This is a genomic window from Methylophaga sp. UBA2689 (assembly GCA_002354555.1).
Lineage (GTDB): Bacteria > Pseudomonadota > Gammaproteobacteria > Nitrosococcales > Methylophagaceae > Methylophaga.
This window is the reverse complement of the sequence record DELT01000069.1, coordinates 1-55,415: the sequence shown is the minus strand read 5'-3', so window position 1 is coordinate 55,415 and position 55,415 is coordinate 1. Positions and strand designations below refer to the sequence as shown.

At 45.5% G+C, this 55,415-nt stretch carries 71 protein-coding genes and 1 pseudogene (1 of these 72 running past the window's edge); 18 read left to right on the top strand and 54 right to left on the bottom strand.

What is annotated here, in order from left to right; translation table 11 throughout:
- From B3M51_RS08525 to B3M51_RS14480, 36 genes are all read right to left on the bottom strand, one after another.
- Positions 1–1,180 carry the 5' portion of a host specificity protein J gene (locus B3M51_RS08525; RefSeq protein WP_292758330.1) on the bottom strand. 2,345 nt of this gene lie to the left of the window's left edge, so the window shows 1,180 of its 3,525 coding nt (coding positions 1–1,180); the start codon lies at positions 1,178–1,180; its stop codon lies off the left edge, out of view.
- A complete protein-coding gene (locus B3M51_RS08520) occupies positions 1,177–1,761 on the bottom strand; it encodes a tail assembly protein (protein WP_292758328.1) in 585 nt (194 codons plus the stop codon). Before B3M51_RS08520 ends, B3M51_RS08525 begins: the two co-directional genes overlap by 4 nt.
- Positions 1,758–2,459, bottom strand: coding sequence for a C40 family peptidase (locus B3M51_RS08515; protein WP_292758326.1), 702 nt, complete (start codon positions 2,457–2,459; stop codon positions 1,758–1,760). Before B3M51_RS08515 ends, B3M51_RS08520 begins: the two co-directional genes overlap by 4 nt.
- Positions 2,456–3,145, bottom strand: coding sequence for a phage minor tail protein L (locus B3M51_RS08510; RefSeq protein ID WP_292758324.1), 690 nt, complete (start codon positions 3,143–3,145; stop codon positions 2,456–2,458). The genes B3M51_RS08515 and B3M51_RS08510 overlap by 4 nt, the downstream gene beginning before the upstream one ends.
- Positions 3,142–3,474, bottom strand: a complete 333-nt coding sequence (locus B3M51_RS08505) for a phage tail protein (RefSeq protein ID WP_292758322.1) — start codon at positions 3,472–3,474, stop codon at positions 3,142–3,144. The genes B3M51_RS08510 and B3M51_RS08505 overlap by 4 nt, the downstream gene beginning before the upstream one ends.
- Positions 3,471–5,615, bottom strand: coding sequence for a hypothetical protein (locus B3M51_RS08500; RefSeq protein WP_292758320.1), 2,145 nt, complete (start codon positions 5,613–5,615; stop codon positions 3,471–3,473). Before B3M51_RS08500 ends, B3M51_RS08505 begins: the two co-directional genes overlap by 4 nt.
- Entirely contained in the window at positions 5,581–5,964 is a 384-nt protein-coding gene (locus B3M51_RS08495) for a DUF1799 domain-containing protein (protein ID WP_292758318.1), read from the bottom strand. The genes B3M51_RS08500 and B3M51_RS08495 overlap by 35 nt, the downstream gene beginning before the upstream one ends.
- Positions 5,934–6,275, bottom strand: coding sequence for a hypothetical protein (locus tag B3M51_RS08490; protein WP_292758316.1), 342 nt, complete (start codon positions 6,273–6,275; stop codon positions 5,934–5,936). The genes B3M51_RS08495 and B3M51_RS08490 overlap by 31 nt, the downstream gene beginning before the upstream one ends.
- Before the next feature lie 9 nt (positions 6,276–6,284).
- Positions 6,285–7,253, bottom strand: a complete 969-nt coding sequence (locus B3M51_RS08485; RefSeq protein WP_292758314.1) for a phage tail tube protein — start codon at positions 7,251–7,253, stop codon at positions 6,285–6,287.
- Positions 7,240–7,404 carry a hypothetical protein gene (locus B3M51_RS08480; protein ID WP_292758313.1) on the bottom strand — a complete coding sequence of 55 codons (165 nt, stop codon included), beginning with the start codon at positions 7,402–7,404 and terminating at the stop codon, positions 7,240–7,242. The genes B3M51_RS08485 and B3M51_RS08480 overlap by 14 nt, the downstream gene beginning before the upstream one ends.
- Positions 7,405–7,461: 57 nt before the next feature.
- Complete coding sequence (locus tag B3M51_RS08475) at positions 7,462–7,788, bottom strand: hypothetical protein (RefSeq protein ID WP_292758311.1); 327 nt, start codon at positions 7,786–7,788, stop codon at positions 7,462–7,464.
- A gap of 60 nt (positions 7,789–7,848) precedes the next feature.
- A complete protein-coding gene (locus B3M51_RS08470; protein ID WP_292758309.1) occupies positions 7,849–8,415 on the bottom strand; it encodes a phage tail protein in 567 nt (188 codons plus the stop codon).
- Positions 8,408–8,809, bottom strand: a complete 402-nt coding sequence (locus tag B3M51_RS08465; protein WP_292758307.1) for a phage tail terminator protein — start codon at positions 8,807–8,809, stop codon at positions 8,408–8,410. The genes B3M51_RS08470 and B3M51_RS08465 overlap by 8 nt, the downstream gene beginning before the upstream one ends.
- 14 nt (positions 8,810–8,823) lie before the next feature.
- The gene (locus B3M51_RS08460; RefSeq protein WP_292758305.1) at positions 8,824–9,123 is read right to left on the bottom strand and encodes a head-tail joining protein; all 300 of its coding nucleotides are present in this window, start codon (positions 9,121–9,123) and stop codon (positions 8,824–8,826) included.
- Positions 9,120–9,455, bottom strand: a complete 336-nt coding sequence (locus B3M51_RS08455) for a hypothetical protein (protein ID WP_292758303.1) — start codon at positions 9,453–9,455, stop codon at positions 9,120–9,122. Before B3M51_RS08455 ends, B3M51_RS08460 begins: the two co-directional genes overlap by 4 nt.
- A complete protein-coding gene (locus B3M51_RS08450; protein ID WP_292758301.1) occupies positions 9,455–10,417 on the bottom strand; it encodes a hypothetical protein in 963 nt (320 codons plus the stop codon). The genes B3M51_RS08455 and B3M51_RS08450 overlap by 1 nt, the downstream gene beginning before the upstream one ends.
- Complete coding sequence (locus B3M51_RS08445) at positions 10,417–10,938, bottom strand: hypothetical protein (protein ID WP_292758299.1); 522 nt, start codon at positions 10,936–10,938, stop codon at positions 10,417–10,419. Before B3M51_RS08445 ends, B3M51_RS08450 begins: the two co-directional genes overlap by 1 nt.
- On the bottom strand, positions 10,928–11,833 hold the full coding sequence (locus B3M51_RS08440; RefSeq protein WP_292758296.1) for a hypothetical protein: 906 nt from the start codon (positions 11,831–11,833) through the stop codon (positions 10,928–10,930). The genes B3M51_RS08445 and B3M51_RS08440 overlap by 11 nt, the downstream gene beginning before the upstream one ends.
- A gap of 22 nt (positions 11,834–11,855) precedes the next feature.
- Complete coding sequence (locus tag B3M51_RS08435) at positions 11,856–12,215, bottom strand: hypothetical protein (protein WP_292758294.1); 360 nt, start codon at positions 12,213–12,215, stop codon at positions 11,856–11,858.
- Positions 12,215–12,487, bottom strand: coding sequence for a hypothetical protein (locus B3M51_RS08430; protein ID WP_292758292.1), 273 nt, complete (start codon positions 12,485–12,487; stop codon positions 12,215–12,217). The genes B3M51_RS08435 and B3M51_RS08430 overlap by 1 nt, the downstream gene beginning before the upstream one ends.
- 51 nt (positions 12,488–12,538) lie before the next feature.
- Positions 12,539–12,916 carry a DUF2190 family protein gene (locus tag B3M51_RS08425; RefSeq protein WP_292758290.1) on the bottom strand — a complete coding sequence of 126 codons (378 nt, stop codon included), beginning with the start codon at positions 12,914–12,916 and terminating at the stop codon, positions 12,539–12,541.
- Positions 12,917–12,985: 69 nt separating this feature from the next.
- Entirely contained in the window at positions 12,986–15,037 is a 2,052-nt protein-coding gene (locus B3M51_RS08420) for a ClpP-like prohead protease/major capsid protein fusion protein (RefSeq protein ID WP_292758288.1), read from the bottom strand.
- A gap of 57 nt (positions 15,038–15,094) precedes the next feature.
- Entirely contained in the window at positions 15,095–15,310 is a 216-nt protein-coding gene (locus tag B3M51_RS08415) for a hypothetical protein (protein WP_292758286.1), read from the bottom strand.
- Between the two features lie 3 nt (positions 15,311–15,313).
- Positions 15,314–16,804, bottom strand: a complete 1,491-nt coding sequence (locus B3M51_RS08410) for a phage portal protein (RefSeq protein WP_292758284.1) — start codon at positions 16,802–16,804, stop codon at positions 15,314–15,316.
- Complete coding sequence (locus B3M51_RS08405) at positions 16,804–17,016, bottom strand: hypothetical protein (protein WP_292758282.1); 213 nt, start codon at positions 17,014–17,016, stop codon at positions 16,804–16,806. Before B3M51_RS08405 ends, B3M51_RS08410 begins: the two co-directional genes overlap by 1 nt.
- The gene (locus tag B3M51_RS08400) at positions 17,013–19,133 is read right to left on the bottom strand and encodes a phage terminase large subunit family protein (protein WP_292758280.1); all 2,121 of its coding nucleotides are present in this window, start codon (positions 19,131–19,133) and stop codon (positions 17,013–17,015) included. Before B3M51_RS08400 ends, B3M51_RS08405 begins: the two co-directional genes overlap by 4 nt.
- Entirely contained in the window at positions 19,133–19,618 is a 486-nt protein-coding gene (locus B3M51_RS08395; RefSeq protein WP_292758278.1) for a DUF1441 family protein, read from the bottom strand. The genes B3M51_RS08400 and B3M51_RS08395 overlap by 1 nt, the downstream gene beginning before the upstream one ends.
- A 174-nt stretch (positions 19,619–19,792) precedes the next feature.
- Positions 19,793–20,029 (bottom strand): hypothetical protein, encoded by a 237-nt coding sequence (locus tag B3M51_RS08390; RefSeq protein WP_292758276.1) that lies wholly within the window; start codon positions 20,027–20,029, stop codon positions 19,793–19,795.
- Positions 20,030–20,172: 143 nt separating this feature from the next.
- A complete protein-coding gene (locus B3M51_RS08385) occupies positions 20,173–20,541 on the bottom strand; it encodes a hypothetical protein (protein ID WP_292758274.1) in 369 nt (122 codons plus the stop codon).
- A 26-nt stretch (positions 20,542–20,567) separates the two neighbouring features.
- Complete coding sequence (locus B3M51_RS08380; protein WP_292758272.1) at positions 20,568–20,984, bottom strand: hypothetical protein; 417 nt, start codon at positions 20,982–20,984, stop codon at positions 20,568–20,570.
- Positions 20,981–21,754 carry a hypothetical protein gene (locus B3M51_RS08375; RefSeq protein ID WP_292758270.1) on the bottom strand — a complete coding sequence of 258 codons (774 nt, stop codon included), beginning with the start codon at positions 21,752–21,754 and terminating at the stop codon, positions 20,981–20,983. Before B3M51_RS08375 ends, B3M51_RS08380 begins: the two co-directional genes overlap by 4 nt.
- Positions 21,751–22,554: a helix-turn-helix domain-containing protein gene (locus B3M51_RS08370; protein WP_292758268.1), complete on the bottom strand. Its 804-nt coding sequence runs from the start codon at positions 22,552–22,554 to the stop codon at positions 21,751–21,753. The genes B3M51_RS08375 and B3M51_RS08370 overlap by 4 nt, the downstream gene beginning before the upstream one ends.
- Before the next feature lie 97 nt (positions 22,555–22,651).
- Positions 22,652–22,840 (bottom strand): hypothetical protein, encoded by a 189-nt coding sequence (locus B3M51_RS08365; protein ID WP_292758266.1) that lies wholly within the window; start codon positions 22,838–22,840, stop codon positions 22,652–22,654.
- Entirely contained in the window at positions 22,840–23,133 is a 294-nt protein-coding gene (locus B3M51_RS08360) for a DUF6378 domain-containing protein (protein ID WP_292758264.1), read from the bottom strand. Before B3M51_RS08360 ends, B3M51_RS08365 begins: the two co-directional genes overlap by 1 nt.
- Positions 23,134–23,304: 171 nt before the next feature.
- Positions 23,305–23,715, bottom strand: coding sequence for a helix-turn-helix transcriptional regulator (locus B3M51_RS08355; protein WP_292758262.1), 411 nt, complete (start codon positions 23,713–23,715; stop codon positions 23,305–23,307).
- Positions 23,716–23,857: 142 nt separating this feature from the next.
- On the bottom strand, positions 23,858–24,046 hold the full coding sequence (locus B3M51_RS14480) for a helix-turn-helix domain-containing protein (RefSeq protein ID WP_414673443.1): 189 nt from the start codon (positions 24,044–24,046) through the stop codon (positions 23,858–23,860).
- Between the two features lie 80 nt (positions 24,047–24,126).
- Between B3M51_RS14480 and B3M51_RS08350 the strand changes: the two genes are divergently transcribed.
- From B3M51_RS08350 to B3M51_RS08340, 3 genes are read left to right on the top strand one after another with little or no spacing between them, the layout of a single operon-like run.
- Positions 24,127–24,537, top strand: coding sequence for a helix-turn-helix domain-containing protein (locus B3M51_RS08350; RefSeq protein WP_292758260.1), 411 nt, complete (start codon positions 24,127–24,129; stop codon positions 24,535–24,537).
- Positions 24,530–25,291 carry a HipA family kinase gene (locus B3M51_RS08345; RefSeq protein ID WP_292758258.1) on the top strand — a complete coding sequence of 254 codons (762 nt, stop codon included), beginning with the start codon at positions 24,530–24,532 and terminating at the stop codon, positions 25,289–25,291. The genes B3M51_RS08350 and B3M51_RS08345 overlap by 8 nt, the downstream gene beginning before the upstream one ends.
- Entirely contained in the window at positions 25,285–26,148 is an 864-nt protein-coding gene (locus tag B3M51_RS08340) for a hypothetical protein (protein ID WP_292758256.1), read from the top strand. Before B3M51_RS08345 ends, B3M51_RS08340 begins: the two co-directional genes overlap by 7 nt.
- On the opposite strand, the gene B3M51_RS08335 is transcribed toward B3M51_RS08340, so the two are convergent.
- The gene (locus tag B3M51_RS08335; RefSeq protein ID WP_292758254.1) at positions 26,149–26,457 is read right to left on the bottom strand and encodes a hypothetical protein; all 309 of its coding nucleotides are present in this window, start codon (positions 26,455–26,457) and stop codon (positions 26,149–26,151) included.
- Between the two features lie 418 nt (positions 26,458–26,875).
- On the opposite strand from B3M51_RS08335, the gene B3M51_RS08330 reads away from it, so the two are divergent.
- The 11 genes from B3M51_RS08330 (at position 26,876) to B3M51_RS08280 (ending at position 32,309) form a co-directional block, all read left to right on the top strand.
- On the top strand, positions 26,876–27,568 hold the full coding sequence (locus tag B3M51_RS08330) for a hypothetical protein (RefSeq protein ID WP_292758252.1): 693 nt from the start codon (positions 26,876–26,878) through the stop codon (positions 27,566–27,568).
- Positions 27,565–28,026, top strand: coding sequence for a hypothetical protein (locus tag B3M51_RS08325; protein WP_292758250.1), 462 nt, complete (start codon positions 27,565–27,567; stop codon positions 28,024–28,026). The genes B3M51_RS08330 and B3M51_RS08325 overlap by 4 nt, the downstream gene beginning before the upstream one ends.
- The gene (locus tag B3M51_RS08320) at positions 28,023–28,304 is read left to right on the top strand and encodes a hypothetical protein (protein WP_292758248.1); all 282 of its coding nucleotides are present in this window, start codon (positions 28,023–28,025) and stop codon (positions 28,302–28,304) included. The genes B3M51_RS08325 and B3M51_RS08320 overlap by 4 nt, the downstream gene beginning before the upstream one ends.
- Positions 28,301–28,744 (top strand): hypothetical protein, encoded by a 444-nt coding sequence (locus tag B3M51_RS08315; RefSeq protein WP_292758246.1) that lies wholly within the window; start codon positions 28,301–28,303, stop codon positions 28,742–28,744. The genes B3M51_RS08320 and B3M51_RS08315 overlap by 4 nt, the downstream gene beginning before the upstream one ends.
- A complete protein-coding gene (locus B3M51_RS08310) occupies positions 28,741–29,058 on the top strand; it encodes a hypothetical protein (protein WP_292758244.1) in 318 nt (105 codons plus the stop codon). The genes B3M51_RS08315 and B3M51_RS08310 overlap by 4 nt, the downstream gene beginning before the upstream one ends.
- Positions 29,055–29,498: a hypothetical protein gene (locus B3M51_RS08305; protein ID WP_292758242.1), complete on the top strand. Its 444-nt coding sequence runs from the start codon at positions 29,055–29,057 to the stop codon at positions 29,496–29,498. The genes B3M51_RS08310 and B3M51_RS08305 overlap by 4 nt, the downstream gene beginning before the upstream one ends.
- Positions 29,483–29,857 carry a hypothetical protein gene (locus B3M51_RS08300; protein ID WP_292758240.1) on the top strand — a complete coding sequence of 125 codons (375 nt, stop codon included), beginning with the start codon at positions 29,483–29,485 and terminating at the stop codon, positions 29,855–29,857. Before B3M51_RS08305 ends, B3M51_RS08300 begins: the two co-directional genes overlap by 16 nt.
- A gap of 199 nt (positions 29,858–30,056) precedes the next feature.
- The gene (locus tag B3M51_RS08295) at positions 30,057–30,971 is read left to right on the top strand and encodes a DNA cytosine methyltransferase (protein WP_292758238.1); all 915 of its coding nucleotides are present in this window, start codon (positions 30,057–30,059) and stop codon (positions 30,969–30,971) included.
- 279 nt (positions 30,972–31,250) lie between these two features.
- Positions 31,251–31,619, top strand: coding sequence for a hypothetical protein (locus B3M51_RS08290; RefSeq protein WP_292758236.1), 369 nt, complete (start codon positions 31,251–31,253; stop codon positions 31,617–31,619).
- Between the two features lie 157 nt (positions 31,620–31,776).
- Positions 31,777–32,118 carry a hypothetical protein gene (locus tag B3M51_RS08285; RefSeq protein ID WP_292758233.1) on the top strand — a complete coding sequence of 114 codons (342 nt, stop codon included), beginning with the start codon at positions 31,777–31,779 and terminating at the stop codon, positions 32,116–32,118.
- Positions 32,118–32,309, top strand: coding sequence for a helix-turn-helix transcriptional regulator (locus B3M51_RS08280; protein ID WP_292758231.1), 192 nt, complete (start codon positions 32,118–32,120; stop codon positions 32,307–32,309). Before B3M51_RS08285 ends, B3M51_RS08280 begins: the two co-directional genes overlap by 1 nt.
- Here the strand turns inward: B3M51_RS08280 and B3M51_RS08275 are convergent.
- Together B3M51_RS08275 and B3M51_RS08270 are read right to left on the bottom strand one after the other, a co-directional pair.
- Positions 32,306–33,601, bottom strand: coding sequence for a tyrosine-type recombinase/integrase (locus B3M51_RS08275; RefSeq protein ID WP_292758229.1), 1,296 nt, complete (start codon positions 33,599–33,601; stop codon positions 32,306–32,308). The two genes, B3M51_RS08280 and B3M51_RS08275, sit on opposite strands and share 4 nt — an antisense overlap.
- A gap of 856 nt (positions 33,602–34,457) precedes the next feature.
- Positions 34,458–36,197, bottom strand: a complete 1,740-nt coding sequence (locus tag B3M51_RS08270) for a protein adenylyltransferase SelO (protein ID WP_292758227.1) — start codon at positions 36,195–36,197, stop codon at positions 34,458–34,460.
- 493 nt (positions 36,198–36,690) lie between these two features.
- On the opposite strand from B3M51_RS08270, the gene B3M51_RS08265 reads away from it, so the two are divergent.
- Positions 36,691–37,671: an LLM class flavin-dependent oxidoreductase gene (locus tag B3M51_RS08265; RefSeq protein ID WP_292758225.1), complete on the top strand. Its 981-nt coding sequence runs from the start codon at positions 36,691–36,693 to the stop codon at positions 37,669–37,671.
- A gap of 139 nt (positions 37,672–37,810) precedes the next feature.
- On the opposite strand, the gene B3M51_RS08260 is transcribed toward B3M51_RS08265, so the two are convergent.
- The 11 genes from B3M51_RS08260 to B3M51_RS08210 form a co-directional block, all read right to left on the bottom strand.
- Positions 37,811–38,926, bottom strand: coding sequence for an alkene reductase (locus B3M51_RS08260; RefSeq protein ID WP_292758223.1), 1,116 nt, complete (start codon positions 38,924–38,926; stop codon positions 37,811–37,813).
- 539 nt (positions 38,927–39,465) lie between these two features.
- Positions 39,466–39,624: a hypothetical protein gene (locus tag B3M51_RS08255; RefSeq protein ID WP_292758221.1), complete on the bottom strand. Its 159-nt coding sequence runs from the start codon at positions 39,622–39,624 to the stop codon at positions 39,466–39,468.
- A 61-nt stretch (positions 39,625–39,685) separates the two neighbouring features.
- Positions 39,686–40,411: a hypothetical protein gene (locus B3M51_RS08250; RefSeq protein WP_292758218.1), complete on the bottom strand. Its 726-nt coding sequence runs from the start codon at positions 40,409–40,411 to the stop codon at positions 39,686–39,688.
- Positions 40,412–40,501: 90 nt separating this feature from the next.
- The gene (locus tag B3M51_RS08245; RefSeq protein ID WP_292758216.1) at positions 40,502–41,413 is read right to left on the bottom strand and encodes a hypothetical protein; all 912 of its coding nucleotides are present in this window, start codon (positions 41,411–41,413) and stop codon (positions 40,502–40,504) included.
- Between the two features lie 85 nt (positions 41,414–41,498).
- On the bottom strand, positions 41,499–42,260 hold the full coding sequence (locus B3M51_RS08240; RefSeq protein WP_292758214.1) for a hypothetical protein: 762 nt from the start codon (positions 42,258–42,260) through the stop codon (positions 41,499–41,501).
- A 176-nt stretch (positions 42,261–42,436) separates the two neighbouring features.
- Entirely contained in the window at positions 42,437–43,114 is a 678-nt protein-coding gene (locus B3M51_RS08235) for an RES family NAD+ phosphorylase (protein WP_292758212.1), read from the bottom strand.
- A gap of 91 nt (positions 43,115–43,205) precedes the next feature.
- Positions 43,206–44,144 (bottom strand): hypothetical protein, encoded by a 939-nt coding sequence (locus tag B3M51_RS08230; protein WP_292758210.1) that lies wholly within the window; start codon positions 44,142–44,144, stop codon positions 43,206–43,208.
- Positions 44,145–44,292: 148 nt separating this feature from the next.
- A complete protein-coding gene (locus B3M51_RS08225; RefSeq protein ID WP_292758208.1) occupies positions 44,293–45,264 on the bottom strand; it encodes a hypothetical protein in 972 nt (323 codons plus the stop codon).
- A gap of 92 nt (positions 45,265–45,356) precedes the next feature.
- Positions 45,357–46,184: a DUF6602 domain-containing protein gene (locus tag B3M51_RS08220; RefSeq protein ID WP_292758207.1), complete on the bottom strand. Its 828-nt coding sequence runs from the start codon at positions 46,182–46,184 to the stop codon at positions 45,357–45,359.
- A 79-nt stretch (positions 46,185–46,263) separates the two neighbouring features.
- A complete protein-coding gene (locus B3M51_RS08215) occupies positions 46,264–46,926 on the bottom strand; it encodes a hypothetical protein (protein ID WP_292758205.1) in 663 nt (220 codons plus the stop codon).
- 241 nt (positions 46,927–47,167) lie between these two features.
- Positions 47,168–47,560 (bottom strand): hypothetical protein, encoded by a 393-nt coding sequence (locus B3M51_RS08210; protein ID WP_292758203.1) that lies wholly within the window; start codon positions 47,558–47,560, stop codon positions 47,168–47,170.
- Between the two features lie 246 nt (positions 47,561–47,806).
- On the opposite strand from B3M51_RS08210, the gene B3M51_RS14420 reads away from it, so the two are divergent.
- Complete coding sequence (locus B3M51_RS14420; protein WP_349676724.1) at positions 47,807–47,971, top strand: phage integrase N-terminal SAM-like domain-containing protein; 165 nt, start codon at positions 47,807–47,809, stop codon at positions 47,969–47,971.
- Positions 47,972–48,031: 60 nt separating this feature from the next.
- On the opposite strand, the gene B3M51_RS08205 is transcribed toward B3M51_RS14420, so the two are convergent.
- The 4 genes and pseudogenes from B3M51_RS08205 to B3M51_RS08190 form a co-directional block, all read right to left on the bottom strand.
- A complete protein-coding gene (locus B3M51_RS08205; RefSeq protein WP_292758201.1) occupies positions 48,032–49,729 on the bottom strand; it encodes an amino acid ABC transporter ATP-binding/permease protein in 1,698 nt (565 codons plus the stop codon).
- A gap of 2 nt (positions 49,730–49,731) precedes the next feature.
- Positions 49,732–51,318, bottom strand: a pseudogene (gene cydD, locus B3M51_RS08200) (thiol reductant ABC exporter subunit CydD).
- 294 nt (positions 51,319–51,612) lie between these two features.
- Positions 51,613–52,611 carry a cytochrome d ubiquinol oxidase subunit II gene (cydB, locus tag B3M51_RS08195; protein WP_292758199.1) on the bottom strand — a complete coding sequence of 333 codons (999 nt, stop codon included), beginning with the start codon at positions 52,609–52,611 and terminating at the stop codon, positions 51,613–51,615.
- On the bottom strand, positions 52,611–54,008 hold the full coding sequence (locus tag B3M51_RS08190) for a cytochrome ubiquinol oxidase subunit I (protein WP_292758197.1): 1,398 nt from the start codon (positions 54,006–54,008) through the stop codon (positions 52,611–52,613). Before B3M51_RS08190 ends, cydB begins: the two co-directional genes overlap by 1 nt.
- 320 nt (positions 54,009–54,328) lie before the next feature.
- Between B3M51_RS08190 and B3M51_RS08185 the strand changes: the two genes are divergently transcribed.
- Positions 54,329–54,853, top strand: coding sequence for a hypothetical protein (locus B3M51_RS08185; protein WP_292483606.1), 525 nt, complete (start codon positions 54,329–54,331; stop codon positions 54,851–54,853).
- A gap of 326 nt (positions 54,854–55,179) precedes the next feature.
- On the top strand, positions 55,180–55,415 hold a 236-nt coding region (locus tag B3M51_RS08180; RefSeq protein WP_292758195.1), incomplete at its 3' end, for an ATP cone domain-containing protein.

Here is a 55,415-nt window from a genome sequence, read left to right as displayed (position 1 = left end):
CAGGATCGTAATTACTCGGCACCTGAACGATAATGCCGCGAATGTGATACGCCCGCGTCGGGATGCTTTGAAACTTCTCCGCATCGATGCTGAGTGCCATCAAAGCCGAATTAGGGTAGCGAAACTTGCTATCAACCAAGGTAGTGTAACTATCCCAAAAGGTTTTATTCTGTAATGCTGAGCTGCTGCTGTCTGCTGTCAGTCGACGAACCCGAATATCCCACGGCCCCGAGCCGGGTAAATCCACCCGATAAGATCGCTGGTACCGGCTCGATGTTTTACCACTGATAATGTCGAAACCACGCCATCCAACCCCAGTGCCGGACAAATCAAAACTACCAGAGCCTGACACCTTGACTACACGAAACTCATAAGCATCCTCTACAGGCGCAGTAAACGGTGCTACTGCGGACTTAGTTGGCGCTATTAATTGATAAGAACCGCCAAACCATGCCCCCTGCAAGCTTTTAACCCATTCATTTTTGACTGATCCGGCAACATTTCCTGTCGCCAAAGATAGCCATTCCGTGTCACCTACTGCGCGATAATCCACTCGCCATACTGCTGACTGATACGTTTTGGTGGTAACACCAAACCAATTCACCCTTAACGAGGCACTGATAATCTCTGTTTCCAGACTGCTTACCACGCTACCGGAGTCACTCAAAGTGAATGAGTATTTGCCGATCTTAACCGGAACAAAACCGCCGCCATCATCCTGCACATCAATAGCCAACTGAATCGAAGTGCCTTTGATATCACCATTAGTAGTATCCTGCCGGGTCAGTTGTGGCACTGATATGGTTACGCGAACCGCATCAATGTCGGCATCGGTGATAGAGCGCACAACTGAGGCATCATTTTTTACCTCTACAGAAACAGCTGTTTCTGCCTCTACAGCGGGGAAGCCCTCAATATGCTCCTGACTCTGCGTACCGGTGCGTGAATCAAACACCACGCCATCAAAATTAAAGGAGCCGTCAGGATTTTGAACCGGTGTATCATCCAGATAAACCGAGCTGAGACCATCTACCAGCCCCTCGATCTCTCCTTCACTGACCATATCAATGACGCGGGCAAACTGCTTAGACCGAAGACTGTCAGGCGCCTCTACGGCAACGCGACCGCCACCGCCACCCGACTTGCCACCGCCACCGCTACCACGAATCAGATCTGTCATAACTGCTCAACACTCAGTCCGGCTGAAATCACTTGGCTTCCTACTACCGTTTCGCCATAACACAAAGGCACTATGCCGCCCTGCCGCGTGGTATTGATGGCACCATTAAAGATAAAAGAAGGCTTGTTTTCTGGACGCTCTGCTGTGTCTGGGCCCTTTGGCGGCTTGAAAAGCATCTGACTTACACCGCCAAGCACCAGAGAAAAACCAATACTACCGGCGATTGAGGCCACCGAAAATGATTGCCCCGCAATAGTGAATGCACCAAACCCAGGTACCGCCAAACTTAACCCGATCAATGCAGCACCCACCAGAATTTTGCCGAAACCATCACCACTACCACTGACGACCGGCACAATACGAATACTTTCACGGTCAGAAATCGGGTGCACTACCTGATTGAGCTCCAGTGAAGACTTACCGCCCACAATCACGCGATATTCACCCCGGGATAGCGCCTGCCGGAAACCCTTCACAGTGGCGCACAACGCCCTAACCGCCTCGGCTGGGCTCTGTATCTCAAAACGATAGACACGCCCAAACTGACTCCCGAGAGAGCCATATAACATAACTGTTTTCATACCAGATGATGCCTTAAGATGTGTGTTGTGCTTTTTTGATAAAGCCCGCCATAAATATCACGGCTGGATAAACGATTAACCTGGTGATGACCGATAATATTGCCACCCAAATACACCGCGCCATGATTTGGCACCGGGCTGGCCACCCGCAATAACAGCACGTCATGCTCCTGAACCGTATCCACCACATGAAAACCTGCCGAGGCGAAACCCTCTCGATATAAATCCTGCCCGGCAATCCACCAGTTATAGTCTCGTTTAAAATCGGGAATATCGATCTGCAAAACCTGCTTGTAATAATCACGAATGAAGCTGTAGCAATCAAGCACACCATGATGAAACTGACGACCATATAAATCTGCCTGATAACCTGATGGCTCAAACTGGTGGGTTTGGCCCGTTGGCCAGTTCATAATCAACCAGGGCAAACCGGACCGCTCACAACCAATCAAATCCGACTGGCTGGGCAAGGGTGAAATATTAGGGTGAGAATGCACCACCATCGCCACCGCACCAGCATCCTCTGCAGCAGCGTAATCCTCTGGATGAATGGCAAAATCCCCTTGCCGAGCGACATTCCTGCAGGGAAAATAATGCGGGCGCCCCTTACGAATGATCACCAAGCCACAGCACTCACGTGGATAGCACTCAGCGGCATGCGCCTCAATTGCTTTAATGACTTTATCGGGTAGCTTCACAATTTACCCACCCCCGGAAAGGAGCCAAACGGCAATGCCACGTTGTCACCAAAGCGCAAAGCACAAGAGCCAATTCGCTTACCACATTTATCCTGCGCCAAGACAGCGGTAGGATTGTCATTTTGATCAGCAACTGGATCCCCAGCATAACCACACTCAGTCGATCGGTACTGCCAAATACAGACATTTTGTACCACCGGCCGTCGCGGCAGAGTCTGGCCAGAGAGATCATAAGCTGACGCCAGCTCAAACTCGATAAAAATGCCATTTTCAGAAGTCTTACGCTCTACAAACCAGACTTCATCGGTAAACTTCACGCTAGGATCTGCAGTCGGGTTGCCTTCTGCAAAATTCACTGCATCAAGATATTTCACAAACGTGCGGCGACGAATGACTTTGGCTCCCGCTAGGTCGTCCAACTCTCTGGCCAGCGCACCAATCAAACCGGTGACATTGGCCACACGCAAGATAGGTCTGGGTGATTTTCCATTGCCATCTTTTTCAAAACCTTCCGCCTCAATAGGAAACTGGGTGTATTCATCGCCATCCCAGACTATGGGATCACCCAATTCATTAACAAAATTTGACCAGCGAAAAACGGTACCGCCAATCTCTGTGGCGTCCAACTCAAACACATCGACAATGGCGCCGGGATCCAGACTTTGAATATCCGTTGCAATACTCATTCGCCAAACACCTCAGTAAAAGTGGCGGTGATGGTTTCTTTGTTATAACCATCCAAACCCTCGCTCCACTCTTCACAGAGCCACTTACCCGCCGCGCCAGTTGGCGGCGTCCAGTCAAAGGATGTCACGCCGCCCATGCTGGATAGGAACGCATCCACCTCAGCAATATCCGCTGACGATTTCGTGAAGCGAAGTGACCAAACACGTTTAATTGTATTAATGCCGTCTGCACTGCGTTGCTCGTAGCCATCACCAAAGGCCGATTTACGGACCCGAGGTTTTTTAGTCTGTTGAGCACTGTATGCCGGCGTAAACGTAAAGGTACTCATGACAATAATCCACCTGGTCGTTTCTCTTGAACTAACACGTCCCGAACGGCATTACCCAGCGCCTTGCCTAACTGGTTGCCTTTTGGTTCATTGCCGCTCACAGCGCTGCCATTGGCATCTACTGCAATACTGATCTGAATGGGTTGACCGCCAGGACCGGACGAACCACCCACAACCTGCACGCCCAACTGACCACCCACTCTGGCGAGCGGCAATACAGCCTCTGGCTGCCCGCGTTCAGCAATGGTAGTAAGGCTGGGCCGGTTAAACATATTGCCGTCAGCACTGAATGAAATACCATTTTGAGCAACATTTGCAGCGCTACCCGTTGCGGCACCACCAAAACCTGAAAACAGACTACCTGCACCTGCGCTTAGCAAATCACCAAAGGCATTGAAGAATGGCTGAGTAGCCTGCTGCAGTGCTATTTTTGCCAGCTGTTTTAGTACATTATCGACGAACCCTGCAAAGGTGAAATCAGCGTCAACAACAGAATTGGCAAAATCACGACCCCAGCCATTAACGGCATTTCGCAACTCATCAAACTGATCTTTATTTTGTTTGGCCTTATTTTTCAGATCATCAAACTGGCCAATCAGCCGATCTACCTCTTTGCTGCCAGCCTCATCTGTGAGATAGCCGCCTTCAACCAACAGCTTCACCTCATTGATCGCCTGGGCAAGCTGCTCTTCTTCTGTTCGTAATCCCTTTACAATGTCCGTAGCGCGCAATTTATCAGCAGCATCTTGCGCTTGTGTGGCAATAGCCTGCTGTTGTATTTGCTGCTGTTGTTCTAAAGCTGAGGTATTCAGAAGAATTGAATCAGCCAGCGCCTTGCCGGCATCCCCTGCCATCTTTACTTCATCGGACAAATCGCCCACAGAAAGACGATATTTGATGATATCCGTTTCTGATTTTCCAAAAGTCTCGGCCTGTTGAATCAACGCCAGATTCATGGACTCAAGACTTTCTCTGGCTTTTGTGGTGGCTTTCTGCTGCTGCTCTCTTGCCTTGGTAGAAGCTTCCACAGCAGCTGTATCCACAGTACCAACCACAGAGGGAAGCTTAATCGTTTTGTTTTCTTCAGACCCGATACTGTAAAGACGTTCTAACTCAGCCTCCAGATCCTTGATCTGTTGCCTGCGCTCATCAAATTCAGCCTTGATTGATTCATCGCTTCTGAACGGATTGATTCGCAATAAACGTGGGCGTGAGCTCTCCTCAAGTAAATCGTCCTGAATCTGTTGCTGATCAGTGATTTGCCTTTTAATCTCATTAGTAGCGGCGTCGCGACCACTCAAAGCAAAGGATAGCGATTCAAACAAACTGCCACCGGATAAACGTTTATCCAGAAACAAAGAAGTGAGCTCTTCCAGTTTAGGCAATAATGAGGTGGTGAGCTCTACAGCAACACCTTTCATCAGCTGCTGCATTCGATAAATATTATCGTTGAATATTTCAGCCTGTTTGGCGGTTTCGGTACCGATCTCCAGGCCCAGCTTTCTGGCCTCTTCCTGAAGCTCACGAATACCTGCCGAGCCCATATTAAGCATCGGAATTAATTCTGCACCTGACTTACCAAAAAGCTTCATGGCCAGGGCTGTTTTCTGGGTGCCATCCTCCATCTGAGCAAAACGATCAGCCACATCGATCAACACATCATCAGCCGATCGAAGCTGCCCGGTAGCTGTTTTAGTCTCTATACCCAGATCTTGAAAGTTTTCTACCGACTCCTTTAAACCACGATCGGCATCGAGCAGGTTTGAACTGACCCGTAAAAGCGCCTTCGACACTACGTTTAAACTGGTACCGTTCAGATTGGCCACATAATCGAGCGTAGAGAGGGACTCAACCGATACATTGACCTTTTGTGACAGTTTGGCGTAATTATCAGCCAGATCGATTGTCTGTTTAACTTGGTATGCCAGTCCTGCTGCGGCGGCTGTTGCGGCAGCAGCACCCAATAAAGCCACATTTTTTGCCACTGCACCAAGTTTACCGCTCATACCGGTTAACTCACCTGATGCTTGTTTTGCAGAGCGCTGGATCTCTCCTAGTTCTTTTTGAGAAAGCCTGGAGGCATTCACTAACCCCCTGCTATCTCCTTCAAACTTGATTAATACCTGACGATTCTTGGCCATTTTGATGCACTCGGATAGATTTTAATTCCCTTTCCATTACTCTGAACTTGGCAAACACCTCTTCAGTGACTTTAATACCTAACCAATCAGCTGCCACCTTCACTTCAGAATAGGCAATCTGTGGAACACCAAAGTTATCAACCACAAACTGGGTATAGCAGGCAAAGAAGAGATCGTAAGCGTCTACGTTGTCAGGCAATAAAACGGGCTTCGGGCATTCTGCGCAGTGGCTTTTGCATCGCCGAATAGGCATGCAAGTGGTTTCGCAATAATTCTGTGAAACCTCATCCGCACTTTCAAACCAACGGATGAGGTCTTTTAGTTTTTTGAGATTCGCCCCATCTGGCAATCAATGAAAGACCGATTGATGCCGACCAGCATGTATGAAATCCTCATAATTCGATCAAGATTTTCAGGCGAAAAAACCAGTGTTTTACCATCCTGATCAGCTAGTCCATCCCAACCAATAATGTATTCCTTCACGGTAGCGGCATCGCTTGCCACGGCCAATTTTGAAAGTACCTGGTTTAACTCTGGAACAGGAAGATATTTAAAGCGCATCTGAAATTCAGCTTCTTCGGTACCTCCCTCACCATCATCCGTAGGCACATTGACTTTTACTGGCCAAGAAAGTGAGTCCGGCTCTGTAATTGAAAACATACTGAATCCTTAAACCGTTGCTACAGCGTTTTTCAACGTGATAACCATGCCCAGATCGCTTGCTTTGGCATAGGCAAAGAAGTTAAGAGAGATACTCAGTCCGGCAGGGCCATCGATTGGTGGGGTGGTCGGTTCGTATTTGATCTGATTCAATTCAAACTTAATGGATTCATTTCCGGCACTGCCCGCACCCGTTCCGCGAGATACCGTAATGGCCAGGCTGCTTTCGGTATCGCTAAGCGCTTTGTTCATCAGATCGGCATTGGCAAATTGCGCATTCAGCGTACCCGATATGGTAACAAAGCCTTCATCCAGTGAATTACGCTTACCCTGTCCGCCGATCACATAACCATCTGTATCCAGCTCATTATCAATGGTTAACTCAATACTGGTGGCCCGACCAAAGGCATCGCCCCCCTCTGTTAGTGAGGCATTAAAACTGCTGAAAGCCTTGTGCCCTAAATCGGTTAGCGTTTCATCCAGTGCGGCAGAAGCAGGCGCAGCATCGGCACCAATAATATTAAAGCTTGCTGTAACCGGACCACTGACCGGGAAAGAAAAATTGGCTGAAGCAATTTTGCAACCGTGGTACCGGACAACACGACCACTGCCAGTAATCTTTGAGCCATAATCATTTTCAAACATCAAACCAACTGGAAGCTGGCCAACAGTGAAAACATGTGTATAAGGGTCTGATCCAGTGGTATTTACGACGCCCATTAAATGCTTAAGCAAAACGCCTAAAGACTGGGCGCTCATGTTCTGATTCAGTGCACCACTGACATCCACATTATCAAGCATTGGCTCGCTACGTGATCGATTGCTCAGAATGGTTTCATCCTGGACCCGTGGCTGCACTTTCTGCAGCGTGAAAGCCGTTTTATGCAGCAAAAACCCATTAGCTGGATCTGGCGCCACACCATAAACTGTTTCTTCATAAACAGCCGAGGTAGTTTCGGTACCCTTAATTCGTGACATGCTTCACCTCTTCAACATATTTGAAACCCTTGACTGTCACCAATCGGGCAGCCTCTTTTTTTTCAACGCTATACTTCACGCCTGGCAGATAACTGCCACAACAGACCACGCCCGGCGTATTCAGAATTACACCTACTTTTTTATCTGCCATATTTTCTCCAGGCATAAAAAAACCCGCCGAAGCGGGTTTGTGTTTTAACTGTTTAAATTATGATATTTCTTTGAGACAAATCATGTACCACTCATTCTGAAACTCAACGATCTCTCTATTTTTATGCTCATCAGATTGATATGCCGGAGATTCATATGCATCCATCGTAATGGTCCTAAGCAACTCCTTAACATCCTCATCTTCCTGATTTTTAATCGTCGAAATCGCTTGGGCAAGAGTTACGCCGTTTTGCCGTGCCGCCATAGCCGATCCAGCAAAAACATTAATATTGTTGCACAGAGCATCTTTTTCTTCTTGAGATGCTTCTGCATGTACCAACCCATGAAAGCCCAATAAAAAAACAATTGAAATCAGCAAATTCATAACCATTCCTTGTGAAAATTTAAGCTTCAAGTATACATAATATGCAAATATTGATGACTGCTACTGCCTACCAAGTGCTTTATTCGCAAAAAACTCGATCTCATTTGCCCCGATATCCTCAGCTTTTTTCAATATCTCATCCATGGCTTTTGCCGATCGATCATTGACGATGAGTGACGGGATGGCCGGCGCGGTTAATACCTCAATTGGCAGCCGGGAACGACCAACACGCTCCATCACTAGATCAGTAGTACCGGACCGCATTAGGAACGCTCTCCGCAACACTTCACGCGGCTTTCCTTTTTTGATCTTGACCGCTATGCGGCCTTTATTCTTTCCTGCTTTGGCTCGGGTCACACCGAATCGATGCAGGGGTATTTCAGCGCCAGTCGCTTTTAATATGGAAAATATACGTGGATTTTTATGCCATCCCTTAATGACCTTTACCTGCTCATTATAGGTTTTTGCTTTGATATTCCATTCGCCGAGTATCGACTTCCGAACAGCCGTATTCACTTGAGCAGCAATCTTATTTACAGTACTGGCTGAAGCTCTATTTGCGACCTCATCACCGAGCAATTCACGTAGCGCCTCTATACCTGAAATTTTGACCGGATCATCAGCCATTGTATTCATCCAGTTGCCACAGGCTGAAATAATCCACCCACCACACCACCCGCTTACTGGTATCGAGGATATTGCCCTTTTCATACGATATCGGGCTGATATTGTCGGGGTCTGGACTCCAACCCATTAATACTGCTTTAACCGCATCGCGCAAATCTTCCAGTGGCTCTGAGTCATCACTGGCCGCTTGACAGGCATACATCACTGCAAAGGTTTTACCCGCCTGCTGAAGCACACCATTAACTTGCTCATTCGCTTCGCTGGTTTCTTCCTTGGTATAGACAAAGCAGATCGGCAGATCGTTATCCACTTCATTATCAGGCAATGCCACCAGGCTTTTTGCTGCCTCAACATTACCATGCAGTAAATCGACCTCAACTTTTAGGCGATTCATAATCGGGATGAGCCTCATGCTTTTTCAATCTCCATGATTGTCCATCCATGGCCGTCGGGCTCATTGGTCAATACTTCGTAAGTGATACCGCCATGCTTTAACACATCGCCACGCTTGATGGATTTCAGATCAGTGGTTAACCCTTCGGCTGTGATGGTTTCAGTTTTAACTTCATAACCATCAGCATTTTCTGTTTCAAAATCGGTATTGATGGCCACTGTAACCGGTACCGGGCCTGTTGGACTTATCCAGATCACGCCTTCATCAGCAATCTCCAGACAGGCTTTATTCAGATCATCAAATGGAAAGCTCATACCTTACCTGCTTTACGGACCTTAACCATCACATCATCACTGACCACATCACCATCACTATCAGTCAGCAGAATAGTCACTTCATAATCCTCCTCATCCGTGCCGCCGCTCGCCTTAAACGCGACCTTTAAGCCGGTTATGCTTCCCGCAACAACAGTCATAGCCTGAGAACCTTCTACCAGCCCCACAGTTGACGAAGCAACATCATCCACGCTCTCAATGGTCTTTCCAGTAGCGATCACTTTGCTGAAATCCACCAGAAAGGTACGCTCCTCAACTGGCCGCTTCACTTCATAAATCAGCCCGCTTAATGAATCAAAGTTTGAAGCCATCAGTTTCGTCCGGATAGATAAAAAGTTGTGCCGCGTTTAGGCAAATTTAACATTGTTCTTCGTGCTGGCAGCACCATCAACTGACCCAAAACCTCGGCATCGATTAAGAATAAATTTGTTGTTTCCAATCGGCTCGGGCTAACCAGGTCATCTACAGTCAACTGATTTGCCTGAGTCAGCGAACCGCTATCCAGTCGTGCAGCAGACCACAACGAGTCAGGTGAAACCAAAATCGCCATTGTAAGTTGAGCCGCTGATAACTTAGATGGTGAAAATACCCCATCAGGCTGCAGCACATTTGCCTGCGTAATCACTGCAGCATCTAATCTGGACGCACTCAGCAAATCGGCAGGTGCTAACTGATTCGCCTGAACCAGCAAAACTGAATCCAACCGGGTACCGCAACGCAAACCCTCCGGGCTAATTGAGCCCTGGGCAATCAGTGTGGCCACACTTAACCGACTGACTGAGCGGGCATCATCTGGGCTGATAATATGATCTTGTTTTAATGCTGACGCATCGAGCCGACTTACCGATCTCGAATCCGCTGGATTCAACAAACCGTTTTGGGTCAAGCTAGATGCATCCAGATCACTGACAGAGGCTAAATCAGCCGGTGAAATAATATGGCTTTGCGTTAATAGTGATGCTGCCAACCTGCTCGCAGATCGAGCATCATCCGGATCAAGGTTATTTGCCTGCGTTAAGTCAGTGGCATCCAGTACTGTTTCTGATCGGGCATCAGATGGACTGATGATATTCGCCTGGTTAATCTGAACCGTATCCAACCGACTGACTGAGCGGGCATCATCTGGCTGTATTGTGTGAGCCTGCGTTATGACTGGTGAAGCCAATTGGCTGGCTGAGCGTAATGATGCAGGTGATAAGGTAATACCTGATGGCTCAGTAGCGCCTCCACCCCACCCCAGCGGTTGATACCCTAAAGGATAAAGCCCAAGCATTAGACTGCCTCAAGTGTTTCAATAAACCCCTGAGCAGCTGCTTTGCATTGCGTCCAATCTGTGCATGCAGCCACTGCCTCATTGCCAGCATCGCGCGTGTTTTCAATAACAAACATTTTGTTATCCCAAAAGCTACGAATGGCGATGATTTCATCAGCAGCCACTTGACCCGTTACACCGAACCGGACTGCACGTGCATTCACGTATTTGTATTGCTCGATGTCCTGTTCCGGATAGCCCGCTAATTTAAACGCGGCACAATCTTCATATTTGATTTTGTACGCTTCGGTTTGGAACGGAATATCAGTGGCATAACGTAAACGAGCGGCGGCGGCTGACTGATTAACCAGGGCAATGGCATCAGCTTGTGCGAATGGCAAAGGGTCAAAACTCTCATAGAGCGCTTCAACTTCTGCTTTGGGCGAATATTTAAAAACCCCATCATCTGTTTTAACTGTAAATCCAGCAGATTCACAAGCCTGAATGAAATAACTACCTTTTTGATTTTTATCAAGGGACATAAGCCAACCCCACTACAAATCCTCTAGGAGACTGTCTGGCAGCAAAAGTTTCAGCTGTGACATCCGATGGCAGTTCTGTTTGTCCCGTTATCCTTAAAGCAGACGCGCCGTTATTATTAAAAGCCCACATCCCTGCTGCACCACTATGAGATCTTTGCTCTGAACGCTTAACGGTTACCGTGGTATCTTCTGTCCATAAAGCCGTCCAATACCTTCCCGGAGGAAGTATTTGCGGAGAAACGCTAACAAGTTGTGTCCCGCTTACGGTTGCATCAAAAGTTGCCTTTGCAATCAGCTTCCCTGGCAAGCCTGATTTAGAACCAAAAACCGTAGAGTCTGCACATCTATATATTCCAGCCTCTATAGTTGACAACGCAGCACCAGCTGTCTCTATGCGAATGGCTATGCGATTAAAGGCAAAAGGTGATGCATATACTGCAGGGCTAAAATAAGCTGCTTCACTAGCCTCAGTGTTAGTATCCCCCGCCATTGTTATGACGTTATCAGGACAAATAACTCCTAATGTGGAACCTATACCGGGATCATTAAATGATTCAAACCCTAGCGTATATTCATCTACACCAACTAATATCTGATGAGTACCAGCGGGCAATGTGATGTTAGATCCAAATACTTCGTTGCGAACGGTGCCATTCCAGTTTAGAAAATCATTGCGCGTTAATGTGCCTGCTGTTGAATTAAAAACAAACTGGCCTGAAATTCTTGTGATTCCGTCTGAGGCTAAAAGCATCATTGGGATAACAGCTCCATCAGCATATGCATCAGCTATTTCTATGGTATCCAGCCCAGACTCTAAAGCATAAGAACCCGTTAGCGTTAAAGTATCTGCCGTACCTGTGCAGGTCTCACCAATAACCAGGCCTTTTATGTTCATCAATCAGTCTCCAGCGCCAAAATCAAACCGGATCGCCATTCTCAAAATCAAAGTCATTGGTGGAAACAGTACCGCCCGATGTCAAAGCCTGAGTGGTTACAGTGGTCACCATAAAATCTGTACCATCATCGACCACAACATGATCTGCATCGCCTGATGTATCGATATCCAAATCAGCCTGCCCAGCCACTGTCACTTTGCGGCCATCCACATCACCATTGGCTTTTGAGAAATCACCAGAATCAATAACAATACTGGCCAGTGCAAACGTAGCAATCTGGGCGTAACTGGTTGGCTGGCCAGCACAGATCGTGAGCGTAGTGCAGCTCGCAATTGCATCCAGGGTGCCGTCTAAAATTCCATCACTCGCTGATTTTCCCATTACGCTTCTCCTACGCCATTCATCAGTTTTACGTTATCCGGAGACAGCACCGCTTTACGATGCACATCACGTGGCTGCGTGGCGACTTCACCGCTCGCATCTTCTGCCCAGCCCATAGTGCAAAAGTGCTCACCCAACGCACGCGGTACCGGCAATTCCTTGCCACGATATTTCACCCCGTTATGCAGTACTGGCTCCAACATATTCACCAGCATTTCATTTTGATCTGTGTCATTGCCCATCGTCTTTTCCTCATCGTGATCAACAGCCATAAAAAAACCCGCTCAAGATCTAAACGGGTTTTGATTTGGTTGTTGGTTTAATTAAGCGATTGCGCCAGGGCGACCGGTAAATAATGCCTTGCACGTTGTTTCAGTATTAGCGCCATCAGCTGCAGCAATAACACTACCGCTCACATCACCTGTTGCCGGAGTGGCTTGATTATCATCAAACTTGCCCACAGAGACATCCCAAATCAGTGATTCACCTTGCTTGAACACGGCAGCACTGACTTTAGGCACTTCAAAAACGCCAGCAATCTGAACGGCACCTGACGCACCATTTGCAATATCTACCAATGCCACAGCTAATGTAGCATCTTCGGTTGCACCTAACTTCACCACTGCACCTGATGCAATATCAGAGCCCGTGGCATTTGTGTAATCAAGCACGTTACCGGCCTGAATGAAATTTTTAGCCATTTTTTGATCCTCAAATTCTGGAAATAAAAAAAGGCCGTCCATGACGGCCTGGTTAATTGCGATTAGTGATTAAGGTGCAGCGCCGGCGTTTTTGTATGCACCTTCGTAACCGATAGCCGCAACACCGTAATCCAGACGGACTTTGTACATCACACCATCCTGTGAGAAGCCATCTTTCATTTCCAGATACGGTTCTTGATTGCCATCAAGGAAGCCGACCTCAATCACTGGAGCATCAGCAGGATCTGCAAACTCATACCATTCGTTGCCGGTAATACGTGGCGAATCGATAACATCAGAAAACAAACCAAGCACCATGTTTGGTTTTTGCAGTTTATTGGCTGTATCTGGATCATATTGTGATTGGTTAATAGAGCGAGCCTGACCACCTGTACCCATACCGCCAAGGAAGATTTCAGGACGAATATCAAGGAAATCATTACCGCTGATATCTTTCTGCTGAGCCATTGCAATGCGACCGGCTTCAATGGATAGCATAGTGGGCACCGCTGCAGTGCCTGCAAGATTGCCATGGCTAGCGTGGAATAAAGCAATGCCATCACTTAACACAGGATTGCTAGCCAGTAACGCATAAACATCACTTTCAACTGTGCGTTTAGCTGCGCGACCCATTTGCTGCAACAAGTCAATAAAGGCGCCCAAATCATCATTGATGATCATTTCACGGCTAACACCGATAATGTTACCCTTAGTGCCCAGTGTGATACTTTCTTTCACCGCATCACTGATGGTTTTGTTTTTGAACTCATTGTTTTCCGATTTAGCATCCAGATTACCAAATGAGCCAGTGCGGTAGCGACCATGAGCCCGGAAATCACTTAAATCGCCCGTTCTGCAGAAACGTGACCAGGTATCAGCTGCTTTTGCATAAGCCGTTAGCAAAGTTTTATGCATGACGTTTTCAAGCAATATCGGAAAGTCGCTAGTGGAATGGGTGAACGCTGCGCCAACCACTTCACGTTTATCCATGCCGCGATGACTTACACCACCCAACTCCAGCGAAGCACGTGCCAAATCCATCAAGGTCGAGCCATTAAACGGATTTGATGCGTCGCGCTTTTCAATGCCCGAGCGAGCCATAATAGCCAGACCGGCCGCCTCGACAAACTTCTCACCTTCGGTTGCACCGACTGTGATTTTTGTATTTCCTGCCAATGGTCCACCCTCTGTTCCTAAATGTTTCAACAGGCGATCGCCTGCTGCTTGAACATCGATATTTGGATCATCTAACACTTGATCCATCAATGCTTGAACGCCAGTACGATCTTTGAATGGGTCAAATGTGGCACGCACTTCTTGACGGCGACCTTTTTCTGCAGCCAATACCTCAGATGGGGATTTGGCTTCCACTTTTGGTTCGGTAGTAGTTTGCTGTTTTGGATCTGTTACAGCTGGATCTGTTGTGGTTGCAGCGACCGGTTCAGGATTGGTCGCTGTTTGCGTTTGCTTTTCAGGCATTTTAGTTTCCTCACGATTGAGATGATTAGCAGCGACCCACGCCGCTGGGGGTGAAAACCGATCTAACTTCACAGCAGATGCGGCGATTGCAACAGCTTCGGTTATCTCAGTGGCGAATCCGTCACTTAAGGCTTCCTCAGCGGTGTAATAATGATCAGCGCCATCTTTTACCAATGGCTCTATTTGTTCTCTGCTTTGCCCTGATCGCATGTATGAAGTCATCATTGCTTCAGCGAAGCGATCTAACCGCTCAGCGCTTTCTCTGTGCTCCATCGCATTGCCGTATGTGCCGGTGATGGGTGCATGAATCATTAAGAGGCTATTCTCAGCGGCATATCTTTCATCACCTACCATGTAAATAAGTGACATGGCGGACATACACACGCCATCGTTATAGGTAAAGATTTTTGCGGGATGCCGATCAAGTGCGTTAAATATCGCGATAGCATCAGCGACGGACCCACCATAACTAAACAAACGCACATCAATTTCAGCTGCATTGATAGCGGCTATCTTGGGTACCAGGCTTTTTGCATCATTACTTTCATCAGCCCAGAAATCTTCTCCGATATCGCCATAGATATAGAGAACAGGACGCTCGCCAGCGAGGGCTTTAATTTCATAACGATTTTGTTTAGCCATATGGCCTCCAATAAAAAACCCGCCGAAGCGGGTTTTGTTTTAACTTTTAAGTTTTATTTAATCTTCTTGATACCAATCTATGAGTTCACTCAATGCCATCCCGGCAGCAACGTCAATTCCTAAACGAATTGCAGCCTTTTCTCTTAACTCTCCTTCAGTAAGACCATCGATAACGGTTAGAGCGTCACGAACGGGCTGAGTAACAAGATCAGCGGTTTTCTTCAGAGGGTTCTCGGCAAAATCCGATATCTCATTTAATAAATTACCAAACACTTTTTATTCTCCTAAATCAGGATCAAATATAAGATCTGGAACCTGTTTGTCATATTTAGGATCGGTGGTGAACACTAACCCTCGCTCATCAGCCTCTTTGCGCCAGGCTTCAACCTCTTCCATGATCTGATCGGGGTTTCCACCGCGCTCACGAATCGATTGCTGTGCCGATTTATGACCAGAACGTTCAGCCCGTTCCAGAGCCTTTTCCTCTTTATCAGGATCAATCCATGGCATTGCTGGGCCGCGTGCCTCAGCATCATAAAGCGTGTTTATATCAATATCGCGAGGGACCTTTAAGACACCCGAGAGAATAGCGATTTCAAGAAAGCGTTTATAAACCGGATAACTCACCTGGCCTGCATATAAATTTGTTAATGCTTTGTAGCTGATGTACCCCTCTACAAGCTCCTGACGCTGGGCCGAATAGGTACCATCATATTTACGATTAATGCTGGACGATGTGGTGCGAGATCCTACCGCCAACATCCTGACCATGGCATCGCGAAAACCTTCAAGCAATGAAGATGGGCGATTGCTATCCACAGTGCCTATTTCTTCACCTGGCTTGAGCCGATCAAAAATTAACCCGGGCTTAACATTAAATGATCTGTCTGCATCGTCGGTTGGAGCCGTGTAGTCTTCCGCTGTGCCTTTTTTGATATAGGCACACATAGCCGCAGCAATTCGAGCGGCTACCCGCTCTGATTCTTCGTAGTCTTTAATGTCTTCAATGCGGGTCAGCATCGGCGCAAAAATGGAAACACCTCGGGCCTGTTTGAAGCGTTTTACAATTTTGGCATGAATAATCCGCTCAGCAGGTACTCGCTTGGTGCGTAGGCTCACGCTGATATAGTTCATATCGCCCGGGTGATCAAAATACAGATGATAAGCAGTCGGCCTACCCCATGCATTACGCTCTACGCCTTGCGTGATACCTTTGTTTTTATTTTCCAAATCATAGGGCAGCAAATCAGCTTCAATCATCTCAATTGAATAGGGAACACGTGTATTGTGATTAAGGTCGGCGCGATACCCCTCAACATGCTGAATTAAATATTCACCATCGCGAAACCATGCGCGAGCACCTAGCCTTTCCGCTGCGGCCCATGTTAGCTCACCAGTCACTTCAGGTTTTTTCTTCCAGTCCTTGTAAAGGTCATTGATCTGTTTTGCAAAGTCTTTATTTAGCTTGCCATCTTTGTTTTTTGTCAGTGGTTCAATACTGATACCATCGGGCCCAATAACGTTATCGACCAGCGTAGCCAGAATACCTTCAGCCAAATCATAGTTTTGCTCTTGCACTCGAGCATAACCACGAATACGGGACCCTGCTTTGTAGGTTAATGCGTCGCCGCTGCGATTATCTGGACGGCCCTTTCTGAGCCTGGACGGTTCAGCTGATTCATATGCCGCCATCGCATGGCGATATTGCAGGCGTTTAAAAGCTGCTCTGGGTGAAAACCAGCCAATTGCTCTATCGATAACTTTCATTATCTAAAGTCCGCAACACTATAAAGCGTACTTCCGCCTGATTTTTTGGCTGTTTCTGAGCTGACTTTTTGCTCCCACTCCTGACGGCCCCTTCTAATTTCAGCCAGGTTTTCACGTGTCAGACTTCGGCCATTAAAACTGATCACCTTTCCCGCTAAGAGATCTTTCTCTGCCTGTATGTAAGCGGCTAACATATCGGTTGCTATGGTCATTTAATCCACTCATCGTCGTGTTCGTGATTAATCCAACTGTCAGCTGCAGGTGGCATTAGTGATTGTTGTTGAGTTTTAATTTCTGGCTTTTTGTCATCGGGGAAATACACCAGGTTGTTTTCATCCCAACCTTTCGCCCAGTCTGGTGGTGCATCCCAATTAATCACAACAGCTTTATCTTCAATCAATTTTGCTTTTAAAGCCGCGTCAGCGTAGCCAATCAAGTCAAATGATTCGTTAGGGCGTTTAGATGGGTTTTCCCACCCGGATTCCGTTTTAACTTCCGCTGTGAGCTCTTCATAAAACGACAGATCCAGCCAGTCAGGAAAATGAATATAACCATTGCCCGGGCGATCACGACCCAGATCATTACTGACGGTATCTTTCAGAATCGTCGTATTTAAAATCCAAACCGGTACCTCACCGCGAGCGTTGGCTTTTTTCTTGGACTTGTCGGTGTTTTCTGGGTAGCTTTTCCGGACAGTTGGTTTGTTTGCGTTGGGTCTGGGCCGCTCACCTTTGATCAGTATAAAATCCTTATGCTGTTGATTCTTTCTCAGATACCGCCAATAGTCATAAGCATTCTCAGTTACGCCATCCTTACCCGCCGAATCACATGCTGTTTTTAAAAGCTTCATTACCCTGCCGGAGTTGTCTCCCAGCGGGTAGGTTGATGACAGTACCTTTTCAGATATTAAATGCCAGTCTTCGGCAAACTTATCAGGGCTACATGGTACCGGCTCATCGTTTTCAATACGTTTTGAAATCCTGATTTCATATCGGTCAATGATCCAGCGTTCTTTATTTAGCCCATAACCGGTTATCTGGACAACAAAACCACGTGATTGAACGTCGATTGCTGCAATAATAAATCTGCATCCCTCAGGGATATGTTTGACTGGTAGATCCTCAGCACGTCGCTTGTAATCTTCGGCGCTAATATCGGAAACGCTATTGCGCGAAACATATGGCGCCCCGAAATCAACATTGATACAGGCTTTTAAATTCTGCTCTTCGCCGGTAATGTCATATTCACGACTACCGTTTAAAAACTTCTGAGCCATTTCCTCAGGGTTTGAGTAAGCAGCTAAAATGCCTGGAAACCAAAAAGAAGCAATGCGAGACTTACGCGGCACTCCAACAAGTTTTCCATCCTCAACACTGCAACCTTGCGGCACCCAAAGACCCGATTCAGGAGCGTTCATTTCTCTTTTTTTGTTGATTGGAATCAAGCAGCCGTTTGCAGCACAAACAAAAGAGACTTCACGGTTCATATCAGTGATAGTCGCACCGAACATATCTTTAGAAAAATTAAAATCCAGCCCTTTTTCATCAGGTGGCGGCATAAAATATTCACCACACTCCGGACACTTAACATACCATCGCCGCATATCCCCCATGTTGTAGAGTGATAAGGCCCCAGCGCAGGGCGGTGCAGCATGTTCTTTACCTTGTGGTGGTCGCCAGCTTGGGTCCTCAACCTTGTAACCAGGTGAGGTATCAACAACTGACATGCCCCGACTCATGAATTTGGTGGTTCGCTTGCTACCTTGTGCAAATACTGAACCTTCACCACCGACATCCTGAGTCATCCGATCGTAATCGGTCATCAGCATGTATTTGAGTGGTTTACCTGAAAGCTCGTTAATTGATGGCCAGCGCTGGAATAGAACTGAACCAGATCTAAAAACCTTATCAAATGTGTTGTCGCTTTTACTGCCTGAGGCCAGCTCCTTTTTAAGTTCGGGACTGTCACGAAAAGCCCTTTTAACAACTTGAGTATCGAAATCGCGCGCTGTACCTTTCGTTGTCTGCAAAATCATGAAGTCTGACGGATCACACTTGATGATGTAAGCCATGAAACATGTGATCAGACCCTGCGTTTTACCACTTTGAGCAGGGCCAACAAATATCACTGCATCATAATGCCGACTGGTGAGCAGGTTCATTGGCTCAACCATGTAAGGCGTTAACTCAGGGTCCCAGTCTGTTACTGCACCACTGGCGGTTCTGACTTTTACATATTTCTGAGCTGCCTCAACTACGGTAATTCGTTCGCGAGGTCTCACCATTGCAGAAACTTCACGGCGAATATCACGCGCTAATGAAAGCCCCACTATTCAAGTTCCTGTAATTTGTCAGCCCACTTCACTCGAAGCGCATCAACCTTTTCCTCGACCTTGGTAATAATTTCTGGTGGCAAACCGAAATCGCGTTCAAGTTCATCAGCCAATGAATCGAATATTGGTAAACCAGCCATAATCACTTCAACCAGTTGTTCGCGACAATCATCAACACTAACAAGAAAGCCTTGTTCTCGCTGCAGCTTTGTTTTATCCAGTTCAGCTGCATAATGATGTCGCCGGTCTGATGGCGCCATTAAATCAGGATTATTATTGCCTGGCGTTGCTTGTGGCAAAAGAATTGCCATGGCTGCATCTTTTACTTTGTAAACTGGATGACCACGACGCTCACCGGACGGTCTGACGTTAGCATCAGATAATCGCTTACCCACAGTTTCACGGGCAATACCAAATTCACGAGATAATTGATTTAATGACCAACTAAAATAATCATTTTGTGTGAGCACATCTGCAGTCATACAAAATTACTCTCAAGCTTACAATCAATAAAACCTCTTAAAGCCAGTATTACCAACACTTTACAAGGGATACACTCCTATGCAGTTGAGAGCCATAGGGGCAGAAAAATTCAAAAATATCGCGAGTGAATTCCCCCGCGTGGGTGCTAGAAGCTCCGGAAGGACCCAAAAGTTTTACTTCTGTGAGGAATCACCTCTTCCCCTGTAAAATTCAGACTTCGCCTGGTTTGCTCTAGCATTGCTACGGTAGGTCAGGATGATGCAGACAATTGAAACCAAGCCCAATGCAATCCCGACTGTCATGCTAATCATCTGCAACAATGTTGCACCTGACACTGCCAGACCAAGACCACCAGCCACATAACTTGTGACACTCTGAGGATCCACACTTGTCATATCTTCTAACGCCATGACCCGCCCTAATTAGCTAAAGAAAAATGACTGGCCAACAAAAAAGCCCCAACTGAATTAACAGTCAGGGCTTTAATTTGATGCACCAATCGGCACGTTATGGCGAAACTTAAACTCTTTTGCGCGCACTTGCAAATGTTTTTTTAATACACTTCATGAGAAAGCATCTTAATCGCTTGAGCCACGCGACCTATACAGCGATCAATCGCTCGATTAATAACTGTGTGATGAAAACCCAATTTAGCGCTAATTGCGCGAACTGAGCAGCACTTACCATTTTCACCAGGCTTGTAATACAAACCGACAATATCGCGGTCTTGATGATGCAAATCAACCACTACACGACCAACTATCTCAACCAGCACGATATCGGTATCAATCTCCTGCCCTCTGGCCCGCAACACAAAGGCCGAGCTTTTTGGATAAGCTCTTGGTCCATAAAGCCTATCCATTGCACCCCATAATTTTAAACAATCATTAGCAAACTCATCATCCGCAGGATGTGTACTCACCTCAACTCCAGAGCGGCCAGCCTGCATCAGTGCTGCCCCTCCTGACTACCCAACCCAACCATCTTGCGAATATCAGCCAACTTGGCCCGACCCACATCATGATTGCGTGGTACCGGTTTCATTTCCGCTTTCAATGAATCACATACTGCAAGGAAGGCTGATAAATGTGGTGGTACCGCATTATTCTCAATGCAGTGCTTAGCGGCCATTAACACCAAATCATTACCGTAATATCGCAGCGATAACAGCCACTCACCCGCCAAAGTATTGCAACCATCCTGACTACCAACCCGGCGCCGGAACTCATCCTTGTAGGCATCGAGAAACAATTTGAACACCTGATCAATCACCTTGTAGCCAACTGGTGGACGGATAGTTTTATCCACCTTTTCCTGACCCAACCGGGCCATGCTTAACATCTGCTCACGCCCTGATTTTTTCATTGCTCACCCTCCAAGATACCCGCCTGACGCATTAACTCTTTTCGTCTTGCTTCCTCAGATTCTTTCTTTTGCTCACGCTTAGCCTTTTCAGCTGCTCGCTTAGCCTCAGTGATAGCGTTTGCATCAGCCAATGCCTTTCTGAGTTTTTGCCGAAAATCAACTGACGCACTCTCTGAAACACTTATCTGCATCCCATGACCAATGCGTAAAACATCAGCTTCATCGGTCTTAGGTGCAGGCAATTGATGTAACGCCTGGTCATGTGAAATCAAACCAGAATACTCAGCCTTACGGATCGTCTGCTCGCGCAAATCAGCATCAAAACCAAGGCTTAAACTTGGTTTAGCCCTCAAACCTCTCAAGCGCGCCTCATCTAGCAATCTGTTGTAAAACTGACGAAACGCCATACGTGCACCAATCTCGTCACCAGAATCGAAAGTGGGCTTGCAATGGAACCATGCTGCTTGCATTTCCTCAGTCCAGATAACAGAAACACTCTCATCAGCCGCCTTAATGACCTGTGGCCATGCCTCATCAGCAGATAAATGCCCATCCTGCTTGTTGATTATTTCGATGATATCCACTGGCTTTGGTGCAAAACGTGATGTAGCAACATGAATTTTTAACGCACGTATTGCCTGAGCTAGCGAGAATGGTGTCAAAACCTTCATCCAGATATTGAAAACACCCTCCTCCAGTGGTGGCTTATCGAAAATCGACAAAGCATCACAAAGCGCAACATCGAATTCTTCACGGTCTTCAATTCTCACAGCACTCGCTCCCCATTCACGTATGGCATACCAGAAAACTCGCCCGGTCGTCGTGTGGCTGTTTTCTTTCCACCAAACTGCTGCTGCCGTTTATGCCAGCCTCTGGCGGCCATCTGCCAATCACGCATTGGATTTCGTCCTACTCGCCAACCATTGCTGGCGTAGTATTCAAAAAAACCTGTCAGGTTGAGTTTGTTCTCTCGAGCGAAATCATCGATTTCCATTTCAGTGGGCGGCTCGAATTTTTTCGAGCGTGCTGTCTTTTTCTGATCTTCTGGTAGTGGGATGTTACTGGTAGTGTTATATGTCGGATTTAAATCCGAGTTATTTTCGGATTTATTTCCGAGTTTATTCGGATTTATTTCCGAGTTATGGTCAAAACTCGGATCTATTTCCGAGTTTTCAGCAAAATCCGGATTTAAATCCGAGTTTTCAGGCTCAAAATAATCGACTTGCACATCATCAGGCGCACTAAACTCGGATCTATTTCCGACATAGTAGCTACGACCTAAATCAGTCAAACTAACCAAATCCTTTTTTCCTGACTTAATGAAATTAATTAACCCCAAATCAGCCAACGCTTTCAAATGCCTATAAACCGTATCTGCTTTCAGATTCAACAGCTCCAGTTCATCCGCTATTTTCTGTCGCGACACCCAAAAATAAACCGAACCATTAACCACCTCAGACCGCGCCCACGTGGAAAGTCCTGTCAATAAATCGAATATCAATGCCTGATTAATATTTTGAATCCCGAGAGCGAGCGCACGCCTCTGATCGACATGAATTTGATACTTCATATAAACCGCCAGATATATTTATAACTTTGAAGAAAAGTCGCGAACGACAGACAAATAAAAGAGCTGAAATTAATAGCTAAAAATGGACCGCAAGGCATCAGGATTTACCTGCCAAATAACGCCGCTGCAACTCGCGCGAACACTTAGGATGTGGCGTGCTGGAATGCTTTTTTAGCCCGCAAACCGGGCAAAACTGACGAACAATTAACCCGGGCGACTCATGCCGGGCGGCATCAGCACGATGCCCCTTATCGCGAGCTGTTTGGGTGCTCATGTTGCGAGACATCAGCTGTTTCTCTCCACCGCTGCCGACTCGGCCATCAAAGCACAATACGCAGCAGCATCCTCATAATTATCCAGCTTAAAATTACCCTGCTGACAACGCACCAACTTGAGCAAAACCATAAACAACCAGCCACGCTCATCGCTATCGATTTGACCGTCACCAGTAATCGCCTTAAAGGCTGCAACGGTTGCAGGAATCGAACGCTCACCGCCAGGCGTGTCATACATCGATTCGCGATCGATCATGTGCTGCTGAGCAGCTGCCAAAACATCCTTAGCAATAACCTCACTCAAAACAAAACCTCCAACCCTTAACCACTAAATCAAACGGCAAGCGAAACAACCACCAAGCCAACTGAATAAAAAACACCGTCAAGCAACCCAGCAACGTGAAACACACAACCACCAACGTACCCAGTAACTCAAACGCAGCTACCAACCACTGAAACCAAGACTGATACCGCATTAATCTTCCCGCCTACGGCCAGAGCGCACCCGAACACGCGGCGCACGGACTCGATAACGGGCAAAAGGCTGCTCACTATCAGTCGGTTCAGACTTCAGTAAATCTTTGGCATAAGCAGGAGACGGCAACAAGCACGAACCACCCAACGTCACCACCAGGCACAAACACAACACCTGCTCATAGCGCAAAATGCCCTTAATCACCGCAATGGCGATGGCGCTTATCGCGTTATCAGCGTCTAGCTTAGAAATCGCGCTATGTAACTGGCCGTTAATCGTCGCCTTGGCTCGGTGACGCAGTTTCGCCGTCTCATCGCGTGTATGGCCCTCAGCGGTAGACGCCAAAGTCTCCGTTTCGTGAGGTGTCAAATAATCATTAATCGGCTCGTAAACCACACGGTACTGACTCATGGAAAAATCCTTTTTGAATATATCGATCCATGCGAAACCAGATCGAGGGGATCAAACTGCAACCACTGGAATAAAAAAGGCGACCGAAGCCGCCAAAGGACACCCCGATGAAAAGTAAAAGAAACACCGAAATGAGAGAGAGTCATGCTGCTAAATCAATTAGTTCTTGGTACAGCTTTGCTATTGAAGAGGCTGTAGAGGCTTTCATGTCATGATGGAGATCGCGCAAAATTCTGGATATTGTGGGTTGCGAAACGCCGGTTTGAGCAGCTATGAAATTCTGCGTATAGCCGGCATCCAAAAGCTTTTGAATTTGTTGTTTTGTGTTCATGAGTTGGAATATATACGTTTACGTATAGATGGTCAATACGTATGCGTGGCTACTTCTAAATTATGCGTGGGTGCATAATTATGAACATGGCCATAAAACAATACTTAAAAGAAGAAATGAATAAAGCGCATATAACTCAATATGCGCTCGAAAAAATCTCTGGTGTTCCGCAACCAACTATTCAGAGAATTTTAAAAGGTAGCGATCCAAAAGTAAGTACTGTAAAGAAATTAGCACAAGCTCTTAATGTATCTACTGGTTCGCTAATTGAAGGAAACGAAGAAAATAAAGTTGCAGAATTAAGCCCCGAATACCTTAAAAATATAGATAAAGAAATTCTTCCTGATAATATTTCTAACTTAATATCATTTGCCAGCCCCAACACTCATAAAGTTTTATTGGAATTACAAAAAGCCTATGAAACGGGGAATCTAACTGATGCAGATATGGAGCTGCTTGAATCTATAGCACGGCGTTTGGCCGGTGATTAGAATTGGCCGAGTTGTTAATATTGTCGGCAAGGCACCTTCCGGTAAGTTTGATGCGCATTTGGCTTATATAAATATGGGTGATTCTGTTCCGGAATGTAGGGCCTACATAAAAGAATTACACCCCAGCCAACTGATAATTGAACTTGTCTGCGCCATTCTAGGCAGGGGTTTAGGTCTTCCAATACCAGAGCCAGTTATCGCATATAGCGAAGACGGGAAGAAACAATTGTTCGCTTCCGTTGAGGTGAGCTATCCGGACCTTAATCAGTTTGTAGAAATGCGTGATACTGAAATTATAAACACGCCTCAAAACTTAATTATTTTCAATAAGATTGCTGAATGGAGTGATATTGTATTAGCTATTACATTTGATGAATTAATAGCTAATGGAGATAGAAATACTGGGAACATCTTGTTTGATGGCGTGAGTTCTTTCACTTTGATAGACCACAATTTAGCAATGAGAGCCCCTTTCGCTCCTTATTTCACGATTAATAATCAGCTAATGAATATTAAATTATTATTTACGAAGGACGAACTTTCAAAACAAAGGCTTAAAAATTCTATTAATCAGATTACCAGGGATATTCCTAAAAATTTAATAATTGATGTGCAGAAATGCTTGTTATCGGTAAATGGTCATATAAATATTGACTTACTACACCCTATTATTCATTTTTTGGAAGAGCGTATACTGAATCTTTCCGATATCACAACTAGAAAAATTGAAGTGAAACAAAAAACTTTATGTTAGAGAGTGTATTTGCACAAGGCTTGATTCCTGAGCTTCCCGATTTTCGGGCGGCCTATCGTGTCGCTTATTTGGAGCCTATTCAGTTATCAGGAGAGCGTTTTGCTGTTGCAGTTTTAGTTCAGTCACATAATGAAAATAAGGTTTTACAACTAATCAGCCATCAAAAATTACAGTGCATGTTTGGAGATCTTTATTATCAGGTTAGCAATATAGTTTCATTAATTGTTGAGAGTGCAGAGGCACATCTAAATAATTCAGAAATGATTGCTGACTGGGTGCCACCATTAAGCGGTGTTTATCTTTCTGACGTTAAGATTACACGATCAAGTAAGGAAATGCTTGGGGTTTTGAGTCAGGCAATTACTTCTCATTCGAGCTTATATAGTGGAGATATTGTCAAAGATTTAACAAGCCCACAAGGCTTAGTAGAGGACTTTGAAAAACAAACCGGCAGACTTATAAGCGAAGTTAAAAAAAACTTGGACCAAGGTTTTGAGTCACGGTTTAATCAAACGGTTGATATATTAAATATCAACAATAAAATTCAAGTTGATTACCTTGGTATAAAATACTGCGCTGCAATCTCAAACCTAAACGTAAAGCATTACAAAACTGCCCTTGATCGATCTAAGATTAAATTATTTGACATTGAAAGGTTGAGAGAGCACCGCGAAAGAGAACAGATTAACACCTACACAGAATACGGTTTGCTTGTGTGTTTAAATAAAAATAGCAATACAAGCCGTGACTACGCACAACAGCTTCATGGCTGGGGTAGATCTATTGGTGTTTCTGTTGAGCTTAGAGATTCACCCAAGGGTTTGGCAGAAATTATTAAACAAAAAGAAGCAGCTTAATTAGTCACAGTCTTTTAGAGCCTCAACCCATACATAATTTTCAGTACCAATTTTATTCACAATATTGGTTATATTACATCCAGTAACTTCCTTGGCGGCAATTGCGTAATCCTCCCAGTGCCTGAGCGTGCTACCAGTTTGCATATACCCCTTGCGGATCATTTCAACCTTATTGCCTTGATCTATTACTCTGATTACACGGCCATCAACCTCGACCTCAACTGCATCTTCCCTATTCTGCGCATGAATAAAGCTATTCGCGCAGCCTGATATAAAAACAAATCCAATAGCAATAAAAAAAATCTTCATAAGCCTCCCCCTTTTTTAGGACAGCTTAACTCAATAATTATTTTCATATACATATACGTTTACGTATTGACATGATTATACGTATGCGTATACATTGTACCCACGGTGCCCGAAGAACACCGTCCCGCTCGGAACTCAATCCGACCAAGACCAGGAACCGAGCGGGTTACTTAAAGGGGAAGGTAAATGAAATACACCATCGAATGTAAAAGCCCAGAACGCGACCCATACACCCAGTTACAAAAAATTGACACCACCATCGGTGTGCTGTTTGTGGCTGCATTCTTTATCGCGCTGCTGTTCTGATGAAAGCCAACCTCAAACGCCTCTGGGTTCGCAACGCCGACCCCATCCTGAACACCACATTCGTGCTGGCCGTACTCATCGCCGCACAGGTATTCACCAACATGGTGCCAGTATGAAATCACGCCAAAAGCTGGTATGTGACGAAATCATGTACATCGTTTCAAACGCATACAAAAACGCCGATAACCCATTAAAAGCCCGTTTTGGCATTAAAGGCCTGGCTGAGCGGCTGGATGGTAAAGCCACATTAGAAGAATCAGCAGAGGCGATTCAGCATCTACTCGATGCCGGACACCTGAATAAACAGGGGCAGTATTGTGTTGGTCTGCCCGCTAACCGCAAAAAGGTTTACTCGCTGCATGGTTACGATCCATTTGCATTGATACCCAATAAGAAGCCGTCAGAATCAAAGCGCAACGAGCTCGCCACCTCACAGATTAGCAATGTGCAAAAAATGCACATTGCTAATTCCCCAAAAGATTCGCCAGAAAAGCCAGCGAAAGTCATGACAGCATCTGACGTAATAGCTGGGTCATTCGGTAACAAGAAACGTGAACAAATTAAGCCCAGCAGCGAACCGGACTATGCGGCATTTAACGACGAAACAACACCGTCAGCTGATGGCAACGAATTTCAGTCAATTGAGCAATCTCTCAGCACCCTAAAAGCCAGGCTAAACCGCAAACCAGTCGAAAACCTCACCATCAAACTACGCACGCTCGATGGGCTGGCCAGGCTACTCGACCCAGAAATCAGCGAAGTGCTTAACCAAATTCAAAATGACCTTAAGGAGATAGCCCAGTGAATATTGAGAAACGTGAAGTAACGCAATTGGTTTTAACCAATTTAAAAGCCCTCGATCCAGTAAAGGTATTTGTTGAAAACATAGCGCCAGGGCAAGGGCAAATTACTATCACCTGTTATGGGCAATCTTGGACAGCTTACTGGGGTGGAATGGGCGTGGAATCGCTTGAAGAGTTTTTTACTTCATCCAATGTTTCTTACCTGGTCAACAAGCTCAGCGATGAGAACCCAACAATCGTGGATTTAGATGCTCTGCGTGATGAGGCTGATGCAAAAGGCATACAGTATTACCGCGACGATCTTAATAACGATTATGAGTTTTTAACCCAAATGTACGGACCTGATATGTCGGAATGGCATGACAGTATGCCAAAAACTCAAAATCACAAATATGAATATATTTGCAGAATAGTGTTTGCAGTTCAGAGCGCGCTTAGTGAAATGGCGGTGACAGCATGAAACAAGCCATCAACCCAGAACAAGTAATTCAGCAGCTCAGACGTCTGCAAACCGTATTCGCTAACGAAGAATCCAGCATTGCTATGCGAATGAGTAACCGCCGAGGTAAGCACGGCCTAATCAGCACCGTTGTCGGTTATGTGGTCACGCACGAACGCCTCAGCGACCCCATCATCAGCACATGCCCAAAACCCGCCGTTGATAAGTTAATGGCAAAACGGCACATCACCGGCGTCGAGCAGTACTGCCGGATGTATCTGCAAGGCGTTGCGGCATGACCTACCCATCTGAAGTAATTGAAGATCAAATGGCAAGATTAAAGCTCCTGTTTCGTAATGATTACGTTTATCTAAGTGTTGATATGGAAAAAGGGCCGGACAACGAGGTTGGTTACTCATTTCGTGCAGGAGCTGAGCGGCCACAATCACAGTCTTTTGTAATGGGTAACCCTTCTCTCTCTGTAAAAATTGCGGTAGATAACCTGCTGAAAGAAATGAACATCACGACCGTTCAGCAATACATTCTCATTAATCACACCTACCTCTGCGAGGAGTGTGGAGAGACTTATCACCACCCTTTCAGTGTGACCGAGATTAGTAGCGAATCGAGTTACACCATTTTGAACGCATGTGATAACTGCCAAATGCAGGTTATCCATGAAATTCGGGAACAAGAAGAGCTAATGGCTGAGCAGCACTCAGAAGGCGGTGCGGCATGATCATCCTGCACCCCCTTCTCGACATAGCCCGCGACCGACGCATCGCCCTCGAAAACATCAATCGAGACATCCTCAACATACAAAAGCTGCTTGACAACAACCCACTGCACGCCTGCAAGCGCTGTGGCGATGGCGGAAACCTTTCATGGTGCGAAAAGAAAACACCCGATGAAACCGGGCAACACCTGATTTGCATCACCTGCTTTAACTGCAGCATTCAAACCATTCCGCAAAACTGCTTCACCAACGAACCAGACAGTTTTTTAAGTGCAATTTGCCACACCATCGAAGCATGGAACGGACAAGTTAAATGAGCACCGCCCTCGCGATGGTAAGGCTGGCAAATCGCGACCCCAGCACGCAGGTGGGCAACAGCGTGCAACTGTCGGCGGGGTACTCCTTCCCCGACCTGAAACAGTCGAGTGGTGAGCGTAACTCACCGTGCATCAAATTGATGGCTTGTGGAGGTCTGCTGCAGGCAACCGCTCTACCCTACGAAGCAAGCTATCAATCTAATGCGGTGAATGCACAGGCTGATGTGCAGATCAGAACTGAAGGGAGTGCACTCCCCGTAAACCCGAGCCTCGCGGGCGGTTACGAGAGCAAGCCGGAGACCAGCACCGGCCACCGCAGATTTACAACCCAGAGCGTTCCGCTATTACTGGACGCAGTAGCAACCAACGTGAGCCAGACACTGAGTAGCGGCAGCGGGCTGGACAACAAACATTGGAGCATGTCATGGGCTGGTCAATAGGTTACGACTCAAATCACAAACGCGATATTGGCTATGGCGTGCCAGCGGTATGCGATCACCCAGATTGCAATGCTGAAATTGACCGTGGCCTTTCATATGTCTGCGGTGGTGAACCCTATGGCGGCGAACATGGCTGTGGCCTTTATTTTTGTGATAATCACCGTGAATTTACTGAAATTCCTGTTTGCGACGATCCTAACGTCGAGGGTGATTATGCAAACCTTTGCGAGAGGTGTGTAAAAGGTGAAGATCACTTCCCGCTAAAGCCAGACGTTCAAGAATGGCGCGACTGGAAACGCACCGATCCCAGTTGGGCTCAGTGGCGTGAAGAAAACCCAGAAGAAGCGGCAAAGCTGTGACCACAGAACTCAACTGCTCCCGCTGCCTTCAACCCGTTGGCCAACTCATAGACGGCCACATCGATTACGGTGTGCGCCTGGTCTGTGCCAAATGCGACGACAAAAAGATGAGTGACGGCATACCCCACTCACTGCCCGAATTTCTTCGCGTCAGCCCATCAATGAATCAACACATGGCCAGGGCCGGAAAGGAATCGAAATGAAAGCAATTGATTTATTCGCTGGTGCGGGCGGTTTCTCGATGGGTGCCAAGATGGCTGGAATCGAGGTGGTGTGGGCAGCAAACCACTGGCCAGATGCGGTGCAATGGCATAGCAATAATCACCCCGACACCCAGCACATTTGTCAGGATCTGCACCAGGCTGATTGGTCAAAAGTCCCATCACACGACATATTGCTGGCATCACCCTGTTGTCAGGGCCATAGCAAAGCCCGTGGCAAAAAGAAAAGCAACGCAGAGCATGATGCCAGCCGAAGCACTGCATGGGCAGTCATTTCAGCGCTTGAATTTCATAAGCCATCCGTTGCTGTTGTTGAGAACGTAAAAGAGTTTCTTGATTGGTCACTTTACAACGCATGGTCACTGGCTTTAAAGGCTCTTGGTTACAGCGTAAGCGTTAATATTATCGATGCTGCAGACTTCGGAGCACCACAAAACCGGCAACGCATGTTTTTGGTTCTGTCTCGCAGCCAAAAAGCTATAAAACTAAACCTGAAAAATCAGGATGAAATCCCTTCCAGCAGCTTTATAGATTTTGAAGCTGGAAAATGGCAACCGATTTTTAAGCCCGGTAGAGCTATCGCCACACTAAAAAGAATCGATGCTGGACGAAAACAGCATGGTGATCGATTTCTTATTAGTTATTACGGCAATACAAAGAACGGCCGAAGCCTGAACCGACCAATTGGCACCATCACCACCCGTGATAGATGGGCCATTATCGACGGCGATAAAATGCGAATGCTCAGTCGCTTTGAATGTCGCGACGCCATGTCGTTCCCCAATAACTATCTATTACCTGAGAATCATCGACTTGCAGTTCACTTGATGGGAAATGCTGTTTGCCCGGTTCCTGTCATGCATTTGCTCAATGCTATTCAGGAGGCCGCATGAACGCCCCTCAACCAGATCTATTTTACCCACTGATCGGCAGATGTGCAGGCTGCAGCAACAGTCAATGCCCTCACCCATCGATTAGAGAAAGCAACCCAATGGCCAATTGCGGCCACTGGACAGATGGCAACCCAACATCTGACCCGTTTGAAATCACCATCACATCAAAAGCCTACATGGTGGAGTCAGAAGATGTGCACCTCAACTGCACGCCAGGCTGTCGCAAAGGCCTGCCTAGCAAACGTAATTATCCGATTGTGTATATCTAGGAGATAGCTTATGGGTTGCAAATATTTAACTGGTGATGAGTTAACTCTAAATGCATTAAAAAAAGAGTTTACCCGCATATCAAGATTGGCTGAAAAAGCCAAAAAAGATGCAGATGATTATTGCGATGCTGGCTCAGAGGTAGTGGCTTGCCATGTGGAGTTGAAGGGAATCATTGATAGCAAGGAGCATGGTCAGAGCGTTTTAGACCGGCTTGAAAAGTTAAAGAAACGTAACGATCGGGCGCATCGTTTAATGAAGAAAGATGCATTGAAGCTCTTCGATCGTCAATACAATCTTGATAGTCAACGCAACGATTTGGCTAATCAAATATCTCGTATTCAATTCCGATTAGAACTTAGCGGCAGGGGCCAACAATGAAATGGTCAGCAATAGCGCTAATGATTGCCCTCGCCTGCTTCGTGATATTCGTTGCCTTTCCCAAGAGCGGCTACAACTTAGAAGCCTTATTTCTCTCGATGTACTTTGTTGGTGTCACTCTGATTTGTTTAACCATAGAGGATGGAGTAAGCCCCTCATGAAACCCGAAATACTCAACCGGCAGCACGGCAGAAAAATGCTGATCCGATACAACGGCATGACCAAAACCGTTGCGGAATGGGCCGCCTACTTCAACGTGTCAAAAGGCCGCTTTCAAAACTGGCTGTCACGCCATAGTGTGGAGTACGCCTTTAAGCGTGGTCATCAAACCGAAGCCGAGCGACAAGATAAAACCCAAGACAGAAGGCACGGCGACTGGACCACACCACTACCCCGGCACGACAAAGATCTGGAAGCTAAAAACCGACTGCACCACTGGTCAAATCGATTCACACCCGATGAGATCGCCGTGAAAGCAAAAATGATGAGGTTAGCGTGATGACAAAAGAGCGTTTTTTACCCTTGCCAGAGGTGAAATCAAGAATCGGCAAAAGCAAAGCTTTTATCTACACCCACATGGCAAGGGATGAATTTCCCAAGCCGGTGAAGGTAGGCCGGTCATCCGTCTGGGTAGAGTCAGAGATTGACTCATGGATGCGCCGAATGATTCATCAGCGCGATGCGGCTTAACCGGTTTGAGCCTTACGATTTATCGGCACCACTTTGTGCTTGCTGATTTTGCTGTCCACATACTTGGCCCAGTCATTCATCATGCTGAATCGTTTTTTTAACATATCACCACGGGCATAGGCTTTTTCTGCGCCATCCGTCAGCTGGTGCGCCAGCGCAAACTCAGCCAGCCGGAACGGGTGCCCGGTTTCTTCACCGATATAATCCCGAAACGTACTGCGAAACCCATGCACCGTGATATCTGTCCGGCTCATTCGTTTTAACACTGCAGCCATCCCGCCATCACTGAGCGGCTGGCCATATTTCCATCCCGGAAAAACATACTGATTGATGTGTGGCATTTCCTGAATCAGCTTAACCGCTGCATCAGATAGCGCCACGCGATGTGGCTTGGTCATCTTCATTCTGGCTGCAGGGATATCCCACTGCTTTTTCTCCAGATCAAACTCGTCCCACTTGGCCATTCGCAATTCAGTGGTTCTGGGTACCGTTAAGATCAAAAAGCGTAATGCCTTAGCGGCCACGCCCGGCATGGTGACAAGCTCAGCCATAAACGCTGGCATATCGGCATAATCTAATGCTGGGAAATGCTCATCAGTGCCGTTCTCCTGGTGCCGTTTGCGCTTCACTTTTTCCGGGTTAGGGTAAAACGTATCCAGCAACCCCTTCCATCTGGCCGGGTTTGCCTCTTTACGCCATCCATTTGCGATCGCGTAATCAATCACCGACTCGATGCGCTGACGCACCCTGCTCGCTGTCTCGGTCTTAACGTGCCATATCGGATCGAGGCAGCGGCGAATGTGCTCAGTTTGAATATCCTTAACCGGCAAGTCACCCAGAACGGGATAGGCATACGTGTCTAGTGTATTGGTCCACTGCTGAATGTGTTTTTCATTGGTCCATTCAGATGATTTGCTCGCAATAAGCTCAGCAGCACACACACGAAACGTCATCAAATCAAGACGGTTGCGCTGGTTTGATTGCTTTAACTGCCGTGCACGGGCATCCGCGGCACGCTGACGCTCATCTGCTTCATGCTGTGCCGGGTCTATACCACGGAGCACCATTGAACGCTTATCAACCGCAGCTGAGCGCGCATCAGCCAGCGTGTTTGATTTCTTATCATACGGCCCCAGCCCCATCCATCTACGCTGATTATTCAACTGGTACCGAAACAACCAGCTTTTTGTACCATTTTTGGACACATCCAAATAAAGCCCGTTTCCATCGGCATATCTGCCTGGTATCGAGAGATTGTTTACCTGCAGTACAGTAAGCTTGTTTATGGCCATGAAATGGGTCTCAGTGATTTTTGTACCACTTTTTGTACCACATTATGCTTGGCTTTGCAGAAACTTTAAAACACCTCAGAAGACGTGAATTAATGTAGGTGATTGATTTAGCTTGATTTATATAACACTAAAAAGACTTTAGCGAACCACTAAAACCGCCCATCTGTAGGACTGTCCCTCCGCCAAACAAACTAACGGACTTCGGTCCGTTTTTTTGTATCTGGGGTTTGGTAATTGTGATTTTAGTTGGTGTGTATTTAGGAAATATTTCAGGCTATATCATCGGATCTGAACAAACGCTTTTTAAAATGACACTTTCTAGTTCTCTCTTTGCCTACCCAAGCATGGGCGTTTGAACGAGTTGCCAATAAACTTATGCGCATCTTCTTCTATAACGCAGAACTTGCCTTAAAGTCATGTGCATTTCCATCCTGGATTTAATCATCTGAAAATCGATATACATGATCATTCCTATCACAGTAATGCCAAATAAAAAGAAAATGTCACCACTCGTTGGTAACAGGTTCAACAAAAACCGATCAATTATTTCGAGCTGAAATGCGAGCAAACCCAAAACCATAATGATGATTTTGTAAAAGTGCTGAGATAATCCCACCTTGATTGCTGAACGCTCTCTTACACCTTTGATGAATACTTTCCGTAATAATCTTTGCATTTCCATACCCAAGTTATTTCAGGAAAATCATATTACTCACATCATTTTTAAAGCCGCATTAACCTGAAGCAAAGCAGTCATAAAGCGCTTTTTGCTTCGAGTTTTCGTCCTTCTGCACCCCGTGTACTGCCCCTTTTGCAGATCGTATCGTAGCTATTCCCTTGAGGATTTTTCGTAAAATCAGGACGAGCAACTGTAATACGACAGTCCGCCAACCTCAAAAAACGCTTGTGGCTTCAGCCTGTAAAATTTCTCCTCTACCTCTTTCGATTGCTCATCATATGGATTAGTCATGACTTCTTGTAGCTCTCGAATGAGTGAGTAGTCTCCCTCCTTAGCTTGCTGATAAGCAGGCACAACTAACCACTCCCGCAAACTGTATTTTGGATTGACCCGTTTCATCTGGATGGACAGCTCTTCATGAGAAAACGGATGAGTATCTGTCGTGTTGGCCTTAACGATGAGCGCTTTCCATTTTGTGAGCCATTCTGACCAGCGATTATCTATCCGTTCGTGATCACGATTATAGGCAGGGTTCTGGTAAAAGCTGTTTTTGAGTGGACCAATCTCGTCGGGCAGCATAGAGAGTTCACGAAAGAAAATGGTGTAATCAACCGATGTTTGCATCATCAGCGTTACAAGCTCTTTAAACAACTCCTCATTAAACGTATCCAGCCCAAGTTTGGCTGCCCACATTTTCTCCATTTGCACCTGCATTACTGATGCGAAACTTCTTTTAATCTCGTCGAACTGACTCAGAGCATCCTGATGCGAAGTCAGCAACGGACGCAATGCTGTACAAAACATGTGAAAGTTTTTTTCCGCTGCAACAGGTTGATTCAAAAATGCGAAATGTCGCCCTCCTCCCGTCCATGGCTGGTAGTACGGATCAAATAGTTCGCAGAATCCGAATGGACCGTAGTCGAGTGTAAATCCCCCTGCAGCACAATTGTCGCTGTTGAAGTTACCCTGGCAGTAACCGACACGGACCCAGTTCGCAATAAGCGATGTAAATCGGTTTCTGTACTCGCGAGCAAGCATCAATACTTTTTCTGATGTGCTCAGGTTTTGGTCGATAACGTCACCATACTCACGATCGATGAGGTGCAAGACTATCTGCTCCAGCTCTTTCATTGCTTCTGGATGTTCATTGTTACGGGCACGACGACCGAAGAGCTCAATTTGGCCAACCCGAATAAAAGACGGTGCGACCCGCGTCGAGATAGCTGCTGGCTCTGATATAACCGTATCTGGATCTCTAGAGTGTGAGCCTTCTGAGTACCATGGACGTCTTACTTTTTCGGTTTTAGACACATACAGACTCAGAGAGCGTGACGTTGGAACGCCAAGTGCGTGCATGTGCTCCTGTGCCAGAAACTCTCGAATACTTGATCGCAAAACAGCACGTCCATCTGCGCCGCGGCAGTATGGCGTCCGGCCCCCACCTTTTAACTGCATTTCCCAACGATGACCATTGATCACTGCCTCTAGCACCGAAATAGCACGACCATCGCCGTAACCATTCCCGGTCTGAAAAGGACATTGCTGGGTGTATTCGGTGCCGTATATTGAAAGTGCATAGCCGCACGCCCAACCAACTTTACGCATCGGCTCCGGAACGTTTGACAGATTGCCGGAGAAGACACGCATGAAGTCGGCTGACTCAGCCAAACTATCGGCGAAGCCCAGTTCGCGAAACAGGTTTTTGCTATGTGCCACGTACTCGGGGTTTTCGAGTGGTGTTGGACTAACAGGAACATAGTGGCCCGAAAAGACTTGTCGGGGTAAATGGTCAGCGCCATTTGACGTCGCGTCAGGATCAGCATTAAGCGTGTCCATAAACGAGTAACTTACCAACTTAGCAAGATTATCGAGATTGGAGATTGTTTCCATAGCGTCGGTTTGCTGGTGTTGTCGCATTACCATCGTGCTCCTGTTAAGGTGAGGAAAAAGCTGTATTACCGCTGATTAATCCATTGCATCGGCAGCTTGTCCGATTACAGATCAACACTTTGAACATAACTTTGGATCACTTTCTGATTGTCACTTGAGGATTTGCATCTCTGACAGCTGCACCCCACGTTAGTGCTTAGCTTTTCTTGCCACTTCTCCATAATAGAAATTCTCTGACCAGAGTTAGTGAGCCACTATTTCTTGAATTTATACATTAAACCGTAGACAAAATTAGATATGGGTTAGGTGACAGATTGCTTAGAGCGAAAGATCAAATTTAAAAACAGACTGTAGGCTTTAAAACATTTTACGCAGATATTTTCGTAGTTTATAGGTGCGACATTTCTGCTTGCCATTGATCTTTAATCGTTAGGTTTAGGTTTTAAGGACTGTCTTAAAAACCTGACCCCAAAAGTTAGCCTAGTAAGTGACAAAAACACAAAATAAGGTGTAGTTCCATATGATTCCACTATCTATTCTAGAACTTGGCCGTGTACGCCAAGGCTCTGACCGCAGAACGGCACTTAATGATGCACGGACTTATGCGCAGCATGCTGAGCGACTGGGATACAAACGCATATGGGTAGCAGAGCATCATAATATGCCTGGTGTTACAACAGCTGCTACTTCCATCGTCATAGGCCATATTGCTGCTGGGACAAATAGCATTCGCGTTGGTGCAGGTGGCATCATGCTGCCTAATCACGCGCCATATATAATTGCTGAGCAGTTTGGGACATTAGAAGCACTATTTCCGGGCCGTATTGATCTTGGATTGGGTCGCGCTCCCGGCACCGACCAAATGACCTTACGTGCTTTACGTCGAAATCCAGTCAATGCTGATAACTTCCCGCAGGATGTGCAGGAATTACAGGCTTTTCTTGCGCCCAAAGAGGCCGATCAGCAAATTGAGGCGGTACCCGGTTCGGGAAGTAATGTGCCTATCTGGATATTGGGCTCCAGCCTATTCGGTGCACAACTGGCGACGATGCTGGGATTACCTTATGGTTTCGCCTCTCATTTTGCTCCACAAGCGCTTTATCAGGCACTTGAGGTTTATCGGATGAATTTCAAACCTTCCGCACAACTGGATAAGCCATACGCAATGGTCGGAGTCAATGTGATCGCAGCTGATAGTGATGAGGAAGCTCGCTACCTGGCAACATCACAGCAGATGTCATTTACTGACCTCTTTCGCGGTACTCGCGGCTTGATGCAGCCTCCTATCGAAGATATAGAAACCTACTGGTCGCCTCAGGAAAAGGCCCAGGCAGGACAAATGCTGGATTGCAGTGTCATTGGTAGTTATGAGACGGTTCAAAGTGGTTTACAAAATCTTATCGAGAAAACGCAAGCCGACGAATTAATGATCGTCTCAGACATCTTTGATACCACGAAGCGGCAACGTTCAATCGAAATTACTGCCCAGGCAATGGCTTGAATCTCTCCGAGATCTTGCTCGGGCATATTATTCGTCCTCAATATCGCTAATCTGGATAGTGACTACAAAAGCTTACCTCCTGATGGGTTTGCAGAAAGTGGCACAGAATAAATCAAGTTGGCTGACCACTTGATATCCTTTAAGTCGACTGTTCGGATAGATTCGGGTAGTCAATATAACCATGCTCATCTCCCCCGTAGAAAGTACTATCGTCCCATTCATTGAGAGGAGCCCTGAGACGAAAGCGTTCAGGAAGGTCGGGATTAGAGATAAAAAGACGACCGAAGCTTACTAGGTCTGTCTTACCTTCGGCGATTCTTTGACGAGCCTCATTAAAAGTGTATCCACCATTGGCAATATAGGTACGCGTAAAGCTTTCCTGTATGGCCTCAATAACAGCCTCAGGTCGGCCGGAAAAATGATTGCCTTGAAATGAGTCCTCGACCACCTCGATAAAAGCGATCTTCAACGCGTCGAGATTTTTCGCAAAGGTACCAAAGGTGGTGGTCGGATCTGCGTCTTCCATAGCATTGAAACTTCCGGTTGGACTCACCCGAACACCAACGCGTTGAGCGCCCCATACATCAATTACTGCCGCGACCACCTCCAAAGGCAGACGTAAGCGATTCTCTAATGAACCACCATATTCATCTTCACGATGATTGCTGCCGCTCTTTATGAATTGATCCAACAGATAACCATTGGCTGCATGAATTTCAACCCCATCGAAACCGGCACGTTTAGCATTTTCTGCACCTTGATGGAATTGCTCGACTATACCTGGCATCTCCTTAAGCTCCAGTGCGCGCGGCGTCTGAATTTCAACCATTCCAGAATCAGCACTAATATAGGTTTTGGCCCCTTCCGGTTTAATGGCCGAAGGTGCCACGGGTTTATTGCCATTGGGCTGAAGTTCAGGATGAGAAATGCGCCCAACATGCCAAAGCTGCAGAAATATGGAACCACCCTCTTCATGCACCGCGTCTGTTACACGACGCCATCCCGCCACTTGCTCCTCAGAGTGGATGCCTGGAGTGAAAGCGTAACCTTTACCCTGAGGCGAGACCTGGGTAGCCTCAGCGATAATGAGTCCAGCACCAGCACGCTGGCGATAATATTCTGCATTCATTTCTGTAGGAACATCGCCCGGCTGTTGGGACCGAGATCGAGTCAGAGGAGCCATCAGAATTCGGTTACGTAAAGTCAGATCTCCAAGCAGGAAAGGCTCGAATAGGATGTCATCGTTTTGCACCATCAGTTTTGCTCCTTAAACATTAATTTACTAATCTAAATCAGACAACCATGCAATACATCTGCCAGAGGTTTAAGGTGATGTCTTTGTAGGTGTGATGCCTTTCCTTATTGCATATCAAACTTAGCTTTTTCTTTAGATTTTTCAGGTATTTCGTTAAGCCAAAACTGTGAAATAAATTAACCAGATTAAATATTGATTACTAATAAAGTTCAGACATGATGTGTACTTTTTACACCCTGAGCCTCAAAGCTTATACGCTCTTGCTTGTTGAGAAGATCTTCCGCAGTTAATGAGCATCTCAGATATCTTTGATACTTCAAAGCGGCAACATTCGTTCGAAATTACAGTACAGGCAATGGACTAAACGTCTCCGAGTTCTTGCTTAAGATAAATTGTTTGTCCTTGGCAACACTGATTCGGATAGAGACTAAAAAAGCTTACCTTCTGATTTGTTCGCAGAGTGACAAAGAATAAATCAAGTTGGCTGATCCTTTGATTTGTGTCAATAATTTATGCGAGTATTTTTTGGCATCTTCAGGTTACATTTCAGCACTGCATTCAGCAGCAAGGCTTGATACACAATTTAGATTTTCTTTAATGTTATCTAAGTAAGTATTGATGCTTTCATCGACATGAAGATTTTGCTGATTGATTTCATCAATAATTTGTCTTGCTGCTACTTTAAGTATTGTCTCCATGTTGCATTTCCTCGGCTATATATTTATTTGCTGAATGCTATATAAGCCCTTAACGCCGCATTCAGCGGCTTGTTCGCTGCAATGCTTTGTTAACAGTTGTTTCCAAACCGTACTTTTTGAAGTATTGCTCCATCATCTCATCACCCTGAAACTCTCTTGCCAACAGACGTAAACGCTGATGATTTTTATCTTCTCCATCATATGGTATGTCTGTGTACCCTCTAGGAAGACCGGCAGCTTCCTCAATATCCTCGATCACCCAACCAAGCAATTCTAAACCCTCTTCAGTAAAAATTGCCCGAGGATCGGCATACATCCAGAAATCTCGGTAGCAGGCTTCAACAACTTTTAAAACCGCTACGAAATACTCTTCAGCCAGTTTGGTCACTTCACCTGCAGGAGCATCTTTAAGATCATCAATATCTACGAAGTAGGATAGATGCTTGACCTGGCCATTTCTCATTGTGCCTGTATGCCCTACCGGTATCTCGCCAACTTTCTGCATGTAGTTTCGAAGGTTCACAAAATATTTCGCTAGACCATTGGTTTTCAGAATCTTTTGGTGATCTATATACCAGTCGTCAAAACCTGGATATTTAGTCATTACAGCTTGCAGTGCAAAAGTGATACTACGTGCAGCTGATGCGAAGCCGCTTAAGACGTATGAGAACACATCATAGTGCCCCTGTACTTCCTTTAGCATGCCGAGAAAATAATCAGCCTCCCCAACTTTTATGGCCACTATATGGAAACCTCTTGAAGGAAACTCGAATTTCTCGACAGCCATCAGCACTCCCTAGACTGTTAACGCCGCGCTCTACGAAAATTCAGGAGCGCCAGCGAGTAAATTTTCCGTAGCAGTGCCTTGTTATGCATTTCAACTTTGCACCGGTCGAATTGTTGATAACTTTAACCTTCCTGGTGCAGGTGCTAATGACTCGATATCTATTATATAATCGCTAAGCCGCCTTGCTTCGATGGCAGCAGCTGCATAGATTTCATCTGCATCAGGGCTAGTTGGTACGGGATTCTTATTCTGGAAATCTTCACATACAAAATTATGGTATCTCGCCGCCCATTCATACTTGGCCCTTACATCTGGCAGGCCACTATATTTTTTCAATCCATCAATAATTGTGTTTCGGTGTTTTTCAAATACCTCAAAAAAAATACCAGCGTCAGGAAAGGCAATGAATGCGTTCTCCAGGTAGTTAATAAATATTGACCCGTCAGAATCTTCGAGGAGATCATGACTTTGTGGTGAGTGCTCTGGTTCACTGTAAAACCCCAAGTGACGCTGAAGTATTTTAACTACTGATGGTGCAAGAGATACCTTTGGCGCTCCTCCAGAAATATCTAGTTTTAACGCCTCCAATAGACCGTCTCCGAAAACTATATCGTCATCCATGTAATGGCTACCAAAAGCAATTCCTCCTCTTACTAGAAATCCCTCCATAGCCAATGCGACTTGAAACTCAGAGAATACGCTAAATATGTGGCCAAGCTCTCCTTCTCCTAAGCTGCTCTGGAAGTTTCTTACTGGATAACCTACGACAATGTTGTCAGTAAATACCTTAATCGAAAAACGATTACTATTCTTCCAACCTTTCGAACTTTCTCGGACACGGTCATAAGCCTTAGTCAGCGCAATGCGTATTTTGTTAAGGAAGTCGTTTCCATTCCCCGAAGATATTGCCTCTTTGCTTAGTTGTGAATAGCCCAGTATGTCTACATGACAAACAAAAGATGAGATGAGTTTTGGCGGGTTACTTAAATATGGATTATTCATGGTCGTTGTCTATTTGCATAACGCCTCAAATACCGGCGAAGCTTTGCTGCGTCCGAGTGCTTTGATTTGTTATGTTTATCTTCATTTAAACAGCCAGTTTAGACTTTATACTTTTCCTGTACGAAGAATAACCTGCTCTGACATCATTAATGACTTCGTACATTTCCTTCATAGCTATATCGTATTTAATGTCATCTTCTCTATTCCCGAATGTGCCATCACGGTCACAATTCCAGTACGGATGCAGGCAGAGATAGTCATCGTTTGTGCCATGACGCATCTGCTGGCAATTGTTGATTAAGAAAGAATTAAGTCTGTGAAGATTCGCTCTTAGTTTTCCCATTTCATCATTCAAACATTCATCAGCAAACGCATTATCGGATTTATCTATGGCATATATGAAATTCCCAATGGGAGAGTATTTGCTATAGAAATATGCATGATTAACTTCAAGGCAATTAAGTGTGCCTTCTAGGCTTTCTTCATTCATTGTTTCATTCAAGCGATTGAAAATTTGAATGTCATGTTCACGCTGGGCTGAATTATCTACGGGGAGATTCGCCGATATCTCTATTTTAGTTTTCTCTCTTTGAAGCACAATGTTATGAATCATGCCAAGAGCGACTAGTCCTACACCAATAATTGCATCATTACCACCAAATATATCTATGTTGTAAGTAACCTTAAATACAGTTTGTATGATCTTTTCTATTATTGAGGAAGATGTTAATGCTAAACCAGCAACAACTACTGTCCATGTAACCTTATTAGAAAATTCTGGAAAAAATAGTCGAAATACCTTTTCCACCTTGTCCCATGAAATGTTCAATTCATCTCCTTTAAACATAACGCTCCGTTAACACGAGCCCACACCTTGTGTAGTGTAGCGTATGATGGCGATAGCCACACGCGAAACAAAGCAAGGTGTGGGCTTCGTTGTTGAACGGTTTGTTAGAGGTCTTTTGGCGCTCTGACATAGTATGGATTATCCGTTTCTTCAAACTCATACCTTACCGTTTTAGTTTATAGTATGTGACAATCTCTAATATGTGCCGAGTCCAGTTCAAATAGTACAATATTGAATCCGGGCCCCAAATGACTTTTACAAAGCAAACCATCATAGCCTTTAGATTTAATCAATTCTGCAACTATCTGTGTTGCAACATAGTTCGTGTCAGACTCACTATTCTTTACTGGCTTCGAAAATTCTTTGTTGATTAGAAACCATGTAGCATCGATCGATTTCTTTGGAGTATCCGGTGGGCTGAAAATTAAGCCGACTTCGTTAATGGTGGGATCAGTAGTATGGCAATCAATTAACGTAAGATCTTTAGCCGCCTCAAAGACACCACACGAAATATACTCACCCACTGCAGGCCTGAGTTCAGACATGCTAGTCTGCTTATCATTCGACAAGTATAAATAAGGGATTCCCTTCGGATTCGATCTTCCCTCTTTAGCAAATTCAGGCGTAGGTTTCATCCGCTTGGCTGGTAGAGCGGATAACGCATTTTCACCTTCGAGGTTTACTTCTGCATACCCAATCTGCGATCGAAAAAGCTTGGAGCCGCGCGGCACACGGTATTCTCTTTCGTGAAAACATTCGGATAATTTTTCTAGGAATACAGTGGTAGAATCAGACCAAACATATCTATTTGACTTCCTCACTTCTTTTACAAAAGTTGAATACTCTTCAAACATGGGAAATCTTCTCTATTCCTCTAACGCCAGTGGTAACGGGCGGCTACGGAGCGAAGCGCCCTTGGCGTCCCGTTTACCACCTTGTTATAAATCACTCCCAACTTTGAAACGCCTTATCTATTTTTAACAACTTGTTAGACGTGGCTTGATTCAGTGGCAGTGCACTATGGAAACATAAGAAAAAAGCTTGGAAAGTACTCCAAATGCTAGATTTATAGAAATCAGTTAATTCTAGTAACTTCTTCTCGTGTTCGGTGATTCCTAAACAGCACTCATGGATCTCCATTCTTTCAGATACATAAAACTGGGTCACCTCTCTAATAGCACCAAAGGTTGGGTGAACCCATTTAGATTTTTTCTTGTAAAGTTCATTCATTAGAAGGCGATATTGTTCGTAATCTTCCTCACCGATAACAAAAGACATATGCTTTGATAGCGCTTCTCGGCATTCGGAATGCGTCGGGGAAAAATTTTCACGAAACCACTTCAGCAAGGCCTTTTTCCCAGCATCCGAGTCTGACGTGACTACAAAATACATTGCCAAATCAATCGCCTCATCAACTTCCCTGATGACTGAGCCAGCTGCCCAATAACCTTGCCGAATGTTGACGCATCCCATTTGAAGGCAGCTGATTGCTTTAGATAAAAGGAGATAAGCAGCTCGTACCGCGGACTCCTCTTGATGCCGATTGACCTCAGCCCGTATGGACAAATGCAAATCCCGAAGCTTATCGATGTACTCATCATAGATAGCCAGAATTTCCAATCTTTTTTCTTTAAAGGATTGTTTTAAATCGCGGCTTTCTTCCCAACCGTGCCTATCAGCGTTGATTGAACGTTTTATGCACTGTTCATACTCTTGGCTCTGCGCGAACTTATGTCTGTACTTCGTCTCGATTGCCAAGCGACCCCGAGAATCCCTACTGATAGCTAATCGCTCGCGACTCGCCCACTCCAATAAGTCCCTTTCCAGAACCCCAAGGTCGTGAGCAATATCATTAATTGCCGCGAAGTGTTTGCCATTACTCATAGATCAGAGTTTGACATTTATAACCCTTGTATCACACGCAAAAACTGTGGCGTGTAGTTTGTGTAAAATGGGCGAAGCCCATATACAAACAGAGCGACGCAGTTTTTTGTCGTGTGCATACACTTGTTAGGAAAGGTAGCGGTCACATTCATTTTGATTTAAAAAACCTTACTCCAATGTCATATAAGGAAACCGCAGAAGTTGTTAGCGGAAGACCACCAAATAGCATTGTGTCAGCGACTATGGTGCCTGCATATTTGCTAGTAATAATACCGATATCTTTCCCACGGCTTTCAATATTTTTTGAGGCAGTAATAATCCCAGTTATAGAATCAATGCGTTCTTTTTGTTTCAGATAGAACGCTACCTCAGAGAGCGATATAGCCTCAGGGCTCCTCAAAAGGTTCTGAGCCTCAATTAACGAACCACCTATCTCAACATCTTGCGTATCTCGACTAATATATGCATCTGAAGACGCACCAATTCGTTGGTCACGCTTATAATATGTGTAGTTGTGTGTAGAACTGCCATCTCGAAAAAATGGGTGGCTAAAAAATGGCTGTACTGAATACTCACTGGCTGCAGCCAGCATTAATCCAAGACCATGACCGATACCATACGGCTCTAATCGCCAAGCGAATTCAGGCCCCAGACTTTCTTGACCTGTTTTCTTTAAATATTCTTTGGTCCACTCTTCACCAGCTCTCATGTCATACGCAGTCGGAGCCCCCAACATTATGGCTTCTGATAGGTGATCAATACGGTTTTCTTTTTCTAATTCGATGGCTAGTTCCTCGAATTTGAAAAGGTCTTTCGGAACTGCCATTCCTTTATCCAATGCCCACCGCAAGATCTTTGGACCAGTATCACAATGAGTGGGGTTTAACTTCTCATCAGGTGAAGGTATATCTAAGGGCTTGGCTTTGTAACTGCCGTCACGGGCCGGAAGAAGGCCAATTCGATCGTCTGTTCCCCATCCAGTTAAAAAATCTTTCTCCTTAAAATGATCATATCGCTGCGAAACCCAAACCTCAGAATGCCGAATATCAACCGATGCTAACACTGCTATAAGTCTAGCTGGATCATATATTGTTGCTGCATCGATAATTATTGGATTCATTTACGCTCCATCTGAGTAGTAGTGTCTAACGCCAGCGTAACGGGTCGATTTGTGGATCGAAGCGGAACAAAACGGTCCCATTGACGAACTTATCAAGGTCTGTAGGGCCTATCACGTGTACAAAGCTCAATCTCTGTCGCTTTCCTAAAATCGATAGAAGGGAATTTTGTCAGAACACTATCCGAACAATGGTTCCTCTCATTTAGAACCTTGCCTATTCCATGGACAAGGTGCTGTACATAAATATTCCTGTGCTCGTTATTTCCTCCACACATAATATACTTGGCCTTGAACACTTTCGGCTTTTCTTCTTTGGTATCTTGCTTTTTAAGTATGAATTTATTGAGAACAATGACATCATTGATCATCTCATTTTCCGACCATCCTTGACGCCTATCCGGATACGCTTCGCGAAGCCTTAATATAGCGTCATTTACCGTATCTTCAAAACTTGAAAGCCCCCTAATATCTAAGGCAAAAAGCGCTAGGTAAGGTTTAGGCTGCCGGTTCTTTCCGCACATAGCACCAACCTTTGAAAGCGACTCAATCTCAGAGGTAAATTCTTGACGCGACAGTTTCTTCTTTATTGATATTGCAGCAATTACGGACTTATCGTGAACAACCACAGCATCCCCATATTTCATGATGGCTGAGTACTTTTGATCATCATAGACAATTATATCAAGTTGACCGGATCTTATATCTGTATTCATAGAGCAAACGATGAACCCGGTAGCCACTTTCAATCCGTCTGGCAGAGAGTTCCTTAAAAATTCTGTTACAAGGTTCTCGACAAACCGGCCTTCTTCTCCACTGTGGATGGAGGAATCATGCTCACCATGAGGTAAGAGAGCCCTAAAGAGGTCCACACCGTTTAAAAGTTTATCGCACTCATAGTTATATAGACTTTTCAGAGTCATAGATAATAAACCTTAACACCAAGTTAACCGGCGCGCGTTAGCGCGGCCGAGCGAGGAACGAGCGTTGTTGAACTTTTTGTTAGACGCTTTTGTACTCTTTAGTATAGGTTTCCTTTAGAAACGCTAGATATTTCTTTTGGTTTTCATTTATATGCTGAAAAATATCCTCGGGAGTTATATCCATCATACTGTCAAGATTCTCTATAACCTTGGGATGTTCCCAGTTCATATGCTGGCTACTAAGCATAGAAAAAACGACTTGTAGCCGATCAAACTGGCAAACGATCATATTGCAGGCGTTTTGACACTCGTGATAGTTGGATATTCCTAGTACCTGGCCTTTTACCAGAAGGGACCGAATTCGATGTACTGGCTGTTCTGCATTTTTTAGAAGCTCCATTAAACGATCAGCTGACTCCCTGCCTTCTTTTTCGATATATGCAACCGCTAAGGGGTGCTTCAGGTCTTTATTAAGATCCCGATTGAACTCTTGGCTTTCAATGCCTATACGAACAAACGATAGCATCTGCACAGCTGGCGAGATTGATTGAATAAATTCATGTATTGAGTCAGTAAGTTGATCGATCAACTTGGTTACTGCCTGTGAGCCGTGTTGGCGTCGCCATGAAGTTAAAGCAATAAAGGCGATAATAAGAGTTCCAAGCCCAGTTATGCTTTGAATAATTCCAGACCAATTCCAACTTACAATTTCGCACCATACGTTCAAAAGTAGTTCTTCCATATTACGTCTAACGCCCGCATTTGCGGCTGGTTTGTAGCGCAGCCGAAAACCAGTCCGACAACATGCGCTTGTTAGCTATGCTTGCACTTAACTGTTTTTTCGATTGCCTGCCCCATGCAGATTGACTATCAAAACCTTCAACAATACCCTTGATGGGCTGATTGCCTGTAAATGCACCCATTTCATGCTGAATCATATACGTCGGGTTATATGTTGGTAGCCCTCTAGCAGTTAAGGCCTCTCATACTGGCTCATTATTTTCCAAGATTGTATTGATTTCTGATTGGAGAAGAGAAATCTGTTGTTCTGAAAGACCACCTAATGTGTTCATACGGAGAACTATAAGACCTTGATGTGATGTTTTATCGCTGACTCGTTTGGTGTCATAAATTCCATATGACATTGCAGCGTAATACATTTCTGCTGCGGCTGAATAATTCTCGGAATTCAAACACTCTTTCATGCCCACAAATATATCAGCTGGATTTTGATTCGACTGGAGCCGATCAATACTCGCGCACGCTGCTGGCTTGGGTGCTTCGAGATTATCTTTGCTTTGGTAATTCGTAATGCCAGAATTACTTGCACATGAGGCAATGAATATAGATAAGAGTATTACTAAAACTTTATTCATACGCTCTATTTCCTTGAGAAGCTAACAGCCCTTTAATGAGGCCGTTGGCCTCATAATAATTATTAGCGGGCGGCCTTTTATTTCGGAGGAATAAAAATGTGAACCAAATAACTTTTTGAATATATTATTATTTTCATGGAAACTTAAGATGTAAAAATTAAAAAAGGCGCACGGCCCGATAATTCGTGATTAATCGGGCCACTCTGATATGTTTGATTTGTCGATGTCAAGGATAAGGCTGCTTCCATGACCCAATCTCCATTTTTTAAATCCATTGCAGATTTTATGATGGTACATAATTACATTCGTCGTACCATCGACTCGTATGTTTACTGGATTAAATATTTCATAGTTTTCAATGACAAGCAACATCCTTCACTATTAGGGATGTTGAGATTGAACGTTTTCTGACACACCATGCTGTGAATCGCCAAGTTGCACTATCTACACAAGCAAAAGCGATTTTGGAGATCAATTTTGATCCAGATTGATTTCAAACATTTGCTGGTTATCAACTTCTGGAAAATAAACCGGTCGCTGATGCATTAGCACGATAAGCATTTTATCCTGCCACTGGGGATATACACGCTGCCATATGCGTTCTGCCATCTCTCCATCAATGCCGTTAAATGGCTCATCCAGCAAGATCAGTTTCGACTCTTTTAGTAAAAGTCTTGCCAGACAGATCCTTCTTGCTTGCCCTCCAGATAATTGGCTGCCTGTGTCACCCAACCAGCTGTGTAATCCTTTTGGTAGTTGTTTGGCCCAATCATCCAGCTCGACTAAAGTCAGTGCCTGCCAAAGCTGGTGTTCGTCAATCTCGTTCAGCCCCAGTGTCAGATTGCTATATAACGTCGCGGCGATGATGCTGTTTTGCTGAGTCAGATAGCCAATCTGCTTGTGCCAGGCTTGTGTTTGCTCTATTCGCAATGGAATGCCATTTATCAACAACTGATAAGGCGTTATATATGAGTCCGGTATTTCAAGGCCAGCCATTATATTGGCTATTGTCGACTTGCCACTTCCAGAACGGCCACTTATTAACAGACATTCAGATGGATTAAGTTCAAAAGCAAAAGCGGTGTCTATGCTACTGATAACTTTGGGGTGATCTGCCAGCATCATCGACAGCCGCTCAATCTCTGCCAGCGTCGATTTCTCTGAAGCTGCGTGCTCTGCCAGGGGTTGCAGACGTTCAGCTGCATAGCGTGTCCTACCCCATTGCCCCAGCTGGCCTGGCAGGTTTAAAAGTAACTCACCCAATCCAAACACGGCCAGAAACAACATGACGGCAACCGGGCCACTGACAAGCTGATTCTGGTAGGCAAATAACGCTGCAATTGCCACAGCGATGACCAACAATCCATGACAAATATTCACTATTAACTGTGCGTTGGCGATATGTCGATTTAGTTTTAACTGCGACTCGCCAATCTTGCTCAGCGAACTGACTAATCTTGCTTGATCCGCTTGTTGCAGATGCGCCGCCTGGAGTTCCAGCTGTCCTTGAAGATGCTCTATGGTTTGAGACCTGGCCTGATTGATCTGCCGGGCATAATCGCTGCTTATCTGTGATGTTTTCCGGGTAAAAAAGCTGAAATAAATACTTCCCAACAGCAGCGTGATAACTCCGAATGTAACCCCCAGCGTTAACCAAAAAAAACTGATAAACACAGCGAGTAAAAGTACGCTGGATAACACAACAATTGGAGGTAACAATAACTTTAATAACAGGCTGTCGAGATTATCCAGATCGGCGGTTAAGCGGCTCAGCCATTCACTATCCTGAGTATTTCGCAGTTGTTGAACCGGCAAGTCCATCAGGCCGGTAAACAGGGATATTCGAAATCCGGCAATCACTCTTAACACCATATCGTGGCTATGCAGCCGTTCAAAATACCGTCCCGCCGTTCGACTTAACGCAAAAAATCGAATGCCCCCACCTGGTCGGTAGATATCCAATAACACGGCTGTGCCAGCAGTAATCGCCAGCCCGGTGATTGCCGTAGCTGTAATCAACCAGCCAGACAATGCTAATAACCCCATGGCGGAAATAGCCGTTAATAAGGCCAGCAGTAAAGAGATGATTAAGCGCTTTTTCTGATTTTGCAGAACTTTGATTAACCAGAACTTCAGTGGCGTAAAACTCATTTGAGAATGGCTGGGCATCGTTAGTCACTCTCCTTACTGGCAAACTGAAGCTGTTCATCGGCTAGTGCCAGTACATCGGCATCATGGCTGGAAATCACTAAAATACACTGCGGTTTTAATGCAGTAAGCGCCGCCAGAACATATTGACGACTTACTGTATCCAGACTGGCCGTCGGCTCATCAAGCAATACTAATGGCGCAGGGGAAAGTAACACTCTTGCCAGCGCCAGACGTTGTAATTGCCCTCCTGACAGGCCTTCACCATGTTCATTAAGTTTGCTATCTAGACCTTTGTTTCTATTTGAAATTAAGCTTTCAAAACCTAGCTGACTTAATACCTTATGCATTTCCTTTTATGTTGCATCTGGTGCCAGTACAGAAAGGTTCTCTGCCCAGCTGCCATTAATGATCCACGGTTTTTGAGGCAGATAACGAATCGCTTCCTTCCCCATCGGCTGGTTATTTAACAGCACTTTGCCGGATAAGGGCTTCAGATAACCGGCCAAGGTATGCAATAACGTGGTCTTGCCACAGCCGGATGGACCATTAATCACCAGGCACTGCCCTTTGCTCAACTTAAGATTGATAGGGTCCTGAAGAACATCACTAGGCTGATAACCGATACCCAGATTGGTGGCAATTAATATTGAAGAGTAACCGTCTGCCGTTAGCTCAAAAACATCTTCTGCTGGAGAGTTTGTATCCTCATCTGGTAGATGCGTAGCAATATGAGAAGCGGCTGCCACTGCTGCAGCACGGTCATGATAAAACTGGGATAGATTTCGTAACGGCTGAAAAAACTCGGGGGCCAGCAACAGAATAAATAAACCGCTGAATAATGTGATATCTGCCGCTGGGCCCCAGCTGATGGAGCCAAACAGAGCAAAACCAATATAAATGGCGATACTGGCAATCGCGACGCTGGTAAAAAACTCCAGAACAGCCGATGAAAGAAATGCCAGCTTCAGGGTTTTCATCACCACCTGACGATAATCCTGACTCCTCTCTTCGACTTCTGTTAAAGCCTCATTCTCTGCTGCAAACAGTTTTAACGTCGTGAGATGTTTGACGCGATCCAGAAAATGTCCGGCCAGACGTTGCCGTTGATAAAAAAAGCGCTGATTAACTGCTTCAGCCCCCCAGCCTATCAGCATCATAAATAACGGAATTAACGGTGCCGCCACCAGTAAAAATAGCGCGGCCAGCCAGTTGTAATAAAACACTACTATCAGAATCAACAGCGGTGTCAGCACTGCCAGCATTTGTTGTGGCCAGAATCTGGCGAAATAGCCATCCATCGACTCAATATCTTCAATCAATTGGCTGGCTGCTGCACCGGGAGAACGCTGACTATGGATTAACGCACTGGTTTGGCGCCAGCCACTAAGGACCTGCTCACGTAAAAACTCTCGGGCATGCAGACTGGAAAGTTGGGAGTAATGCTCCTGAGCTCTGATCAGTACCGAACGTAAAATAAGGCTCAGCACCATCAGCACAATCAACATGGATTGCTCAGTAAAAGGTTGCTGCTGGATGATTAAGTTATAGGTCAGTTGTGCCAGAGCATACCATTGCACAATCATTGCGATGGTCGCCAACACACCCATAAAAACAGCCTGAAGCAATCGGCTTCGTTGTTTTTGGGTAAGCTGTTTTAGTAATAAACGTCCGGCTTTATTCAGGGCCTGTTGATCTTTCATAGCCGCCTATTCAATAACTGAAAATACGCCTGATTAAGGCGTGTGCGTGACTGTCTTCGAGCGCTATATTTACAGACGCATTTCGCAGAGGTCCGAGACCAACTGCCTCCAACAACGTTGATTCGTGCTTAGGTAGAGTACCTAAATTTCAGCTTTTGCGTCGTGTTGGAAGCAATTTGTTTCGGCGGTAGCGGCTAGGAATTAGTGATAACCACCTCTCACTTTGCCGCGGAAAATATAGTATGACCAGGCGATATAGCCCAGTACAAACGGAATAACAAACAAGAAACCCAGCAACAGGAACAGTTGTGATTCATAGGCCGAGGCCGCATCCCAGAGTGTGTAATCGGGTGGTACCAGATAAGGCCATTTACTCGCCAGCAGACCGAGATAGGTAAATAGAAACAATCCCATCGTGGCCACAAATGGCATTCCTTCCTGTTGTTTTTTAACAGAGCGAAACACCAGAAAAGCGCAATACAAGGCGAGTACAGGCAATAACCAGATAATCGACACGCCATTAAACCATCTGTTTAATACGCCTTGATCTACAAACGGTGTGTACAAGCTGACAATACCAAACACCACCAATACTGCTATCAGCAGAATTGGGGTAATTTTATACGCCCACTGTTGCAGTTCACCTTCTGTTTTCATAATCAGCCAGGTACTGCCCAATAAGGCATAACCAGCAACCAGACCTAAGCCAGTAATAACAGTAAAGGGTGTTAACCAGTCTAATGCGCCACCGACATACACAAAGTTACTGGTTTCAAACCCCTGAACATAGGCCCCGACTACAGCTCCCTGTGCAAATGCAGCCACAAACGAACCACCGGCAAATGCCCAATCCCATAAGTATTTGGTGGTATTCGCCTTAAAGCGAAATTCAAACGCAACGCCACGGAAAATCAAGCCTGCCAACATTAAAAACACGCCTATATATAAAGCAGGCAGAAACACCGAATAAACCAGTGGAAAGGCTGCCAGTAATCCCGCGCCGCCTAACACCAGCCAGGTTTCATTGCCATCCCATACCGGTGCCACTGAGTTCATCATAATGTCGCGTGAATGATCATCCGGGGCGAAGGGATACAAAATGCCCTGCCCCAGATCAAATCCATCCATCAACACATACATCATCACCGCAAAGCCAATAATTCCGGCCCAGATAACTACTAAATCGAATGGCTGATCCATCACAGACCTCCTTCTAAATTGGCATTGGCAGCAGATATTGGCCGTTGAGCTTTTTCAACATCTGAATCAACATGTTCAGCGTTGGCTGTTTCCAATCCGCCGCGAAATACTGTCATCAGATAAAACACCCCGGCACTGAACACCATGGCATACACTGCGATATAACCAATCAGCGTAAACAAAGCCATACCTCCGGTTAGAGATGGGGTTAACCCCTGCGCGTGAGTCATCTGTTCATATATCAACCACGGCGCCCGACCGGTTTCGGTTACGATCCACCCCGATAACACGGCAATAAACGGTGACAGACTCATTACCCGTAAGCCGTTGAGGAAGGTTCTGTTTTCAAGATAGCGTCCGCCTCTGCGAAGCCAGAGTCCGGCCAGCCCAAATAACACCATCAGCATTCCCATCGCCACCATGACCCTAAAGGCCCAGAACACAATAAATACCGGTGGCTGTTCTTCTGGCGCCACTTCATTTAATCCTGGTACTTCACCATTCCAGTCATGGGTCAGGATAAAACTGGCCAGTTTGGGGACCTTGATTTCAAAAAGATTTTGCTGATTCTCTTGATCAGGCAACGCAAACAACAACAATGGCACACCGGTTCCGGTCTCCCAGTTCCCTTCCATTGCTGCTACTTTCATTGGCTGATGTTTCAGTGTATTCAAGCCATGAAAATCACCCACCATCACTTGTGCTGGGGCCAGGATAAGTATCAACCACAAGGAAATTGAAAGTGCTTTCTTATTAGCTTCCAATTCCCGTTTTTGCATGATGAACCAGGCAGTCACACCCGCGACCACAAATGAAGCAGTCAAAAAGGACGCCAGTGCCATATGCGTAAAGCGGTAACCAAATGAAGGGTTGAAAATTGAGTCACGCCAGGAAACTACATAATAGAGCCCATCGCGAAGCACCAGCCCATCAGGTGTGTGCATTAACGAATTGGCAGCGAGAATCCAGAAAGAAGAGATAAAAGTACCTAAAGCCACCATGATGGCCGCAAATAAATGCACACCTTGTGGGACTTTATCGCGACCAAACAACAATACGCCAAGAAAAGCGGCTTCCAGAAAGAAGGCTGTGACTACTTCATAACTGAGTACTGGCCCAAGGAAGTTGGCTGTAGCGTAGGAAAAGTTACTCCAGTTGGTACCAAACTGGAATGACATCACAATGCCGGAGACAACGCCCATCCCAAACACCACGGCAAAGACCTGAATCCAGAACTTCGACAATCGCTGCCAGACTGGATTACCGGTCTTTAATGACAACGCTTCCAGTACAGCGATGAAGCTTGCCAGACCAATCGTAAAGACTGGAAATATGGCATGAAAACACACCACGAACGCAAACTGAATTCGTGACAGTATTAGCGGGTCAAGTTCCATGGTGCCTCCAAATTTTGTTCAGCTACAAAAGCCATGAATGGCCTGGTTACTGACTACAAATATCATAGGAAGTGCGACACAAAAATGATTAAGATCAATTTTTTTGTCATTTCGATAAATAACCCTACTTAAACCTAGGTTAAGCAAAGTCTGATATGAATTGTTTAAGATTGAATTTGTCACTTTCAATACAGTGCTTTGTGCACGCACATGATTGGTTATCCGCATTGGGATACTTTCTTTATCAGGATAACAACGATAGTCTGGTATACGAATCTACCGAATGAAATAACGTTTCATGTATCTCAGGAGGAAAGAATATGGAAGTAGAAATTCAAGATGAAAAACATACAGGCCGTGTTGCCGCGGTTTTTGGTGATAAAGATTCAGCTAATGCTGCGAAGCAAAAACTCGTCGAGAATGGTATTTCACCCGCAGTAATCAGCATCGTCAAACCAGAAGACAGCAATATCAGTCGAAAAATCGAACCAGAAAGTCATGGTATTGCCAAAACTATTGTGAAATCGCATGGCTGGCTTGGCCTGATTGGGATGATACTCGGGGTAATCATAGCCACCGCACTGGTCATCAGTGGTCCCGAAATGACTCAGTCCAGTCCTTTATTCACTTATCTGGTTTTTATCTTTTTCGGTTTGACCTTTGGCATGATGATCGCCGGTGCGGTATCAATACGGCCCGACCATGATCCTTTAATTACCAAAACGGTTGAAGCCAGTCATGAAAATCATTGGACAGTAATTGTACAAACTGATGATCATGAAGAAATTGATTTAATCAAAGACCTGCTGGAAGGATCCGCCATTTCCATCAGTGAAACATTTTGATTTTTCTGTCCACTTATTCAACCAACGAGTCGGTCCTTTCCGGCTCGTTGGGAATAATGCCCAGCAATTTTTTACTTAACTGCCTTTAAACAAAAAAATATTTTTTTCTTCACCAAAATGGATCAATTTCGGTGATCGCGCATGGCATCTTAGTTACCGCCTGATCATCCCAAAGTTATCCACATCTAATGCACAATTTATGTGCAACTTATCCCCTTGCTAAGTCTTTAAAAACACATTATCTTGTGGTTCAATCATGTTGCGACCACAATTTGTTGTGGTTTGCCGTTTTTTAAGTCTTACCACACAATGCAGGGAAAATCACTATGGCGAGCGAAGCAGAACACTACACCCAACCCTCCTCTGAAACCGGTTACAAAGTTATTCGTCGTAACGGCAAAGTCACTGAGTTCAACAGCAGCAAAATTGCTGTTGCACTGACCAAGGCATTTTTAGCCGTTGAAGGTGAAGCAGCCAAAGATAGCCGACGTATTCATGAAACCGTTGCCGAACTTACCCGTCAGGTAAGTGAAAATCTGCTGCGACGTCTGGATGATGGCGG

Coding starts and splice junctions, on each gene's coding strand:
- B3M51_RS08355 (WP_292758262.1), bottom strand. CDS start 23,715: ATGAGTCAGTACCGTGTGGTTTACGAGCCGATTAATGATTATTTGACA.
- B3M51_RS08520 (WP_292758328.1), bottom strand. CDS start 1,761: ATGAAAACAGTTATGTTATATGGCTCTCTCGGGAGTCAGTTTGGGCGT.
- B3M51_RS08275 (WP_292758229.1), bottom strand. CDS start 33,601: ATGGCCATAAACAAGCTTACTGTACTGCAGGTAAACAATCTCTCGATA.
- B3M51_RS08310 (WP_292758244.1), top strand. CDS start 28,741: ATGATCATCCTGCACCCCCTTCTCGACATAGCCCGCGACCGACGCATC.
- B3M51_RS08255 (WP_292758221.1), bottom strand. CDS start 39,624: ATGGAGACAATACTTAAAGTAGCAGCAAGACAAATTATTGATGAAATC.
- B3M51_RS08185 (WP_292483606.1), top strand. CDS start 54,329: ATGGAAGTAGAAATTCAAGATGAAAAACATACAGGCCGTGTTGCCGCG.
- B3M51_RS08295 (WP_292758238.1), top strand. CDS start 30,057: ATGAAAGCAATTGATTTATTCGCTGGTGCGGGCGGTTTCTCGATGGGT.
- B3M51_RS08510 (WP_292758324.1), bottom strand. CDS start 3,145: ATGAGTATTGCAACGGATATTCAAAGTCTGGATCCCGGCGCCATTGTC.
- B3M51_RS08395 (WP_292758278.1), bottom strand. CDS start 19,618: ATGACTGCAGATGTGCTCACACAAAATGATTATTTTAGTTGGTCATTA.
- B3M51_RS08250 (WP_292758218.1), bottom strand. CDS start 40,411: ATGGCTGTCGAGAAATTCGAGTTTCCTTCAAGAGGTTTCCATATAGTG.
- B3M51_RS08210 (WP_292758203.1), bottom strand. CDS start 47,560: ATGAATAAAGTTTTAGTAATACTCTTATCTATATTCATTGCCTCATGT.
- B3M51_RS08290 (WP_292758236.1), top strand. CDS start 31,251: ATGGGTTGCAAATATTTAACTGGTGATGAGTTAACTCTAAATGCATTA.
- B3M51_RS08220 (WP_292758207.1), bottom strand. CDS start 46,184: ATGACTCTGAAAAGTCTATATAACTATGAGTGCGATAAACTTTTAAAC.
- B3M51_RS08460 (WP_292758305.1), bottom strand. CDS start 9,123: ATGAGCTTTCCATTTGATGATCTGAATAAAGCCTGTCTGGAGATTGCT.
- cydB (WP_292758199.1), bottom strand. CDS start 52,611: ATGGATCAGCCATTCGATTTAGTAGTTATCTGGGCCGGAATTATTGGC.
- B3M51_RS08315 (WP_292758246.1), top strand. CDS start 28,301: ATGACCTACCCATCTGAAGTAATTGAAGATCAAATGGCAAGATTAAAG.
- B3M51_RS14420 (WP_349676724.1), top strand. CDS start 47,807: ATGACCCAATCTCCATTTTTTAAATCCATTGCAGATTTTATGATGGTA.
- B3M51_RS08235 (WP_292758212.1), bottom strand. CDS start 43,114: ATGTTTGAAGAGTATTCAACTTTTGTAAAAGAAGTGAGGAAGTCAAAT.
- B3M51_RS08280 (WP_292758231.1), top strand. CDS start 32,118: ATGACAAAAGAGCGTTTTTTACCCTTGCCAGAGGTGAAATCAAGAATC.
- B3M51_RS08365 (WP_292758266.1), bottom strand. CDS start 22,840: ATGTCTCGCAACATGAGCACCCAAACAGCTCGCGATAAGGGGCATCGT.
- B3M51_RS14480 (WP_414673443.1), bottom strand. CDS start 24,046: ATGAACACAAAACAACAAATTCAAAAGCTTTTGGATGCCGGCTATACG.
- B3M51_RS08215 (WP_292758205.1), bottom strand. CDS start 46,926: ATGGAAGAACTACTTTTGAACGTATGGTGCGAAATTGTAAGTTGGAAT.
- B3M51_RS08205 (WP_292758201.1), bottom strand. CDS start 49,729: ATGCCCAGCCATTCTCAAATGAGTTTTACGCCACTGAAGTTCTGGTTA.
- B3M51_RS08410 (WP_292758284.1), bottom strand. CDS start 16,804: ATGAAAGTTATCGATAGAGCAATTGGCTGGTTTTCACCCAGAGCAGCT.
- B3M51_RS08330 (WP_292758252.1), top strand. CDS start 26,876: ATGAAATCACGCCAAAAGCTGGTATGTGACGAAATCATGTACATCGTT.
- B3M51_RS08340 (WP_292758256.1), top strand. CDS start 25,285: ATGTTAGAGAGTGTATTTGCACAAGGCTTGATTCCTGAGCTTCCCGAT.
- B3M51_RS08245 (WP_292758216.1), bottom strand. CDS start 41,413: ATGAATAATCCATATTTAAGTAACCCGCCAAAACTCATCTCATCTTTT.
- B3M51_RS08350 (WP_292758260.1), top strand. CDS start 24,127: ATGAACATGGCCATAAAACAATACTTAAAAGAAGAAATGAATAAAGCG.
- B3M51_RS08260 (WP_292758223.1), bottom strand. CDS start 38,926: ATGGTGCAAAACGATGACATCCTATTCGAGCCTTTCCTGCTTGGAGAT.
- B3M51_RS08380 (WP_292758272.1), bottom strand. CDS start 20,984: ATGAAAAAATCAGGGCGTGAGCAGATGTTAAGCATGGCCCGGTTGGGT.
- B3M51_RS08500 (WP_292758320.1), bottom strand. CDS start 5,615: ATGGCCAAGAATCGTCAGGTATTAATCAAGTTTGAAGGAGATAGCAGG.
- B3M51_RS08405 (WP_292758282.1), bottom strand. CDS start 17,016: ATGACCATAGCAACCGATATGTTAGCCGCTTACATACAGGCAGAGAAA.
- B3M51_RS08480 (WP_292758313.1), bottom strand. CDS start 7,404: ATGGCAGATAAAAAAGTAGGTGTAATTCTGAATACGCCGGGCGTGGTC.
- B3M51_RS08450 (WP_292758301.1), bottom strand. CDS start 10,417: ATGCTTGGGCTTTATCCTTTAGGGTATCAACCGCTGGGGTGGGGTGGA.
- B3M51_RS08430 (WP_292758292.1), bottom strand. CDS start 12,487: ATGGCTGTTGATCACGATGAGGAAAAGACGATGGGCAATGACACAGAT.
- B3M51_RS08490 (WP_292758316.1), bottom strand. CDS start 6,275: ATGTTTTCAATTACAGAGCCGGACTCACTTTCTTGGCCAGTAAAAGTC.
- B3M51_RS08320 (WP_292758248.1), top strand. CDS start 28,023: ATGAAACAAGCCATCAACCCAGAACAAGTAATTCAGCAGCTCAGACGT.
- B3M51_RS08240 (WP_292758214.1), bottom strand. CDS start 42,260: ATGTTTAAAGGAGATGAATTGAACATTTCATGGGACAAGGTGGAAAAG.
- B3M51_RS08270 (WP_292758227.1), bottom strand. CDS start 36,197: ATGCGACAACACCAGCAAACCGACGCTATGGAAACAATCTCCAATCTC.
- B3M51_RS08285 (WP_292758233.1), top strand. CDS start 31,777: ATGAAACCCGAAATACTCAACCGGCAGCACGGCAGAAAAATGCTGATC.
- B3M51_RS08455 (WP_292758303.1), bottom strand. CDS start 9,455: ATGGCTTCAAACTTTGATTCATTAAGCGGGCTGATTTATGAAGTGAAG.
- B3M51_RS08465 (WP_292758307.1), bottom strand. CDS start 8,809: ATGAATCGCCTAAAAGTTGAGGTCGATTTACTGCATGGTAATGTTGAG.
- B3M51_RS08475 (WP_292758311.1), bottom strand. CDS start 7,788: ATGAATTTGCTGATTTCAATTGTTTTTTTATTGGGCTTTCATGGGTTG.
- B3M51_RS08225 (WP_292758208.1), bottom strand. CDS start 45,264: ATGAATCCAATAATTATCGATGCAGCAACAATATATGATCCAGCTAGA.
- B3M51_RS08470 (WP_292758309.1), bottom strand. CDS start 8,415: ATGGCTGATGATCCGGTCAAAATTTCAGGTATAGAGGCGCTACGTGAA.
- B3M51_RS08370 (WP_292758268.1), bottom strand. CDS start 22,554: ATGAAGTATCAAATTCATGTCGATCAGAGGCGTGCGCTCGCTCTCGGG.
- B3M51_RS08440 (WP_292758296.1), bottom strand. CDS start 11,833: ATGAACATAAAAGGCCTGGTTATTGGTGAGACCTGCACAGGTACGGCA.
- B3M51_RS08485 (WP_292758314.1), bottom strand. CDS start 7,253: ATGTCACGAATTAAGGGTACCGAAACTACCTCGGCTGTTTATGAAGAA.
- B3M51_RS08505 (WP_292758322.1), bottom strand. CDS start 3,474: ATGAGTACCTTTACGTTTACGCCGGCATACAGTGCTCAACAGACTAAA.
- B3M51_RS08420 (WP_292758288.1), bottom strand. CDS start 15,037: ATGGCTAAACAAAATCGTTATGAAATTAAAGCCCTCGCTGGCGAGCGT.
- B3M51_RS08190 (WP_292758197.1), bottom strand. CDS start 54,008: ATGGAACTTGACCCGCTAATACTGTCACGAATTCAGTTTGCGTTCGTG.
- B3M51_RS08425 (WP_292758290.1), bottom strand. CDS start 12,916: ATGGCTAAAAATTTCATTCAGGCCGGTAACGTGCTTGATTACACAAAT.
- B3M51_RS08335 (WP_292758254.1), bottom strand. CDS start 26,457: ATGAAGATTTTTTTTATTGCTATTGGATTTGTTTTTATATCAGGCTGC.
- B3M51_RS08445 (WP_292758299.1), bottom strand. CDS start 10,938: ATGTCCCTTGATAAAAATCAAAAAGGTAGTTATTTCATTCAGGCTTGT.
- B3M51_RS08435 (WP_292758294.1), bottom strand. CDS start 12,215: ATGGGAAAATCAGCGAGTGATGGAATTTTAGACGGCACCCTGGATGCA.
- B3M51_RS08265 (WP_292758225.1), top strand. CDS start 36,691: ATGATTCCACTATCTATTCTAGAACTTGGCCGTGTACGCCAAGGCTCT.
- B3M51_RS08390 (WP_292758276.1), bottom strand. CDS start 20,029: ATGGCGTTAGAAGATATGACAAGTGTGGATCCTCAGAGTGTCACAAGT.
- B3M51_RS08230 (WP_292758210.1), bottom strand. CDS start 44,144: ATGAGTAATGGCAAACACTTCGCGGCAATTAATGATATTGCTCACGAC.
- B3M51_RS08305 (WP_292758242.1), top strand. CDS start 29,055: ATGAGCACCGCCCTCGCGATGGTAAGGCTGGCAAATCGCGACCCCAGC.
- B3M51_RS08300 (WP_292758240.1), top strand. CDS start 29,483: ATGGGCTGGTCAATAGGTTACGACTCAAATCACAAACGCGATATTGGC.